The sequence below is a fragment of the Salinicola salarius genome (genome assembly GCF_002179555.1).
GTDB lineage: Bacteria > Pseudomonadota > Gammaproteobacteria > Pseudomonadales > Halomonadaceae > Salinicola > Salinicola salarius_A.
In genome coordinates this window covers 170,009-214,643 of the sequence record NZ_NHOU01000005.1, presented here as the reverse complement: position 1 = coordinate 214,643, position 44,635 = coordinate 170,009, and the positions used below count along the sequence as shown (strand labels likewise).

Genomic DNA, 44,635 nt, shown 5'->3' with positions numbered 1-44,635 from the left:
TACGGGTCTATTTTTCAGACAGAGCGTAGGGCGACGGCGAAGATGCCGAGTTCGAATCCCTTGAACTGCTCTACAGCCGCCTGATTGCGGATTTTTGGGAACTACAGGGCGGCGTGGGTTACCAGGGCGGCGTGTTTTCCGATGATCACGCCGAGCGCACCTACGGTGTGGTCGGCCTGCAGGGTGTGATGCCCTACGGTATCGAAACGGACGTCGCCCTACAGCTCAGCGAGGACGGCGATCTGGCCGCCAGTTTCGAGGGCGAATACGACCTGCGCCTGACCCAGCGGCTTTACCTGCAGCCACGCACGGAAATCGCCATGGCCGCCAATGGAGTCGAAGCATTTGGCGTGGGCGAAGGATTGAACTCCGTGCGTGTCGGCATGCGATTAGGCTACGAGGTAACGCGCCGTGTCGCGCCTTACATCGGCGCTTACTGGGAAAAGGAGTACGGTGAGACTGCGGATCTAACTCGTGCCAGCGGTGATAGAACGGAGGGCACGGGCGTTGTCGCGGGTATCAGACTAATCTTGTGAATCATCCGGTGGATTCAGGGCAACGTCGGGTAGTGTTTGCGGAATACATGGGTGGTGGCGCAAATGCGCAGTGGAGACGGTGAGTCGGTTCGAGGCGCACTGTAGTGTGTGTTCGAGTAGTGTTGCGCTATCTTGACCACTGCGCCGCCGTCTCGAGCACCGTTGCCAGGGGAGAACTTGCCATGACCGTAATGACCGCCGCCGAAATCGAGGACTTCCTCGATGACGTCTTTCCTCAGCGTCAGGGCACCATCGAGGCCGTGGATCACATGCGGGCGACCATGAGCCTGGCGATCGAGGACGAGCATCTGCGCCCCGGCGCCTGTGTTTCCGGTCCGTCGATGGTCAACTTGGCCGACGTCTGTCTCTATGTGGCGGTTCTGGCCCAGATCGGGCCGGAGGCGATGGCGGTGACCAGCAATCTCAATTGCCATTTTTTGCGGCGTGCGCGCAGCGACCGGGACCTGATCGCCAACGCACGCATTCTCAAGCTCGGCCAGCGTCTCGCGGTAGGCGAGGTCCAGCTCTTTTCCACCGGTGACGACGAGCCCGTCGCGCTGGTGACGGCGACCTACGTGTTGCCGGATCGGGATGACTGAAGCGCGGGCTCGATGCAGGACGCTTCGATCTACGCCGTAGCCGGCCGTTGACGCCAGGCACTCCACGCCAGCACCAGCCAGCCCGCCATCAACAGCAGACCGCCGAAGGGCGTGACTATCCCCAGCGGGCGTGCGCCAACCAGCACCAGGCAGTAGAGCGAGCCGCTGAACAGTACGATTCCCGCGAACCAGAGCTTGATGGCCAGCATCTGCCCCTGCAGGGCGCGTTGTCCATGCCAGGCGAGCACGGCCATGACCGCCAAGGTGTGCCAGGCCTGGTAGCGCACGGCGGTATGGAAAACTTCGAGATCGCGCGGGGAGAGCGTGCTGGTCAGCGCATGGGCGCCAAAGGCACCGGCCGCCACGAGAACGAATCCGCTCAGGGCAGCGAAACTCCAGGCCCACTTTTGGTGCATGTTGCGACTCCTTGATGGCGACTATGCTTTGGGGATGTTGACGTTCGGTGCGGCCTTGCGTGAAACGTCAGCCATCCCTAGGGGCGTCAGCCGCGGAATTGACGCCCGCTAGTCTAGCGCGTAAAAAACCGCCTCGGCAGCCGCCCTGCAGCGTTTGCGACGTCATCGTTATCCATAAGGATCTCCGAAATGGAATTCATCAACACGCTTCACGACGCGGTCTACGCGGTCATGACTCCGGTCAGCGAATTTGTCTGGACCTATATTCTGCTCTACCTGCTGCTGGGTGCTGGGCTTTTGTTCACCTTGCTCACGCGTTTCATGCAATTCCGGCTGTTCGGCCACATGGCTCGCGTCACCTTCAACAGCCGTGGTTCCGGCAGTGGCGTCAGCGGCTTCCAGGCCTTCGCGACCTCGCTGGCGGCGCGGGTCGGCACCGGCAACCTCGCTGGCGTGGCGATCGCGCTGTGGGTCGGCGGCCCCGGAGCGATCTTCTGGATGTGGATGACGGCGCTGGTCGGCTTCGCGACCTCGTTCATCGAGTCGACCCTGGCCCAGACCTACAAGAAGCGCAACGAGGACGGCGTCTTCCGCGGCGGCCCCGCTTACTACATCGAGCGGGCGCTGGGGCAGCGCTGGATGAGCGTGCTGTTCGCCATTTTCCTGCTCATCGCCTACGGCCTGGCCTTCAACGGCGCGCAGTCCAACACCATTGCGCAGGGGCTGTCCCAGGCGTTCTCGATCCCCAACTGGGTGACCGGCGTCGCGCTAGTGATCATCACCGCGCTGGTGATCTACGGCGGGCTCAAGTCCGTGGCGCGCACCGCCGAGAAGATCGTGCCGATCATGGCCATCGGATACTTCCTGGTGGCGCTGTACGTACTGGTGGTGAACATCGGCGAAGTGCCCGCCATGCTGGAGCTGATCGTCAAGAGCGCCTTCGGTTATGGCCCGGCGGTGGGCGGCGCCGTCGGCTACACTATCAAGATTGCGATGGAAAACGGCATCAAGCGTGGCCTGTTCTCCAACGAGGCGGGCATGGGCTCGGCGCCTAATGCCGCCGCCCAGGCCGACGTCAAGCATCCGGCGGCGCAGGGGCTGGTGCAGTCCTTCGGCGTATTCATCGATACCCTGGTGATCTGCAGCTGCACGGCGGTGGTGATTCTGCTTTCCGGTGTCTACGAGCGCCTGATGAGCACCTCGCCGGGTCAGGACATCGTCGGCATCCAGTTGACCCAGGACGCGATGGTCGATCACCTTGGCAGCTTCGGCGAGATCTTCATCGCGATCGCCATCTTCCTGTTCGCGTTTACCTCGATCATCGCCAACTTCTCCTACTCGCAGATCAACATCGAATATCTGTTCCGGGGCCGTGCCAAGGCCGCGGTTTCAGTACTGCGGGTGGCGGTGCTGGCGATGGTCATGATCGGTTCCGTGGCGCAGTTGCAGTTCGTGTGGGACTTTGCCGACCTCGCCATGGGGTTGATGGCCACGACCAACCTCATCGCGATTCTGCTGCTGTGTCCGATCGCGCTGCGCGTGCTCAAGGATTACGAGCGTCAGCGCAAGGCGGGCGTGCACGAGCCGACGTTCGATCCCAAGAAGGTGCTGAAGCGCCCCGAACAGGTCGACGCCGACGTCTGGCCCGCGCGCGAAAGCACCGACCAAGTCGCGCGCGACGCCTGACCGGGATGCCTGGTTCTCCTTGAGGCGCTACAATGCGCCTCCTCGAGATCTGCTTCAGGGAGGCCGCCATGCAGATTCAGCTCAACGGTGAACCCAGCCAGCTCGATGGCGAGCAGACACTGGCCCAACTGGTCGATTCGCTCGGCCTGACGGGGCGGCGTATCGCCATCGAAGTCAACGAAGAGATCGTGCCACGCAGCCTGCACGCGCAGACGCGCCTGAACGACGGCGACAGCGTGGAGATCGTGCATGCCATCGGCGGGGGTTGATCCCCCCCAGATCCATGACCAGGAGTCATTCATGTCTCAGTTGATCCAGGACACCCCGCTGATCGTGGCCGGACGCCGCTTTGCGTCTCGATTGCTGGTCGGCACCGGTAAATACCGCGACTTCGACGAAACCGCCGCAGCCATCGAGGCGAGCGCTGCCGACGTGGTGACGTTCGCGGTCCGTCGGACCAACCTGGGCCAGAACCCGGACGAGCCCAACCTGCTCGATGCGATATCGCCGTCGCGCTACACGCTGCTGCCCAATACCGCCGGCTGTTACACCGCCAAGGATGCCGTGCGGACCTGCAAGCTCGCGCGCGAACTGCTCGATGGCCACAACCTGGTCAAGCTCGAAGTGCTGGGCGACGAGAAGACGCTCTATCCCAATGTGGTCGAGACGCTGGCTGCCGCCGAGACCCTGGTCAACGACGGCTTCGACGTCATGGTCTACACCAGCGACGATCCGATCGTTGCCAAGGAACTCGAAAAGCGCGGCTGCTGCGCGGTGATGCCGCTGGGCTCGCTGATCGGCTCCGGCAATGGCCTGCTCAATCCGGCGACGCTGGCGCTCATCATCGAGCACGCCGAGGTGCCGGTGCTGGTCGATGCCGGGATCGGCACGGCTTCCGATGCGGCGTTGGCGATGGAGATGGGCTGCGATGGCGTGCTGATGAATTCCGCCATCGCCCACGCCAGGCATCCGGTGATGATGGCCCACGCCATGCGCAAGGCGATCGAAGCCGGGCGCGAAGCGTTTCTCGCCGAACGCATGCCGCGTCGCCAGAGCGCCAGCCCCTCTTCGCCGTTCGCCGGGCGGATCAACGCCTGAGCCTTCCGGTCGACTCCCGCAGGGCCGCTGCCAGCCAGCGGCCATTTCCTTTACTTGCCCTGTTGATTCCTCCGCATGACTGACAAGACGACGCCCGATACCCAATCTCCCGCCGAAGAGGCGCCCGTGCGCCGTGGCATCAAGAGTTACGTGCTGCGCGCCGGACGCATGACGGCAGCGCAGGAGCGTGGCCTGAAGGAGGTCTGGCCCAAGTGGGGGCTGACGCTGGCCGATGGCCGCCAGGATCTCGAGCAGCTGTTCGGCCGCAAGGCGCCCTGCGTGGTGGAAATCGGCTTCGGCATGGGCAAGTCGCTGGTCGAGCAGGCCGAGCGCCATCCCGAGACGGACTTCATCGGCATCGAGGTTCACGCACCCGGCGTGGGCAAGCTGCTCGACGAGGCCGACAAACGCGGGCTTACCAACCTGCGTGTCTATCGCGAGGATGCGCTCGCCGTGCTGGCGGACTGCCTGCCGGAAGCGAGCATCGACACGCTGCAGCTCTTCTTCCCCGACCCGTGGCCCAAGAAGAAACACCACAAGCGGCGTATCGTGCAGTTGCCGTTCGTCGAGCTGGTGCGTTCCCGCCTCGAGCCGGGCGGCAAGCTGCACATGGCGACCGACTGGCAGCCCTATGCCGAGTTCATGGCGGAGGTGATGGCCGAGGCGCCGGGGTTCGTCAACACCGCGCCGGCCGAGACGGCGCCCTACGTCGAGCGCCCCGATTTCCGCCCGCTGACCAAGTTCGAACAGCGTGGCGAGCGCCTGGGTCACGGCGTCTGGGATCTCATCTACCGGCGCGTCTGATCGCGCCGCTGCCCATCGCCGAACGCCGAGATCAGAAAGACGAGACCCGCCGCGCCAAGCTGTGCCGTCAAGGTCGCCGGCCTGCCGCGGCCCTGGGGCGCCGGCATACCTGGGTCACGGGCATAAAAAAGGCCGCCCTGGGCAGGGCGGCACTAAGGACCGTGACTAGCATGATGAGGAGATAACCATGGCAGGAACCTGACATTCGCTGCTGTGGTCAGTGGCGTTTGGCGACGCCACGATGGAAAGGTTAATCATTCTCATTCATCGTTGCAAGCGTAACGAGAATCTTTTTTATTTGGGGCGGTCAATTCCTCCCGACACCGTGTGCTCAGTTCACGCCAAAAGCGTTCAAGAGCAGCGGCAATGTCGCCATGGCCAGCAGCGTCTGGCCGGTGATCACGGCGGCCATCAGTTCCGCGTCACCGCCCAGTTGACGGGCCAGGATATACGCCGACGTGGCGGTCGGCAGCGCGGCGAACAGCAGCGCGACATCTCGGTCCGCGCCGTGAAGGCCGACCATCCAGGCCAGCGCCAGTACGATCAAAGGGGTGACGAGCAGCTTGAGTGCGCTCGACAGCCAGAATGCCTTGCCGCTGTGCCATAGTGCCTGGGGGCGCAGTGCCACGCCCACGGCGACCAGCCCCAGCGGCAGAGCGGCATTGCCGAGCAGTTCAATGGCCTCGAAGCTCCAGCCGGGCAGTCCGATACCGCTGAGATTCAGCGCGATACCCAGCAGACAGGCCAGAATCAGCGGGTTGCGCAGCAACGCCACGGCGCTGCGACGCAGGCTGGCGCTACCCAGCGTGCCGGACGCGATGAAGGCCAGCACACAGAGGATATTGGCGGTCGGCACCATTAGCGCGACTGCCACGGCCGCCACCGTGGTGCCGGCCGCGCCATGCAGCGCCGTGGCACCGGCGACGCCGACATAGGTGTTGAAGCGCACTACGCCCTGAAAGGTCGAGGTGAAGGCGGGTGGCGCCAGCGCCAGGCGATGTCGCGCCAGCCAGAGGCCCAGGCCCAGCAGTGTCATGGTGCCGAGCAGCGTCACGCCGAGGCGCAGTACCGGCACCTGTCTGACGTCCGCGGTTGCCAGCGTTGCCACCAGCATGGCCGGGAACAGCAGGTAGTAGATGAAGCGCTCGAGTCGGGGCCAGAAATCGCCACCCGGAAATCGTGCCCAACCCAGGGCGGCTCCGAGTAGAATCAGCAGAAAAAGCGGGCCCAGGGCGTTAGCGATATCGCTCATGTGTCATCCTTGTCGAGCGCTCCGATGAGGTTCGCGGCGCCGGTGCCGGCCAGTTTATCGACTAATACCCAACCCTTGGAGTCTTCGAAAGTCCATGGCTGCCTACGAAGAGGAAACTCCCAGACCGCGAATGCTCAACCTGCTGATCGGCGTCACTCTGATGACGATCGTCATCGCGCTCTGGTATTTGCTCGATTACTACTACCTGCGGGAGTCGACCCATGACGTGACCTGGTATCCGCCGGCACAAGGCTGCGTGCTGCTGGATGGTGGGTGCCACGCCAACCTTGGGATCGATTCGTCATTGGGGTTCGCGTTGCAGGAGGTGCACGACGGCGAAGGCATGTTGACGTTCGAGGTTCGCGTTCATGGCCGCGCGCCGCAATCGGTGACGGTCCAGTTCATCGGTCGCGACATGAACGTGCAGTCGCGGCGGCTTTCGCTACAGTCGAAAGGGGATGGCTTGTTCGTCGGGCAGGGAACGCTGGGGCTGTGCAGCGCTCACGTGGATGCCTGGCGCGCGCAGGTGGTGGTGCTGAGCGATCATGGCTTGAAAGGCAGCTGGTTCGACTTCGACAGCCAAGAGCTGGGCGGGCCGACGGGAAGAGACGACAGGCGCTGCCTGTAAACGCCGACGCCGGCCTCGATGGGCCGGCGTCGGGTGAAGCGGTGGGTGAACGTGGCGATCGAGACGAAAGCCACGCCGTCGGCGTTTAGCTGTCGCCGTTGTCACCCGCGGCGCTGCTGCTGTCGTCGGGGTTGATGGCAAGCAGCTCGACCTTGAACTTCAGCGCCTGGTTGGGGCCGATGGGGCCGCCGGTACCGGCCGGGCCGTAAGCGAGGTCGGAGGGAACGGCGATTTCCCAGGTATCGCCGACGTGCATCATCTTCAGCGCTTCCTGCCAGCCGGGGATGACCTGATCGACCTTGAACGAGATCGGTTCGCCACGCTTGTAGGAGCTGTCGAAGACGGTGCCGTCCGGCAGGGTGCCTTCGTAGTTGACGCGAACGGTATCGTCGGCGCTCGGGGATTCGCCGTCACCGGATTCCAGGACCTTGTACTGCAAGCCGGAATCGGTGGTCTCGACGCCCTCTTTCTTGGCGTTTTCGGCGAGGAAGGCTTCACTCTTCTTGCGATTCTCGTCCGCGACCTTCTTCTGCTCGGCCTTCTGCTCGGCGATCTTCTGCTGCTGATACTGGGTCAGCGTGCTGCTGATCTCGTCCTGGCTCATCTGCAGGTCGGCGTCGCCGTAGACGTCCTTGATGGCCGCCGCGAAGGCATCGACGTCGAGATCCTTGATGTCCTTGGAAAGACCCTGACCCAGCGTGGCGCCGATGCTGTAGCTGAGCTTCGCCTGGTCACTATCGAGGTCGATCTTGTCCTGGGCGAAAGCCGTTAGCGGCAGCGTCATGATGCTGCCGAGCGCGACGGCGGTTACCAAACGTTTCATGCAAACTCCTTGGGTCACGAATGAAACCGATGTTGGCCAGAGTGTAAAGAAGCCTCGAACACCGGCTGGATAGTCGTGTTGTGACTCTAACAGGTGGGTTTTGGTTCCGCATCCGGGGCATCGATTGTCCAGCGCGTCATCAATCGGCGTAACGGCAGGTAATCGTCGGCCGTCATGTCGCGCAGGGTTCGGCAGGAAGCCAGCGCCTGCTCGAGCGGGGAATTCCCCTCGGCGACGAGCGTGGGGAGCGCTTCCAGGCGCGCCAGCATCTCGCGTTCGGCCTGCAGCTCGGCCTGCTTGAGCGTCTGGCGTAACGGCTCCAGCTGCGGCCGCCGCTGCGCCTCGCTTTTCAATGCGCGTCGTCGCTCGCGCAGCGGTACGGTCATCTCGCGTTGCCAGCATCTCGCCTCGGCCAGGGCATTGGCTGCCGCCGGGTCAGGGCGTTGGCGGCGCTCGCTCAGCCAGGCGACCCACAGCAGTTCGCAGATGTCCCAGCCGTGTTCATCCTGCAGCGTCAGGCATTCGGCCTCGACGCCGGGGCGAGCGTAGCGGTCCAGGGCATAGGACCAGAGTGAATCGGACCAGAGCGAGTCGGATGCAGCGGTGACGGACATGACATTCCATACCGGTGGCGGATGGCTGATAGAATGAGCGCCCATTCGATGCGCCCTGGAGCCCGGCATGATCGCATTCCGCCAACTCGCCCTGCAACGCGGCACCCGACGACTGTTCGAGGGCGCCGACCTGATGCTGCACGAGGGGCAGAAGGTCGGCATCGTCGGTGCCAACGGTGCCGGCAAGTCGAGCCTGTTCGCGCTGATCCGGGGTGAGCTCGGCGCCGACGCCGGCAGCGTGGAGATCGCCGGTGGCAAGCGGATCGCCCACATGGCGCAGGAGGTTTCCGCCATCGAACGGCCGCTGGTGGAGTTCGTGCTCGATGGTGACGCCGCCTTGCGCGAGACGGAGACCGCGCTGGCCGAGGCGCAGGCCAACGGCGACATGCAGCGCGAAGCCGTTCTACACGGCCAGATCGAGGCGCTCGATGGCTATACCGCCCGGGCTCGCGCCGAACAGCTGCTCGCCGGGCTGGGATTCGCCCAGGACGATCTCTATCGCCCGCTGGCGGCCTTCTCTGGCGGCTGGCGGATGCGCGTGGGTCTGGCCCGGACGCTGTTCACGCCGTCGGAAATCCTGTTGCTCGACGAGCCGACCAACCACCTGGATCTGGATGCGCTGCTGTGGCTCGAGCAGTGGCTGACGCGCTATCCCGGCACGCTGATGCTGATCTCCCACGATCGCGATTTCCTCGACGCGGTCTGCGACCACATCCTGCATATCGATCAGGGCCAGTTGATGCTCTATCGCGGCCATTACAGCGCCTTCGAACGTGCCCGTGCCGAGCGCCAGATCCAGCAACAGGCGGCGTTCGAGAAGCAGCAAGCGCGGCGGGCGGAGATCGAAGGCTTCGTCGAGCGCTTCCGCGCCAAGGCGACCAAGGCACGTCAGGCCCAGAGCCGATTGAAGATGCTCGAGCGCATGGAGACCATCGCCGCGGCGCGGGTCGATTCGCCGTTCCGCTTTCAACTGCCGTGTGCCGACAAGACCTCGACGCCGCTCCTATCGCTGGATCAGGCCGCCCTGGGCTATCCCGAGCGCACGATACTCGAAGGCGTGAAAGCGTCGATCCTGCCCGGTGAGCGTATCGGCTTGCTGGGGCCCAACGGCGCGGGTAAATCGACGCTGATCAAGACCCTGATCGGCGATCTGCCGCCGCTCGCCGGCGCTCGCGTACCGGGTGAGAATCTGGTGGTCGGCTACTACGCCCAGCATCAGCTGGAGCATCTGGATCTCGGCGCGACGCCGTTCACCCACGTGCAGCGGCTCTCGCCCACGGCCAGCGATCTGTCGATTCGCAACTTCCTCGGGGGGTTCGGCTTCCGTGGCGACGACGTGTTCGGCGATGTGTCGCGGTTCTCCGGCGGCGAGAAGGCGCGTCTGGCGCTGTCGCTGGTGGCCTGGGAAAAGCCCAACCTGCTGCTGCTGGACGAGCCGACCAACCACCTCGATCTGGACATGCGCGAGGCGCTGGCCGAAGCGCTGGCGGAGTACGAAGGCGCCGTGATCATCGTGTCTCACGACCGTCACCTGCTGCGGGCCAGCGTCGATACGTTCTGGCGCGTTGCCGACGGGCGCGTCGAGCCTTTCGATGGCGATCTCGACGATTACCATCAATGGCTGAAGTCCCGGGAAGCGGAGCGGCGGCGCGATCTGAAGCAGGAAGCGCGCCAGGAGAAAGGGCCGGCGGATGGCGGCGATCGCAAGGCGGCGCGGCGGGCAGCCGCCGAACGCCGCGAGCAGATGAAGCCGCTGCGCAAGCAGCGCGACGCGGCGGAAAAGAAGCTCGACAAGGCGCAGGCAGCCCTTTCGGCCCTGGAGGCGCGGCTGGCGGACCCGGACATTTACGACGCCGCCCGCAAGGACGAGCTGGCGCGCCTGGTCCGCGAACAGGGCGAGCTTCAGGCCGAGGTGGAGCAGCTCGAGAGTGACTGGATGGCGGCGGAAGAGGCCTTGGAGGCGATGGAGGCGGAACTGCTGCAGGCGGAATCCTGACGCCATTGATGCTGGCCGCTGGCTTCGAGCTTCGAGCTTCGAGCTTCGAGCTTCGAGCTTCGAGCTTCGAGAAAGGGATTGCGAACTTTCAGCGGGATCGAATCCTGAATTCCGCGGCTCGCGGCTCGCGGCTCGCGGCTCGCGGCTCGCGGCTCGCGGCTCGCGGCTCGCGGCTCGCGGCTCGCGGCTAATCGGCGTAGATCATCTTTCTGGTCATCCCTCCATCCACGCTGATGTGCTGGCCGGTAATGAACCCCGCCTTGTCGCTGGCGAGAAAGGCTATCGTCGCGGCGACATCGGCGGGCTGGCCGACGCGTCCTGCCGGATGCTGGTTGCGATCGATATCGCGATGTTCAGGCTCGCTACGCTGGCTAGTCTTTTGCCACGGTCCGGTTTCGATCCAGCCCGGGCAGATGGCATTGACGCGAATCTCCGGCCCCAGGCTGACGGCGAGTGCATGGGTCATGGAGAGCAGCCCACCCTTGGCCGCCGCATAGGACTCGCAGTGGGGTTCCGATTGCAGGGCGCGCGTGGAGGCGATGTTGACGATGGCGCCGCCACGGTGGCGCAGGCCGGGCACGGCGGCGCGGGTGCACAGGAAGGCGCCGGTCAGGTGGCTCTCCTGCCATCGTCGCCAGTCCGCCAGCGCCAGGTCCTCGATCGGGCCACACACCGGGTCGGCGAGGCCGGCGTTGTTGACCAGCAGATCCACGCCCGTGGACTGATCGTTTTCCTGCTGCCAATCCGTCAGATGCTGGAAGGCTTCCTTGACCTGCAGTTCGTCGCTGACGTCGACCACCATGGCCAGCAGCGTTGCCTCGGGGTAGTCGGCATCGAGTTCGGCCACCGCTTCCGGATCGCGATCCAGCGCCGCGACACGCCAGCCTTCGTCCAGCAGGAGCTCCACCGTGGCGCGCCCGATGCCCTGGGCGCCGCCGGTAATGATGGCGAGGGGGTGAGTCATGATCGAGAATCCTTTCATCGCGGCTCGAATGGCCGCTGTTCCCTGTTTATGCACCGCCGAATCCGGCGGGCATCGTTATTACCCGAGCCGTCGGTCAGCTCAAGTTTCCAGCATGAAAGTCACCGGCCCGTCGTTGATCAGCTCGACCTGCATGTCCGCGCCGAACCGGCCGGTTGCCACTTTGGGCCACGCCGTTTGGGCCTGCTCAACCAGATAGTCGAACATGGCCTGGCCGTGGGCCGGCGGCGCGGCGCTGGAAAAACTCGGGCGCAGCCCCTTGTCGGTCGATGCCACCAGCGTGAACTGGGAGACCAGCAGCAACCCGCCCTCGATCTGTTGCAGGTTGCAATTCATGCGTCCCTCGCCATCCGCGAACACCCGGTAGTGCAGCAGCTTGTGCAGCAAGCGGTCGGCGTTGGTCCGGTCGTCTTCCGCGGCGACGCCGACGAGCGCCAGCAATCCTTGATCGATACGCCCGACGGTCTCGCCGTCGATGTCGACCGAGGCCCGGCTGACTCGCTGGATCAGAGCTCGCATGGCGGTTTGGCATCTCTCTCGATTGGGAATGGGGCGATGAGCGAAAGTTTAGCACGCTGAGCCCCCGATGAAATGATCGAGATTAGTAGCAAGCAAAGCGTTATTGAAAACAGGCGGTACTAGAACGTATGTTTATGTTACCCATGCCTCAAGGGTTGGGTGACTGCTGGAAACTGGCGCCACACGCTGCCTGCTAACGTCGCGATGGCCGAATCGCCTTTCGAATAGCGGGTTTTGACGGCGTCAGGGTGCAATTGTCATGGGTCAATAAAGGCTTTGACGCCCGCCGCTTGGGTGGTGCTACTATCCAGACGGATCGAGCTGCTGCGAATTGTCCTGGTTTGTCGAGGATGAGTCATGACAATTTGGCAAGGCCACGCCAAGCTGGGCGAGATGAAAATGATAAATGCGCCCGTCACCGAAAACTTGAGTTAATCGCGATCCGCCGCTGCGGATCCGAACCTTGCAGACGGAGATTTGAACGATGCGATACAACATCAATAAAGGCGTTATCAATAAAGGCGTTATCAATAAAGGCGTTATCAATAAAGGCGTCACGACACTGATTGCCGGTTCCGTACTTTCCTGCCTGGCCGTAGGCATCGCGCAGGCCGCGTCACTCCAGGAAATCAAGGATTCCGGTTCGATCAAGATCGCCGTCGCCAACGAAATTCCCTACGGCTACATGGACATGAGCGGTGAGGCCAAGGGCGCTGGGCCCGATGTCATCCGCCATATCATGAACGAGATGGGCGTCGACGACATCGAGTGGGTCACTACCAACTTCAGCTCGCTGATTCCGGGCTTGCAGGCGAACCGTTTCGATATCGCCGCGGCCGAGATGGCCGTGTTGCCGGATCGCTGCCAGCAGGTGATCTACTCCGAGCCCAACTCCTCCTACGGTGAAGGGCTGCTGGTCAAGGAAGGCAATCCCAAGGATCTGCATGCGTTCAGCGACTTCGTCGAGGGCGACGCCAAGATCGCCATCATGGCGGGCGCGGATCAGTTGGACATGCTGCAGGCGCTCGGCGTACCGCAGGAGAACATGGTCACCATCTCCAGCAATGCCGATGCGATCTCCACAGTTTCGACCGGCCGCGCCGATGCCTATGCCGCGACCAGCCTGACGGTCAGCGAGCTGGCGGGCAAGAGCGATGACGTCGAGTCGGCAGCGGAATTCGTGGACCCGGTCATCGATGGCGAAGAAGTGCGTAGCTGGGGCGCGTTCGCGTTCAACAGCGACAATACCGAACTGCGCGATGCGGTCAACGAAGCACTCGAAGAGTACAAGCAGACCGACGACTGGAGCGAGACGCTGATGGGTTACGGTTTCAGCCAGGCCGATGTCGACGGCTCCAGTCACCGTACCACGGAAGAGCTTTGCACCGCGGATTCCTGAGTTTTGCAATCGAACTTCTGAACCCGATGTGACGGTGAGCGCTCGCTCGAGACGACGGTTCTCGGGCGAGCGTTCGGTTCGTCCTTGAACGGTGCCGGTACTGCCGGGACCGTTCGTTAGCGAATGCGGAGTCTCCCCGATGGAATGGACGAGCTATCTCGCCCCCTTGTCCCAGGGTGCGTGGGTGACCGTGCAACTCACGGTCTACTCGACGATTCTGGGCGGCATCTTTGCCTTCCTCTTCGGTCTCGGCAAGCTGTCTCACAATCCCCTGCTCAAGGGAATCAGCGTTGCCTATATCGAAATCTTTCGCGGTACGTCGCTGCTGGTGCAGCTGTTCTGGATCTACTTCGCGCTGCCCATCATGGGACAGGCGATCGGTCTCGACCTGCGCTTTCCACCGGTGGTGGCAGGGGTAGTCGCGCTGGCGCTGAATATCGGTGCCTATGGGGCCGAGGTCGTGCGTGGCGCGGTGCAGGCCGTGCCCAAGGAGCAGTACGAGGCGGCGACGGCGCTCAATTTCACCTCGCGCAAGCGGCTTTGGCGAATCACGCTGCCCCAGGCGATCCCGGAGATGATGCCGACCTTCGGCAATCTCGCGGTTCAGAATCTCAAGGACACCGCGCTGGTATCGCTGATCTCGCTGGGCGACATGGCTTTCCGCGCCGAACAGATCCGCAACTTCACTCAGGACAGCGTGACCGTCTATACCCTGGTCCTGTTCATGTACTTCGGCATGGCGCTGGTATTGACCGCGTGCATGAAACTGCTGGAACGCTACGTTGGCCGCTGGCGCGCGGCGGGGAGATAACGCATGTTTTTCGGCATCGAATGGGATACCAGTAGCCAGTGGGCCTTTGCGGTCTCGATCTTTCCGATTCTGCTGCATGGTCTGGTGGTGACCCTGCAGGCCACCGTGGTCGGCTTCTTTATCGCCCTGATCCTGGGGCTGGTGCTGGCGGCGCTGAAGAGCGCGCCGACTCGCCTCATCCGCTGGCCGGCCAAGCTGGTGACGGAATTCATCCGCGATACGCCACTGCTGATCCAGCTGTTCTTCCTGTTCTACGTTCTGCCCGAGTTCGGACTGACGCTGCCGGCGTTCCTGACCGGTGCGCTGGCGCTGGGCGTGCAGTACAGCGCCTACACCTCGGAAGTCTATCGCGCGGGCCTGGAAGCCGTGGCCAAGGGGCAGCGCGAAGCGGCGCGGGCGCTCAATCTGGCGTCGTCGCGAACCTTTACCCATATCATTCTGCCGCAGGCGGTTCCACGCATCATTCCCGCGCTGGGTAACTACCTGGTCTCGATCATGAAAGACGTGCCCGTGCTGTCGGTCGTGACCGTGCTGGAAATGCTTGGCGTGGCCAAGATCATCGGCGACCGCACCGGCGGCTATCTGATTCCGCTTTCCATGGTGGGTGGCCTCTATCTGGTAATGACGATCATCGCGTCCTTCGGTGTGCGCTACCTGGATACCCATTTGCCCAAGCGAGGCCTTTCTCTCAAATGAACGACGCCACGAAAACTCGCGATCCCATCATCAAGTTCGACAAGGTCGTCAAACGCTTCGGTGATCACGTGGTACTCGACGAGCTCGACTTCGAAGTCCAGCGCGGCGAGAAGGTCACCATCATCGGCCCTTCCGGCTCCGGCAAGTCGACCGTGCTGCGCATCCTGATGACGCTGGAGGAGATCAACGACGGCGTCGTCTACGTCGGCGGCGAGCCTCTCTGGCACCAGCGCAAGGGCGACTCGCTCGCGCCGGCCAGCGAGCAACATTTGCGCCAGATGCGCAGTCAGTTGGGCATGGTCTTCCAGCAGTTCAATCTGTTTCCGCACATGACGGTACTGCGCAATCTGACCGAAGCGCCGGTGCAGGTGCTGGGCGTGAGCAAGGCCGAAGCGAGAAAGCGCGGCATGGAGCTGCTGGAGATGGTGGGCCTGACCGATCAGGCCGGCAAGTATCCCCACCAGCTCTCCGGCGGCCAGCAGCAGCGTGTGGGCATTGCCCGTGCGCTGGCGATGCGGCCCAAGGTCATGCTCTTCGACGAGCCGACCTCGGCGCTGGATCCCGAGCTGGTGGGGGAGGTGTTGAACGTCATTCGCACTCTGGCGGACGAGCACGACCTGACCATGCTGCTGGTGACCCACGAGATGCATTTTGCGCGCCAGGTTTCCGACCGTATCTGCTTCTTCGACCAGGGGCGGATCAAGGAGCAGGGCAAGCCGGAGGATATCTTCACCGCGCCGAAGGAAGAACGGACCAAGGCGTTCCTGAAGGCGGTTCTCGATCCGGATGATTGAACACGAGCCACGAGCCACGAGCCACGAGCCACGAGCCACGAGCCACGAGCCACGAGCCACGAGCCACGAGCCACGAGCCACGAGCCACGAGCCACGAGCCACGAGCCACGAGCCACGAGCCACGAGCCACGAGCCACGAGCCACGAGCCACGAGCCACGAGCCACGAGCCACGAGCCACGAGCCACGAGCCACGAGCCACGAGCCACGAGCCACGAGCCACGAGCCACGAGCCACGAGCCACGAGCCACGAGCCACGAGCCACGAGCCACGAGCCACGAGCCACGAGCCACGAGCCACGAGCCACGAGCCACGAGCCACGAGCCACGAGCCACGAGCCACGAGCCACGAGCCACGAGCCACGAGCCACGAGCCACGAGCCACGAGCCACGAGCCACGAGCCACGAGCCACGAGCCACGAGCCACGAGCCACGAGCCACGAGCCACGAGCCACGAGCCACGAGCTACGAGCTACGAGCTACGAGCGTTGCCGTGCTGCCTCGCGGCGCCGGTCCAGCCAGAGCATGATCGGCCCGGCGGTCATGCCGTGGAAGAGGATGGAGGCCAATACCAGGAAGCTGACCAGCGTCCAGGCGCTGTCGAGCTCGCCGAATTCCGCCTTGCTGCTGGCGTAGGCGAGGTAATAGAACGAGCCCACGCCACGGATCCCGAACAGGCTGACCACCGCCTTTTCCCTCGACTTCATCTTTGAGCCGATCAGCCCGATCATGCCGGCCAGTGGCCGGATCACGAACAGGATCACCAGCCCGGCCACCGCCATCGGCCAGGTCAGGCCATCGAGCAGCGGCCCGGCCAGGCTGCCGCCGAACAGCACCAGCAGGAACATCATCAGCAGCCGTTCGATCTCTTCGGTGAAATCGTGCAGGCGCACGTGATAGTCGTGGGCTTCTTCCTGGGTACTGCGCAGGGCCAGCGCGCCAACGAACACGGCGATGAAGCCGTAGCCGTGGATCGCTTCTGCGCCGGCATAGGTGACGAAAGTGCCACCCAGGGCGACGAAGCCTTGCCCGGTGCTGGCGAGAGACATACGCCCCGACCGGAACATCAGCAGCCCCAGCAGCCAGCCAAAGAACCAGCCCGCCGCGACGCCTGCGGTGATCCGCCACAACACGTCCATGGTGAACCAGTCCCATGTCCACGCGCCGGGCGAGGTGCCGTTGATGGCTACGGCGATCGCCAGATAGGTGAACGGAAATGCCAGGCCATCATTGAGGCCGGCTTCCGAGGTCAGGCTGGCGCGCACCTTGTCGCCGGGGCCGGAACTCGGCGGGCCGACCTGGACGTCGGCGGCCAGCACCGGGTCGGTCGGCGCGATCACGGCGCCGATCAGTAGCGCGGTTTCCCACGGCAGGCCCAGGTAGTAGGCGCCCAGCGCGGCAATGCCGCCGATGGTCAGCGGCATGGTGATACCCAGGAGACGCTGCGTGTCCGTCCAATGACGCCATTTCAGCGGGTCGTCGATCTTCAGCCCGGCGCCGGCCAGCGAAATGATCACCGTGAGTTCCGTGAGTATCTCGAGCGTCCTGACGTGTTCTCTGGGCTGCAATCCCTCCGCGCCGAGCTGAGAGAACAGGGCGAAACCGATACCGATGCAGATGATCGGCAATGACAGCGGCAGTTTCGGTGTTAACGTCGGCACCCAGGCGACCAGCAGTATCAGCACACCCAGGCCGCCCAGAACAATGATGTGGGGGTCCATCCAGACTCGATCTCCCTATCTCTCCATCTCACTATGTGGGAGCCGGGATCCTTCCCGGCAGATGGCGAAGCAGTCACATACTATGGACCACGAACGAGAAGTTCACGACTGTTAGGGGAGATGTCGAAAGCTCGCGTTTAATGCAGATCACCACCAGGCATGAAAATGATGCGGTGGCCCTTTGCCTTGCCCTACATCGAGGCGCTCGCTAGCCATCAAGGCCTGATGCAACCATTGCTTGGCCGCTTCGATGGCACCGTCGACATCGGCCTTCTCTGGCGGCAGGTGCGCAAGGCAGGCGGCAATCGCCGAGGAGAGGCCGCAGCCGGCACCGTGAAGGTTGCGCGTCGGCAGGCGCGGCGCATCCAGCCAGCGTCTGTCATTTGGCATCCACAGCAGATCCGGGCAGCGTTCCAGCGGTAGATGGCCGCCTTTCAGCAGGCCATAGGGTGCCCCCAGCGCCGCAAGATCACCGACCATCGCCTCCATGTCGGCGAGGGTGCGGGGCGTCTCGGTGCCAAGCAGCGCGGCGGCTTCCGGCAGGTTGGGGGTGATCACGTCGGCCAGGGGGACCAGAACATCCCGCACCGCGCGCAACCCTTCGTCGTCTACCAGTCGGTCGCCGCTCTTGGCGACCATCACCGGATCGAGCACGATCCAGCGCGGGCGGCGTCGTGTCAGCGCTTCGGCAATCGTCCCCGCCACCTCGCGGCTGGCGACCATGCCGATCTTGACCGCGTCGATCTCGACGTCGTCGAGCAGGTTGTCCAACTGGGTGCGAATCAGCGTCACCGATACTGGCTCGACGGCTGCCACCCCGCGCGTATTCTGTGCAATCACAGCCGTGATCACGTTGGTGGCGTACACGCCGAGGGCCGAGAACGTCTTGATATCAGCCTGTAGACCTGCACCACCGGAAGGGTCCGATCCGGCGATCGTCAAGGCGTTGGGAATCGAGTGAGAAACCATGTGAGGACATTGCAAGCGACGGGAAAGCGTCTAGCCTAAGACAAGATGCTGCCATTGCCCAATGGCAAAGGCGTTTCCGCATGATATAGGCTGGTGAGGTGAGGCTGTTACGGGGGCCGCCAGATTTTCTGACAGACTGCAATAGGACTAATTAGCAGGCTTGCTATCAACTATCAGTCGTGTAAACTCGTAAACTTACGAAACTGTCAGTTTGGTTGTTTTCACTGCATTCAGGTTCCATCACTTCTGCGAGGGATGCATGTCCGATCCGGTCACCGCATGGATTGCCAGTTATTGGGCTACCGGTTTGTTCGTGGTGGCCGTGGTTGCACTTTGCGGTTTGATGATCGGCGCTGCCAGCCTGCTCGGTGGGCGCAGTCAGGGTCGCAGCAAGTCCCTCCCTTTCGAATCCGGCATCGTTGGCGCCGGCTCAGCGCGTCAACGGTTCTCGGTCAAGTTCTATCTCGTTGCCATGCTGTTCGTCATTTTCGACATCGAAGCCGTTTACCTGTTCGGCTGGGCCGTTTCCGTGCGTGAAGTGGGCTGGACGGGATTCGTGGCAGCGGCGGTGTTCATTCTCATTCTGTTGGCCGGCTTGGTGTATGACGCCCGCGTCGGGGCGCTCGACTGGGCGCCGCGCAAGCGAGGGCGCGAAGAAGCGTCGAGAGCGCGTGAGCTGGCCGCCGTGCCGGGCGTCGACCGCCATGCACGCTGAAAGAAAAGGGCGCCTCGCCTCCGGCACGCTGGATCGCGATGGCGATCGCCAAAAAGATCATGATGGGAGTCTGGCCTTCGTGACAGACCAGCGCTTCCGCGACCGTTTTTCTATCTGGTTTGTTGAGGCTCACTATGCAGTACACCCTGACCCGTGCGGAGGGAGGCGATTCCGCGGCTGATCGTTACCCCCTCGGCGAACGCGAGCTCGTCGACGATCCGATGAAGCAGCAGGTGCATCGCAATGTCTTCATGGGCAAGCTCGAGGACGTGCTTCATTCGGCCGTGAACTGGGGGCGCAAGAACTCGTTGTGGCCCTACAACTTCGGCCTCTCCTGTTGCTACGTGGAAATGACCACGGCGTTTACCGCGCCCCATGACGTTGCTCGCTTCGGGGCGGAAGTGATTCGTGCCTCTCCGCGCCAGGCCGACTTCATGGTCATCGCCGGCACCTGCTTCATCAAGATGGCGCCCGTCATCCAGCAGTTGTACGACCAGATGCTCGAACCCAAGTGGGTGATCTCGATGGGATCGTGTGCCAATTCCGGTGGCATGTACGATATCTATTCAGTCGTCCAGGGCGTCGACAAGTTCCTGCCCGTGGACGTCTACGTACCCGGTTGCCCGCCGCGCCCGGAAGCATTCCTGCAGGGCCTCCAGCTGCTTCAGGACTCGATTCAGGAGGAGCGACGCCCGCTCTCCTGGGTGGTCGGAGATCAGGGCGTCTATCGCGCCGAGATGCCCTCGCAACGCGAAAAGCATCGCGACCGCCGTATCGCGGTCAAGGAGCTGCGAACCCCGGATGGCGTCTAGACGACCGACCGCATCGATCGTCCTTTGCCATTGATTCTTGTGGTCGTTCTCGACCATTGATTTTCGCACCGGGGGCCGCCAGCCATGACTGCAGCCGATGATTCTCAAAACGGCGCTTTTCAAAACGAGAGCACGATGACTTCCAGCGCTTCCCATGCCGCCGGCTCGGCCGACGTCGTGGCCGAACTGGCGCGCCATTTCGGGGAAGCCGCCTTTACCCCGCAGGATACCCTGACCGGCATGCCGGTGATCTGGGTGGCGCGAGAGCATCTACGCGATGTCCTCGCGTATCTGCGCCGCGTGACCGGGCCCTTCTCGATGCTGTTTGACCTGAGCGCGGTCGACGAACGCTTGCGGACCCATCGTCGTGGCCTGCCGCCCGCGGACTTCACCGTCTTCTACCAGTTGCTGTCGGTCGAACGGAACGCTGACCTGATGATCAAGGTCGCGCTGCACGAGCGGGATCTGACGCTGCCCTCGATCAGTGACATTTTCGTCAATGCCAACTGGTACGAGCGCGAGGTGTTCGACCTGTTCGGCATCGACTTTGCCGGCCACCCGCATCTGACCCGGATCATGATGCCGCCGACCTGGACCGGCCACCCGCTGCGCAAGGACTATTCCGCCCGTGCCACCGAATTCGATCCCTACACGCTGACGGTGAAAGGGCAGGAGGTCGAGCAGGAAGCGCTGCGTTTCGATCCCGAGGCCTGGGGCATGAAGCGCGAGGGTGAAGAGACCGAGTTCATGTTCCTCAACCTTGGTCCCAACCACCCCTCGGCGCATGGCGCCTTCCGCATCGTGCTCCAGCTCGACGGCGAAGAGGTCGTCGATTGCGTGCCGGACATCGGCTATCACCACCGTGGCGCCGAGAAGATGGCCGAGCGCCAGTCCTGGCACAGCTTCATTCCTTACACGGATCGCATCGACTACACCGGCGGGGTGATGAACAACCTGCCCTACGTGCTGGCGGTGGAGAAGCTGGCCGGCATCACCGTGACGGACCGGGCCAGGACGATCCGGGTCATGATGGCCGAGATGTTCCGTATCAACAGCCACCTGCTGTTCCTGGGTACCTACCTGCAGGATCTGGGGGCGATGACGCCGGTTTTCTTCACTTTCACCGACCGCCAGAAAGCCTACGAAGTGATCGAGGCGATCACCGGCTTCCGCATGCACCCGGCGTGGTATCGCATCGGCGGCACGGCCCATGACCTGCCCAATGGCTGGGACAAGCTGGTCCAGGGTTTCGTAAACTGGATGCCCAAGCGTCTGGCCGAATACGAGAAGGCGATGATGGAAAACGCCATCGTGCGGGACCGCACCAAGCACGTCGCCGCCTTCGATACCCAGCAGGCGCTCGACTGGGGGGTCACCGGCCCCAACCTGCGCGCCACCGGGCTGGACTTCGATCTGCGCAAAAAGCGCCCCTACTCCGGCTACGAGAACTTCGACTTCGAGGTGCCGACGGCCGCCAACGGCGATGCCTTCGATCGCGGCATGCTGCGCATCGAGGAGATGCGCCAGAGCGTGCGCATTCTTCAGCAGTGCATCGACCACATGCCGGCGGGCGACTACAAGGCCGATCATCCGCTGACCACGCCGCCGCCGCGGGAAAAGATGCTCCAGCACATCGAGACGCTGATCACGCACTTCCTGCAGGTCTCCTGGGGGCCGGTGCTGCCGGCGGCCGAGTCGATGCAGATGATCGAGGCGACCAAGGGCATCAACAGTTACTACCTGACCAGCGACGGCAGCACCATGAGCTATCGCACGCGTATTCGTACGCCCAGCTTCCCGCATCTGCAGCAGATTCCTGCCGTGATGCGCGGCGGCTTCGTGCCGGACTTGATCGCTCACCTGGGCAGTATCGATTTCGTCATGGCCGACGTGGATCGCTGAACGAGGCCGGTAAGGACGTTGGAGACGAACATGAACCAGACAACCGCGAACTCTACTACCGCGACCATCGCCAGCGATGCCTTCTCGCTCGACCCCGTCGATCGCGAGGCGATTCTCGAGGAGAGGGCACACTATCCCTATCCGCAGGCGGCGAGCATCGAAGCGCTCAAGATCGTGCAGAAGCGTCATGGCTACGTGCCGGACGGCGCGATTCCGGCAATTGCCGAGACGCTGGGAATCCGTATCGCCGACGTCGAGGGCGTGGCGACCTTCTACAGCCTGATCTTTCGCCAGCCGGTCGGCCGTCACGTCATCCTGATCTGCGACAGCAGCTCCTGCTTCCTGACGGATTACGAGGAGCTGCGCGACGCCTTCATCGCGCACCTGGGTATCCAGATGGGCCAGACCACGGCGGACGGACGCTTCACGCTGCTGCCGGTGTGCTGTCTCGGCGCCTGCGATCGGGGGCCCACGATTCTGATCGGCGAGGATCTGCATGGCCCGGTGACGCCGGACGAGATTCCCCGTCTGCTGGAGGCCTACTCATGACCTTGATGCGCATGACGCGGGGGAAAGAGACATGAGCCGTATTCTGCAATCCGCCAGCGAGCGTCGCGCCGAGACCCATCCGCTGACTTGGCGCCTGCACGACGACCAATCCCCGGTGCTGCTCGACGAGTACCGCGGCACGCAAGGCTATGATGCGGTCACCAAGGCGCTCGAGCAGCACACCTACGAGTCGCTGACCGAAGAAGTGAAGACCGCCAACCTGCGCGGTCGCGGCGGCGCCGGCTTCTCGGCGGGCTTCAAGTGGAGCCTGACGATGAAAGGCGAGGACGTCCCGCGCGGCTACATCGTCTGTAACGCCGACGAGATGGAGCCGGGCACGTTCAAGGATCGCCTGCTGATGGAGCAGCAGCCTCACCTGCTGATCGAGGGCATGATCCTGGCCGGCTTCGCCAACCGCTCGAAGCAGGGGTACATCTTCCTGCGCGGTGAATATCATCGCGCCGCCGCCTCGATACAGCGCGCCCTGGCCGATGCCCGCGCCGATGGCTGGCTGGGTTCGGACGTGCGCGGCAGCGGCTGGGATTTCGACATCGCCCTTCATACCGGGGCCGGCCGCTATATCTGCGGTGAAGAGACCGCCTTGATCAACTCGCTGGAAGGCAAGCGCGCCAATCCGCGGGCCAAGCCGCCGTTTCCCGGTCAGTCCGGCGCCTGGGGGCTGCCGACGGTAGTCAACAACGTCGAAACGCTGTGCAACGTGCCGGGCATCGTCAATCACGGCGCCGACTGGTTCCAGGCGCTCTCCGGCGATCTCAGCAGCGATGGCGGCACCAAGCTCTACGGGGTTTCCGGCAAGGTCAAGACTCCTGGCCTGTGGGAGTTGCCGATGGGCACCACTGGCAACCGGATCCTCGAGCTCGCCGGCGGCATGCGCGATGGGCTGACGCTCAAGAGCTGGCTGCCCGGCGGGGGCAGTACCGGTTTCCTGCTGCCGGAACACCTCGATCTGGCGCTCGATTTCGACACCATCGGCAAGACCGGCAGCCGCATGGGCACCGGGCTTCTGACCGTCGTCGCCGACAACCAGAGCATGGTGTCGTTGACCCGCAATCTCGAAGAGTTTTTCGCCCGCGAGTCCTGCGGCTGGTGTACGCCCTGCCGAGACGGCCTGCCGTGGAGCGTCAAGCTGCTGCGTGCGCTGGAGGCGGGCGAGGGCGAGCCCGGCGACATCGAGCTGCTCGAGCAGATGGCCCGCGACCTTGGGCCCGGCAAGACCTTCTGCGCCCACGCGCCGGGGGCGGCGATGCCGCTGGCATCCGCGATTCATTATTTCCGTGACGAGTTCGAGCGTGGCATCACCCGACCCAAGGGTGAAGCGCACGCGGACCCGATCCCGGTCGGCAGCGTGTAGGAGGAGTTCGACGCCATGGCCACCATTCACGTCGACGGCAACGACTACGAAGTCGAAGACAGCGACAACCTGCTCCACGCCTGCCTTTCGCTGGGGCTGGATATCCCCTATTTCTGCTGGCATCCGGCGATGGGCAGCGTCGGCGCCTGCCGTCAGTGCGCGGTGAAGCAGTACAAGGACGCCGATGACACCCGCGGCATGCTGGTCATGTCCTGCATGGCGCCGGTCAAGGACGATGCCTATATCTCCATCGCCGATGAAGAGGCCAAGGCCTTCCGCCAGACGGTGATCGAGTGGCTGATGGTCAATCATCCGCACGACTGCCCGGTATGCGAAGAGGGCGGCCACTGTCATCTGCAGGACATGACGGTGATGACGGGCCACGATCGCCGTCGTTATCGCTTCCGCAAGCGGACCCATCGCAATCAGGATCTCGGCCCGTTCATCGCTCACGAGATGAATCGCTGCATTACGTGCTATCGCTGCACCCGGTTCTATCAGGACTATGCCGGCGGCGAGGATCTGGGCGCCTTCGGCGCGCACGACAACGTCTACTTCGGCCGCGTCACCGACGGCACGCTGGAGAGCGAGTTCTCCGGCAACCTGACCGAAGTCTGCCCCACCGGCGTGTTCACCGACCAGACCCACTCCGATCACTACACCCGCAAATGGGACCTGCAGTTCGCGCCGAGCGTCTGCCACCAGTGCGCGTCGGGCTGCAACATCAGCCCCGGCGAGCGCTACGGCGATATCCGTCGGATCGAGAATCGCTACAACGGCGACGTCAACGGCTATTTCCTCTGCGACCGCGGCCGTTTCGGCTATGGCTACGTCAACCGCAAGGATCGACCGACACGCCCCGAATGCCGGGAGACCGGTGGTGAAGCGCGCACCATGGAAGTCGACGAGGCGCTGGACCGTGCCGCCGATGCGCTGCGCGGTGCCAGACGGATCGTCGGTATCGGTTCGCCCCGGGCCAGTCTCGAGAGCAACCATCGGCTGCGCCAGCTGGTCGGCGCGGACAACTTCTCCACCGGCATCGAAGCCGGCGAACTGGCGCGAATCCGCCGGATGGAAGCGCTCAACCGCGAGACGGGGCTGGCGACGCCGAGCCTGCGCGAGATCGAACAGTGCGACGCGATTCTGGTGCTCGGCGAGGATCTGATCCAGAGCGCCGCCCGCATCGCGCTCTCGGTGCGTCAGGCGGTCCGTGGCAAGGGCGCCGAGCTGGGCGCGGCCCGAGGCATTCCCGAGTGGAACGCCGAAGCGGTGAAGACCATCGCACAGGATGCCGGCCATCCGCTGTTCCTGGCTACGCCGGACGTGACCAAGCTCGACGGTATCGCGACTCATGCCGAGCGTGCTGCGCCCGACGATATCGCTCGTCTCGGGTTCGCCGTGGCGCACGCTCTGGATCCTACCGCGGCAGCTGTCGACGGGCTCGACGACGTCACATCGCAACTGGCCGAAGGTATCGCCGATGCGCTGATGGCGGCGAAGAAGCCGTTGGTCATCGCCGGCGAGTCGCTGGGCTCGATGGCGATTCTCGAAGCGGCCGGCAATGTCGCCCGCGCCCTGGCACGGCGCCAGAAGGCGGACGCCAGCCTGACCCTCGTTCGCCGCGAAGCCAATAGCGTCGGGCTCGGGCTGCTCGGCGGCGAGTCCCTCGACTGGGCGCTGGAGCAGCTCGATACAGGTAATGCCGACGGCGTGGTGATTCTCGAGAACGATCTCTATACCCGGCTGCCGGCGGCGCGCGTGGATAGCGCGCTCGCGAGAGCGACGGCGGTCGTTACGATCGATCATCAGCGTACGGCGACCTGGGAGCGCGCCGATATCGGCCTGCCGGCCGGCACCTTCGCCGAAAGCGACGGTACGCTGGTCAGTCTGGAAGGGCGAGCGCAGCGCTTCTATCAGGTCTTCGATCCCAGCTACATGCGCCCGGATACCCGTATCCGGGAAAGCTGGCGCTGGTTGCATGCCCTGCATGCGACACTGGATCGTCAGCCGGTGGAGACGATTCTGCTCGACGACCTGACCCAGGCGGTGGCCGAGGACGCGCCGGCATTGGCGCCGCTGCACCAGAATACGCCGGAAGCGATGTTCCGGATCCACGGCCTGAAGCTCGCCCGTGAGCCGCACCGCTACAGCGGCCGTACCGCGATGCGCGCCAACCTCAACGTCAACGAGCCGCGGGCGCCGGTGGATCTCGATACACCGTTCGCCTTCTCGATGGAGGGCTACGCGGGCTATCAGGAACCGCGCCGCGATGTCGCCTTTGCCTGGGCGCCGGGCTGGAACTCGCCTCAGGCCTGGAACAAGTTCCAGGACGAAGTCGGTGGGCACCTGCGCGCCGGCGATCCGGGCAAGCGGCTGTTCACGGCGCCGGTGGCCGGTGGCGACTACTGCACCGAGATCCCCGCCGCCTTCACGCCGCGCGCGGATGAATGGCAGATAATCGATCTGCCGCAGCTGTTCGGTGGCGACGAGATGTCGCGTCGTGCCGAACCGATCCGCGAGCGCATGGCGGTTCCGCAGGTGGCGTTGAGCGAAGCCGATGCGGCGCGACTCGGCGTTGCCGCGGGCGACGTGGTCTCGATTTCGCTGGACGGTGCTACCTTCGACCTGCCGGCGCGGCTCAGCGCGGGAATGCCGAAAGGCATGATCGGGTTGCCAGGCGGCACGATTCAGGAGGTCACCGGCGCGCTGACCCCGGGCGCCACGCGGTGGGGGCGTATCACCCGGGCCGGTGGGGAGCGTCAGGCTTCGGTTGAGGAGGTGCGCCCATGAGCTGGTGGACGCCTCAAGTCGAAGCGACATTGATCGCGATGCTCCAGGCCGTGGTGATTCTGCTGGTCGTGGTCGTTTCCGGTGCTTTGCTGAGCATGATCGAGCGGCGCCTGCTGGCCCTGTGGCAGGACCGCTACGGCCCCAACCGGGTAGGGCCGTTCGGGCTTTTGCAGATCGCGGCGGACATGCTCAAGATCTTCTTCAAGGAAGACTGGATCCCGCCGTTCGCCGACCGCACCTTCTTCGTGCTGGCGCCGGCGATCGCCATGGCCTCGCTGCTGCTCTCGTTCATGGTCATTCCGATCACCCCCGGCTGGGGCGTGGCGGATCTCAACATCGGTATTTTGTTCTTCTTCGCGATGGCTGGCATCAACGTCTACGCCGTGCTGTTCGCGGGCTGGGCCAGCGGCAACAAGTACGCACTGCTCGGTGCGCTGCGCGCCTCTGCCCAGACCCTTTCCTACGAAGTGTTCATGGGCCTGGCGGTGATGGGCATCGTCGCCATGACCGGCTCGTTCAACATGCGCGACATCGTCAACGCGCAGGAGAACGTCTGGTTCATCATTCCGCAGTTCTTCGGCTTCTGCACCTTCGTCATCGCCGGCATCGCGGTGACCCACCGCCATCCGTTCGATCAGCCCGAGGCCGAACAGGAGCTGGCCGACGGTTACCACATCGAATATTCCGGCATGAAGTGGGGCATGTTCTTCGTCGGCGAGTACATCGGCATCGTGCTGATCTCGGCGCTGCTGGTGACGCTGTTCTTCGGCGGCTGGCACGGGCCATTGCTGCCGCCGATCGTCTGGTTCCTGCTCAAGACGGTGTTCTTCGTCATCCTGTTCGTGCTGTTGCGGGCGGCATTGCCGAGACCGCGCTACGACAAGGTCATGAGCTTCGGCTGGAAGGTGTGTCTACCGCTGACACTCGTCAATCTATTGATCACCGGGGCGATGATTCTGCTCATCGATCCGGGCGTCTAAGGGGATCATCGATGCTTGATCAGATCCGCAAGATCATCAACGGCACCGGCACGCAGTTGCGCACGCTGTGGATGGTTTTCTCCCACAGCTGGCGCAAGCGCGAGACGCTGCAGTATCCGGAAGAGCAGGTCTATCTGCCGCCGCGCTATCGCGGGCGCATCGTGCTGACCCGCGACCCGGACGGCGAGGAGCGCTGTGTCGCCTGCAACCTGTGTGCGGTGGCGTGTCCGGTGGCCTGCATCTCGCTGCAGAAGGGCGAGAAAGAGGACGGGCGCTGGTATCCGGAGTTCTTTCGCATCAACTTCTCGCGCTGCATCTTCTGCGGCATGTGCGAGGAGGCCTGCCCGACCTCGGCGATTCAGTTGACCCCGGATTTCGAGATGAGCGAGTTTCGGCGTCAGGAGCTGGTCTACGAAAAGCAGGACCTGCTGATCGATGGCCCGGGCAAGGATCACAGCACCAATTTCTATCGTGTGGCGGGCCTGTCGATCGCGGGCAAGGACAAGGGCGAGGCGCAGAACGAGGCCGAGCCGATCGACGTCAAGTCGTTGATGCCATGAGTCACGGCATCGCTGCGCCGGAACTTCGGCGCCAACGTGCAGGTTGCGGTTCGAAGCCGTTTGCTGGGAGAGAAGCATGCAAATCGCGTTTTACTTGAGTGGGCTGGTCGCGATTCTCGCCACCCTTCGCGTGGTGACGGGTACGCACCCGGTTCACGCGCTGCTCTATTTGATCGTGTCGCTGATCGCGGTGGCGATGGTGTTCTTCGCCCTCGGTGCGCCGTTTGCTGGGGCGCTCGAGATCATCGTCTACGCCGGGGCGATCATGGTGCTGTTCGTGTTCGTGGTGATGATGCTCAATCTCGGCGAGTCGGCGGTGGAGCAGGAGCGTGCCTGGCTCCAGCCCAAGGCGTGGGTGGGGCCCGCGGTGCTGACAGCGGTGTTGCTGATCGTGATGATCGTCACGCTGGCCAGCGGCGACTACCAAGGCAGCATCAGCGGCGAGACGCTGACGGCCAAAATGGTGGGGATCTCGCTGTTCGGCCCCTATCTGGTCATCGTCGAGCTGGCCGCCATGCTGCTGCTGGCGGCGCTGGTGGCGGCGTCTCATCTGGGCCGCAGCGAAGCGCACGATGAAGCCGATCTGGCCCGCGAGCGCCAGCGCGAGCTCAACGAGCAGGCCCAGGCGGATGCCGCGCCGGTCCGTGAAACCCCGGTCAATACACGTGAACAGAACCGCACGCAGGAGGGCAAGGCATGACGGGCATTCCGGTAGAACACGGCCTGTGGCTGGCGGCGATCCTGTTCGTGCTGGGGCTGGCCGGGCTGATGACGCGGCGCAACATGCTGTTCGTGCTGATGAGCCTAGAGATCATGATGAACGCCGCCGGCCTGGCGTTCATCGTCGGCGGCACTCATTGGCACCAGGCCGACGGCCAGGTGATGTTTCTGATGATCATCACGCTGGCAGCGGCCGAGGCGAGCGTGGGGCTGGCGCTGTTGATGCAGCTCTATCGGCGCTTCAAGACTCTCGATATCGATGCGGCTGGCAGGTTGCGCGGATGAATCTACTTACCCTCACCTTCGTCTTCCCGCTGCTGGGATCGTTGATCCTGGCGCTCTCGTTCGGCCGGCTCTCCGAGCGGGCCAGCGCCACCATCGGTGTCGCTTCGATCGGCCTGGCGGCGCTATGCACGCTGTGGGTCGGGATCGATTTCTACGACCACGGCCAGTCGGCGCAGACGCTGACGCTCTGGCACTGGATCACGGTGGGGGATTTCCAGCCCACCATGGGGCTGATGCTCGATGGCCTGTCGCTGACGCTGCTCGGCGTCATCACCGGCGTCGGCTTCTTCATCCACCTGTTCGCGGCCTGGTACATGCGCGGCGAGGAGGGTGTGACCCGTTTCTTCTGTCACATGAACCTGTTCGTGTTCAGCATGATCCTGCTGGTGCTGGGCGATAACCTGCTGCTGCTCTACTTCGGCTGGGAAGGGGTGGGGCTCTGCAGCTATCTGCTGATCGGCTACTACTACCGTACGCCAGCCAACGGCTGGGCGGCCTTCAAGGCGTTCGTCATTACGCGTACCGGCGACGTGTTCCTGGCGATCGGTATGTTCCTGCTCTATGTCGAACTGGGTTCGCTCAATATCCAGACGCTGCTGGCGCGCGCGCCGGAGATCTGGAGCGAGGGCGGCCTGATGCCGCAGCTCGCGGCGCTGATGCTGCTCGGCGGGGCGATCGGCAAATCGGCACAGCTGCCGCTGCACACCTGGTTAGCGGACGCCATGGCCGGCCCCACGCCGGTGTCGGCGCTGATCCATGCGGCGACCATGGTCACCGCAGGCGTCTATCTGATCGCACGCATGAACGGAATCTTCCTGATGGCCCCGGACGTGCTGCTGCTGGTCGGCGTAATCGGCGCGCTGACGCTGCTGGTGGCGGGGTTCGCGGCACTGGCGCAGACCGACATCAAGCGGGTGCTGGCGTACTCGACCATGAGTCAGATCGGCTACATGTTCCTGGCGCTGGGTGTTGGCGCGTTCGATGCGGCGATCTTCCACCTGATGATCCATGCCTTCTTCAAGGCGCTGCTGTTCCTCTCCGCCGGTTCGGTAATCATCTGCACCCATCACGAGCAGGACATGCGCCGCCTCGGCGGGCTGTGGCGCAAGCTGCCGCTGACCTACGCCGGGTTCATCGTCGGGGGCGCGGCACTGGCGGCCCTGCCACTGGTCACGGCTGGCTTCTACAGCAAGGACGCGATCCTGGTGTCGGCGCTCGCTTCGGGCCACGGCATTCTGATGCTCGCCGGTCTGTTCGGCGCACTGCTGACCTCGATCTACACCGTGCGCCTGATTCTCGGCACCTTCCATGGCGCGCCGAAGAGCGATCACGCCCGCGACGCCCACGCTGGCAAGGGCTTGGTGCATGGCGTACCGCTGGTCGTGCTGATCGTGATGTCGACCGCGATCGGTGCGCAACTGACGCCTCCGCTGGACGAGGTGTTGCCTCCCGGACCGGCGGGAGAGGGGCTGGGAACTCACATTCTCGAAGTCGTCGCGATGATCGTGGCCGTCGGCGGCGTACTGTTCGCCGGCTGGCTGTTCAAGCGTCGGCGCGACCTGATTCGTCGCGGGATGGCGGATCCGCGCGGCGCCCGGCTGTGGACGTTCTGGCACAACGCCTGGGGTTTCGATGCGCTTTACGACTGGCTGTTCGTGCGCCCCTATCAAGGACTGGTCAGGGTCAATCGAGACGACTGGATCAACTCGCTGTGCAATATCCTGCCGTGGCTGGCGCGTGCCTCGCACCACGGGCTGCGCATGACCCAGACGGGTCTGATGCGCCATTACGCCGTGTCGATGGTGCTGGGGGCGACGCTGCTGCTTGCCTTCCTGCTGGTGGGCTGACAGATGGGCGCAGGAACGATGCACAGTGCTGACGGCTCGGCGACATCGTGTCGGGAGCACACGGAATTCACTCTATCGCGGATGGCTGATTCATGACTCTGGTCTGGCTGATACTGATCCCCTTCATTGGCGGCCTGCTGTGCTGGCAGGCCGAACGCTTCGGCGACCAGGCGCCACGCTGGATCGCGCTTGGCACCATGCTGCTCGAGCTGGCGATGGTGCTGGGGCTGTGGGTCGGCAGCGACTTCAGCCTGCCGGCGGAAGGGGCCGCCAGTGCCTGGACGCTGGAGTGGCAGGCCGACTGGATTCCGCGTTTCGGCATCCAGGTGCATCTGGCGATCGACGGATTGTCGCTGTTGATGATCGCGCTGACCGGGCTGCTCGGCGCCATGGCCGTGATCTGCTCGTGGAAGGAGATCGTGCAGCGGGTCGGATTCTTCCACCTCAACCTGCTGTGGATTCTCGGTGGCGTGGTCGGGGTCTTTCTCGCTATCGACCTGTTCCTGTTCTTCCTGTTCTGGGAAATGATGCTGGTGCCGATGTATTTCCTGATCGCGCTGTGGGGCCACAGCGGCTCCCGGGGCAGTTCGCGGATCGGCGCGGCCACCAAGTTCTTCATCTATACCCAGGCCAGCGGCCTGCTGATGCTGATTGCCATTCTTGGGCTGGTGTTCGCTCACCATGGCGCCACCGGTGAATACACCTTCGCCTATGCGGATCTGCTCGATACGCCGCTGTCCGAAACCACCGCCTGGTGGCTGATGCTCGGCTTCTTCGTCGCCTTCGCGGTCAAGCTGCCGGTGGTGCCGCTGCACGGCTGGCTACCGGATGCTCACGCCCAGGCACCGACGGCTGGTAGCGTGGATCTTGCCGGTATCCTGCTCAAGACGGCGGCCTACGGGATGCTGCGCTTTGCGCTGCCGCTGTTCCCGGAAGCGTCCCAGGCCTTCGCGCCGGTGGCGATGACGCTGGGCCTGATCGGCATCTTCTACGGCGCGATCCTCGCCTGCGGCCAGCAGGACCTGAAACGCCTGATCGCCTACACCAGTATTTCCCACATGGGCTTCGTGCTGATCGGTATCTATGCCGGTACCGAACTGGCACTGCAGGGCGTGGTGGCGTTGATGGTGGCGCATGCGTTTTCCGCCGCCGGACTGTTCATCCTGTCCGGCCAGCTCTACGAGCGTCTGCATACCCGCGACATGCGCGAGATGGGTGGCCTGTGGGGGCGTATCCGTGGTCTGCCGGGATTCGCGCTGGTGTTCGTGGCGGCGTCGCTGGGACTCCCCGGTACCGCCAATTTCGTCGGTGAGTTCATGGTGATGTTCGGCGCATTCGGCGTCGCACCCTGGATCGTGGTCATCTCCAGCGTTGGCCTGATCCTGGCTGCCGTCTACTCGCTGTTCATCATGCAGCGCGTCTACTACGGGCCGCCGAGAGAGGAGACGCCGCTGGCTGGGCTGGATCGACGCGAGACGGTACTGCTGTTCGGCATCGTCGCCCTGGTGGTGTTCTTCGGCATCTATCCCCAGCCGCTGCTGGATACCTCCGCCGGCGCCATGCAGGTCGTGCAACAGAGCGTTCAGCAAGCCGGGGCAATGACGGGAGGTGCCCAATGAGCCACGCTACCACGATGGCATTACTGGCCATTTCTCCGCTGATTCTGGTCTGCCTGACCGTGATCGTGGTGATGCTGTCGATCGCCTGGCAGCGCAACCACACGCTGAGCGCGATCCTGACCGCCGTCGGACTCAACGTGGCGCTGCTGGCGTTGCTGTTCGGCTGGACGCTGGGCACGGTCGATGTCACTTCGGTACTGGTGGTCGACGATCTGTCACGTTTCGGCGGCGTGCTGGTGCTGATGTCGACGCTGGCCTGCGTCACGCTGGCTCACCATTACCTCGAGGGCTACGAAGGTCCGCGGGACGAATTCTACCTGCTGCTGCTGAGTGCCGCGGCCGGCGGGCTGGTACTGGTTTCCGCACGTCACATGACGACGCTGTTTTTCGGCATCGAACTGCTGTCGATGCCGCTGTTCGGGATGCTTGCCTATACCTTCCGGGACCGTGGCGCGCTGGAAAGCGGTATCAAGTACATGGTGCTGTCGGCGGCTGCCACCGCCTTCCTGCTCTTCGGCATGGCGCTGCTCTATGCGATAACCGGCACATTGGATTTCGCCGAGCTGGGCGAAGCGTTGTCGACCTACGGCAGCGACCCCTGGCTGCTGGCGGGCGCCGGCATGCTCTTGGTAGGTCTGGCGTTCAAGCTCTCCATCGTGCCGTTTCATCTTTGGACGCCGGACGTCTATCAGGGCGGGCCCGGGCCGGCAACGACATTCCTGGCCACGGCCAGCAAGGTGGCGGTGTTTCTGGTGCTGGTGCGGCTCTTCCAGTCGACGCTGGCGTTTCACGAAAACTGGTGGCACGACCTGCTCGGCTTCATCGCCGTCGTCACCATGCTGGTAGGCAACCTGCTGGCGCTGACCCAGAACGATCTCAAACGCCTGCTGGGCTACTCTTCGATTGCCCATTTCGGCTATCTGCTGGTGGCGCTGGTGGTCAACGAGGGGCTGGCCGTGGAGACCGTGGGGATCTATCTGGTCACCTACGTGCTGACCACGCTCGGTGCCTTCGGCGTCGTCACGCTGGTATCGAGCCCCTACGTGGCCACCGGCGGTACGGCGGACGCGAGCCCGTTGCACCACTACCGCGGCCTGTTCTGGCGCCGCCCCTATCTTACTGCGGTAATGACGGTGTCGATGCTGTCGCTGGCGGGGATTCCGTTCACCGCAGGCTTCATCGGCAAGTTCTACATCATCGCGGTGGGTGTCGAAGCCCATCGCTGGTGGCTGGTCGGCGGCGTGGTGCTGGGAAGTGCCATCGGGCTTTATTACTACCTGCGCGTGATGGTCACGCTGTTCCTGCACGAACCCGGCATGCAGCGTCGCGACGCGACCCACGACTGGGCCGAACGGGCCGGCGGCATGGTGGTGTTGGGCGTGGCCACGCTGGTCATCCTGCTGGGGCTCTACCCGACGCCGATGATCAACTGGGTAAACTGGGTAGCGGGATGACGGTGGTCGGCGGATGACTGCCGGCCGTCTCGATCCGGTAGGGAAAAGCGCCTCCTCGGAGGCGCTTTTTCGTATCTCAGTCGTATCTCAAGTGTCCGTGCTGCGATCGGCGCCGAGGCCGATGCTTCGCCGGCAGGCAACCGGCAGATGGATGTCCATGGCAATGGGGAGATGGTCCGAGAACATCGCCTCCAGGACACGAGGCGGCTCGGCCTTCAGCGATGAAGACAGCAGAATATGGTCCAGCGCCCGGCGGGGCTGCCAGGCCGGATAGCTGAGCTGCGGTTTGAGCGGATTGAGGTCCAGCGCGCGGCAGAATCGCGGATGCGCCAACAGCTGCTCCGGCGTGCAGTTGAGATCGCCCATGACCACCACGTGATGCAGCGGCTCGATGATCTCGCCGAGGTAGTCGAGCTGACGCAGGCGACCGCGCTGGCTGAGCGCCAGGTGCGCGACGAAGACATGCAGGGCGTCCGGCCCTTCGCCGTAGCGGGCATGAATCGCTCCTCGCCCACGCATGCCGGGCAGACGGTGCTCGTCGACCCGGTTGGGCATCAGACGCGACAGCAGACCGTTGCTGTGCTGGGCGACATGCCCCAGGTTGCGGTTGAGCTGCTGGAAGTGGAAATCGAACGCCGAGCGCTTGGCGAGATATTCCACCTGATTGACGTGATTGGAGCGGAAGCTGCCGCCATCGACCTCCTGGAGCCCGACGATATCGTAGGCCGATAGCGTGCTGGCCACGACATCGAGGCGCGAACTGCGCTTGGGATGGGGCAGCAGATGTTGCCAGCTTCGCGTGAAATAGTGATGGTAGGCCGAAGTGTGAATGCCGACCTGCAGATTGCAGGTCAGCAGCTTCAGCGTCGGCGCGACCTCGCTGGCGGGTGTCGAGGCGGCTAGGGACATGGCGTCACTCGCTCTCGGTGCGTTCCTCGCGAACCTTCTCGATCAGCGCGCTGGCGATCTTGGGCATGTTTTCCAGCGAGCCGGCGGAATCGGGCGTGACGACATAACGGCCGTCGACGATCAGGTCGGGGACACCCATCAGCTTGTAGCCGCGCATCTTGGCGGAAGCCTGCTGGATCTCGCTTTTGACGCCGAAGGAGTCGAGCGCCTTGAGCGCTTCATCCTTGCTGACACCATAGTGGGTGAAGAACTCGGCGATGTCGTCCTTGTCGGTCAGGCGCTGGCCATTCTTGTGGATGGCGTCGAAAAAGTCCTGGCGCAGTTTCTCTTCGATGCCGAGCTGTTCGGCCGCGTAGAAGGCCGTGGCGTGCTGTTCCCACACCTTGCCCAGCGGCGCTGCCATGCGATCGAAAGCGACATCGTCGGGAAGCTGGGCGACCCACTCGTTGAGCGGTTCTTCCAGCGCGTAACAGTGGGGGCAGCCATACCAGAACACTTCGGTGACTTCGATCTGGTCCGCCGGCACGTCCGTTTTCATCGGCTCGTCGACGACCTGATAGTCCTGACCTTCGACGATATCCGCCGCCATCACTGCGCCCGAGAATGTCAGCCCGGCCAATAGCGCCATAAAAGACTTGATCATGCGTTACTGCTCCTGAATATCGAAAATCATTGTCGATGACATCGTGTTCCATGAAACCGCTGTCGGTGGTCGGCACGCCACGGGTATTGGAGCCCCGAAGGACTGCGAGGTTCCCTTGCTAGCCTGCTACCGACCGGTTTCTCTTAGCCTGACAGAAATGGACGCAAAAGCGTAGGCCGCCAAACGCTCGTCTGGGAGCGTCGCACAGAAGTCTCGTCTGCGGGAGCATCGAGCAGCAGCCCCGCCTTCGGGAGCGCCGAACGTCACGCCTCATCCTGGGTGGAATACGCGTGGTACACTGCGCGACGTTACCGTCTCAAGATAATCGAGCCTGCCATGACTGCCACTACCGAGCGCCGCAACTATCAGACGGCGACCTTTCTGATCAGTGCGCCGACGCTGGCCAAATGCCCGCCGGACCGAGGCGTCGAGGTCGCGTTCGCGGGGCGCTCCAACGCCGGCAAGTCCAGTGCCATCAATGCGTTGACCCAACAGCGGGCGCTGGCGCGCACCTCGAAGACGCCGGGGCGCACGCAGTTGATCAACTTCTTCACGCTGCAGAACGATGACCAGCTCAGGCTCGTCGACCTGCCGGGTTACGGCTACGCCAAGGTGCCGGAGGCGATGAAGAAGGAGTGGCAGGCACATCTCGCCGATTACCTGCACCGGCGTCGCTCGCTGGGCGGGTTGATCCTGTTGATGGACGTTCGTCATCCGCTCAGCGATTTCGATATCCAGTTGCTCGAGATGGCGGACGATCGCGAACTGCCGGTGCATATCCTGCTGACCAAGGCGGACAAGTTGAAGCAGGGACCGGCCAAGGCCTCGCTGCAGCAGGTCAGGAAACGGCTGGCCGAGTGGGAAGACCTGGTCAGCGTGCAGCTCTTCTCCTCGCTGAAGCGCCAGGGGCTGGATCAGGCGTATGGCGTGATGGATCGGTGGTTGGCCAGTTGAGTTCTCTTCGAAGGAGCGACTCATTCGAGCGTTCCTGGCTTACAACTGGCCGAGTACTAACCACCCTTTTGCTCGTTGATGCGAGGGGCAAGCCCCTCGCGCTCCCCTTTTTGACGCCCAGGGCGGCGAAACCCTTCGCGCGTCATCGCTGAGCTCGAGTCGGCGCGAACGGACATCCTGTCCTGCGCACCTCTTGCGACATCCATGTCGCAAGACCCGGCTCATCGATTCTGCGCGCAGCGCCACCCTGAACAGGCGTCGAATGGTGGCCGATTCAAGGTTCGCCGTGAGCTGGGAAGTGTCGAATCGGCCGCCAGTGCAGATGTGGTGAGTCGCTACTGGCGCGCTTCGTCGTCCAGCTGCGCCACGATACCCGGCAACTCCCTCACGTGCGTCACGCGATGCACCCGGGGCGGCAGCTCCCGCTCGCCTTCGTTCTTGGCGTCGATCCAGACGGCGTGCATGCCGAGGCGCTGCGCGGCGAGCACGTCCTCTTCCCAGTTGTCCCCCACGTGAAGCGTGCGATAGGGCTGCGTGCCGAGCCGGGCCACAGCCGACAGGAACGGGCGGGGGTCCGGCTTCGAGGCGTGCATTTCACCGGCGAGAATGATCACGTCGAAATGGTGATCCAGCGACAGCCGGCGCACGTCGACGTTGCCGTTGGTGATGATGCCGAGCCGGTAGCGCCGTGCCCAGGCGTCGAACATCGGTACGACCTCGGGATAGAGCGCGACCTCGTGGCGCAGCGTCATGAAGTGCTCGAAGCCGGCTGCCGCCCACTGTGCCGCCTCGTCGGGAGACAGGCCATGCTCGATCAGCAGTTCGCGCATGGCGCGCTCGCGAATCCAGCTGTGATCGCCTCGACTCAACGGGAAGCGCTGCATCAGCGCGGCGCGGATCGACTGATAGGCTTCCAGCGGAAAGGCTTCGGCCAGCGGTGTCGCCGCCGGCCCTCGGTGAGCGTCGACCCGTTCGGCGAGCCATTGATAGTGCGCCGGCTCGGCGTGGGCCATGACCGGGCCGTTGTGCCACAGCGTGTCGTCGAGATCGAAGGTGATGGCGTCCAGCGGCATATCGGGGAATTCCTAGGGTTTGTCTGAACTCTCGTCGTTGACTGAGGCCGACTTGCGCCGCGCCCGAGGATGGGCCTGGTCGTAGACTTCGGCGAGCTGCTGCCAGTCCAGGCGCGTGTAGATCTGCGTCGTCGAGAGATTGGCATGGCCCAGCAATTCCTGCACCGCGCGCAGATCCTGGCTGGACTCCAGCAGATGACTGGCGAAGGAGTGGCGCAGCCGGTGCGGATGCAAATGCTCCGACAGGCCACGCTTGCGGGCGGTATCGGCCAGCCTGCTCTGGATCGACCGATGACCGAGACGGCCGCCGTGCTGGGCGACGAACAGGGCGGTCTCGCCCTCTGCCGCCAGCGTGCTGCGAAACCCGAGCCAGGTCTGGATGGCCTGGCCGGCACGTTTGCCCAACGGTACCTGGCGTGGCTTGCCGCCCTTACCCACCACTCGCACGTGGCGGTCGGCAAGGCTGGCAAGGTCGAGCGCTGCCAGTTCGGCCAGACGCAGGCCGCAGGAGTAGAAAAGCTCCAGCATGGCCTGATCGCGGCAGTCCAGCGGCCCGCCATCGTGGGGGGTGTCTAGAAACTGGCCGAGCAGGTCGACATCCACCGGGCTGGGCAGGTGGCGCGGCTGCCGTGGCGCCTGCGTCAATTGCACCGGGTTATGATCCAGCTCGCCCCGATGGACCAGTTCATCGGCGAAGCGCGATAGCGCGGCGCGGCGTCTCGCCAGCGTTCTCGGCGCCATGCCGCGCGTTCGCTCATGAGCCAGATAGCGCCGCAGCAGCGTGACGTCGAGCTGGCGCCAGCTGTTCACGTCCTGCGACTCGAGATAGCCGATCAGGGCGGTGATATCGCGACGATAGGCATCCACCGTCGCCGGGCTGGCGCGCTGCGCCAGCCGCTTCAGGAAGGCATCAAGCGCGGCTTGCACTGGCGACCTCGGTACGCCGCAACAGCCGGCTGACTACCTCGCCCAGGTACTCGGTGAACAGCGTATCCAGGGTGGCCCGGAAGTGCTCGCTGTCGTGGCTGGCCAACAGCAGAAATCCCATGGGCTCGCCCTGGGTCAGTCGCGTGATGGCACAGGAGCCGGATCCCTGCGGCGCATTGCAGTGTGGCAGCAGGATTTCCCAGTCTTCCCGGTGCAGCGCGGTACAGCGGCTGGTTTGCTCGTTGAGCAGCAGTTCCAGGCGCTGGCGCGCTTCGTCGGTCAAGGCGAAGCGGGGCGGCTGCCAGGCGTTGGTGTCGCGGGGCGTGGCGTGGCAGGCCGGCGGGGCGTTCAGCCACAGGCCGATGCCGTGGGTACGGAAGCGCTCCGCCAGTTGCGTCGACAGCGCTTCGGCCAGCGCATCGGCGCTCTCGGCCTCGATCAGGTCGAGGATCAGCTCGCGGGTCCGACGATACTGGGCTTCGTTGTAGCGGGCCGACTCGAGCAGGTTCTCGAGTCGCCATTCCGCATCCTCCGCCCGGCGGCGAAGGTCGTGAACCAACCGCTCTAGCAGCGAGACAGCGCCGGGAATATGAGGATGCGGCACCTTGAGCTGTTGCAGCAGCCCCTCCCGGCCAACGAAGAAGTCGGTATGCTGCGCCAGCCACTCGGCGACCCGATCGGGGTCCAGGGTCTGGCGGGGCTCGGGGGCCTGAGCGCGTGACATGCGTTGGTTCTCCTGTGAATCCCTCACGACGTGGCGGAGTTTCGCCGCCGCGTCTTCTTTATTTATTGGTTCATGTTATTTGTTGGTTCAGGGCAACTTATCAGTTCAGGACAATGCGTCCCTCGAAGACGCGCTCGGCCGGGCCGGTCATGATGATCGGGGCCTCGCCGCCTTCCCATTCCAGGGTCAGCCTGCCGCCGCGCAGCTCGACGTCGACGGGGCTTTGCAGCAGGCCCCGGCGAATGCCGCAGGCCACCGCCGCGCAGGCGCCGGTGCCGCACGCCAGGGTTTCACCGACGCCGCGTTCGAAGACGCGCAGTCGCACGGCGTGCGGGGAGTCGACCTGCATGAAGCCGATGTTGGCCTGGCGCGGAAAGCTGGGGTGCTGCTGCAGCTTCGGCCCCAGCGCTTCGACCGGTGCGTCGTCGACATCGTCGACCTGCAGCACGGCGTGCGGGTTGCCCATCGAAGCGACGCTGAACGAGACGGAGCGGCCATCGATCTCGAGATGGTGCAGCGGCTCGTCGCTGTCCGCCACGAACGGCACGTCCGCCGGCGCGAAGCGTGGCGTGCCCATGTCGACCCGCACGCGGCCGTCGTCGTCCACCTTCAGCGTCAAGGGGCCGCCCAGAGTCTCGACCTTGAATTCACGCTTGTGGGTCAAACGCTGATCGATGACGAAGCGGGCAAAGCAGCGCGCGCCGTTGCCGCAGTTCTCTACCTCGCCGCCGTCGGCGTTGAAGATCCGGTAGCGAAAATCCATGTCCGGCTTGCGCGGCGGCTCTACCAGCAACAGTTGATCGAAGCCGACCCCGAAATGGCGGTCGGCCAGTTGGCGGATCTGCTCGTCCCGCAGGTAGGCGCGCTGGGTGATCAGATCGACCACCATGAAGTCGTTGCCCAGGCCGTGCATCTTGGTGAAGTTCAGCAGCATCAGCGCTCCTCCGGCAGCCGGGGCTTTTCTGGCAAGCACGACTCTAGCGCCCACAGGGAGTCGAGGCTTTCGCGACGGCGTACCAGATAGCTCTTGTCGCCGTCGACGAGGACTTCGGCGGGACGGCCGCGGCTGTTGTAGTTGGAGGCCATGGCGAAGCCGTAGGCGCCTGCCGAGCGCACCGCGAGCAGGTCGCCTTCGGCGACGGCCAGCTCGCGGGCCTGGCCGAGGAAGTCGCCGCTCTCGCAGATCGGGCCGACCACGTCATAGACGGCGCTGTTGCGGGGCTGGCGGGTGTCGACGCGCTCGATGCCCTGCCACGCCTGATACAGCGACGGGCGGATCAGATCGTTCATGCCGGCGTCGACGATGGCGAAGTTCTTGGTTTCGCCAGGCTTGAGGTATTCGATCCGGGTCAGCATGACCCCGGCGTTGGCCGCGATGGAGCGCCCGGGCTCGAGCAGCAGCGTCAGCTCCCGACCGCGCAGGCGCTCGCGCACGGCGGCGACGAAATCCTCGGCCGCCGGCGGGCGTTCGTCCTGATAGGTCACACCAAGGCCGCCGCCGATATCCAGGTGCTCGATGACGATACCATGATCGGCGAGACGGTCGACCAGGGCGAGCAGGCGATCCAGCGCATCGAGATAGGGCGAGAGCTCGGTGAGCTGAGAGCCGATATGGCAATCCAGTCCCACGACCTTGAGGTTGGGCCGTTCGGCCGCCCAGGTATAGAGATCGAACACCTCTTCCGCGGCTACGCCGAACTTGTTGGCCTTGAGCCCGGTGGAGATGTACGGGTGGGTCCTGGCGTCGACGTCCGGATTGACGCGAATCGAGATGTTCGCCACCTGGCCGCGCTCGGTGGCTACCCGATCGAGACGTTCGAGCTCCGGACGCGATTCGATGTTGAAACACTTGATGCCGACTTCCAGCGCGCGGGCCATCTCGTCGGCCTGCTTGCCGACGCCGGAGAACACGACCTTGGCCGGATCGCCTCCCGCGGCAATGACCCGCTCGAGTTCACCGACCGACACGATATCGAAACCGGCGCCGAGACGCGCCAGCACGTCGAGAACGGCGAGGTTGGAGTTGGCCTTGAGCGCGTAGCAGACGAGATGCGGCATGTCGCCGAGCGCCTCGCTGTAGGCCTTGAAGTGGCGGGTCAGCGCCGCACGCGAATAGACGTAGCAGGGCGTGCCGTACTGCTCGGCGAGTTGATCGAGAGCGATGTCTTCGGCGTGCAGCACGCCATCACGAATGGGGAAAGCCTCGAACGTCACGGTAACTCCTCGGCGTTCGGTTGCGTGGCGGCCGGCGCCGGGCTCGCCTGCGGCGCCTGGTCTGCGGTATCGGCGTCTTCCTCGCCGGGCGACTGGGCCGCCGAGCCTGACGGCCGAGTGTCCTCTTCGTAGACGCCTTGCGGGTCGTAGGTCTTCGCCGCTTCCTCGTCTCCGGGCATGTAGAGCGGCCCTTTCTGGCCGCAGCCGGACAGCGCCAGCAGCGACAGGGTCAGCAGCGCCAGCGGCTTCGATAGCTGCGGGAAGATGGCCGGAACGTTACGCGACATGATGGCTCTCCTGCAGCGTGCCGAGGGCATCGCGCGCGCGCTGGGCGGCGGCGCGAACCTGATCCGGCGCGGTGCCGCCGATGTGATTGCGCGCGGCGACCGACCCTTCCAGCGTCAGCACCTCGAACACGTCCTCGCCGATGACATCGGAGAAGCGCTTGAGCTCTGCGAGCGACATCTCGGAGAGATCCTTGCGCTGCTCGATGCCGTAGGCGACCGCCTTGCCGACGATCTCGTGGGCGTCACGGAAGGCGACACCGGCACGGACCAGGTAGTCGGCCAGATCGGTGGCGGTGGAGAAGCCGCGGCGTGCCGCTTCGAGCATGTTGTCCGGCTTGGCCACCAGCGCCGGCGCCATGTCGGCGAAGGCGCGCAGGCATCCCTTGACCGTGTCGAGGGTATCGAACAGCGGTTCCTTGTCTTCCTGGTTGTCCTTGTTGTAGGCCAGCGGCTGGGATTTCATCAGCGTCAGCAGGCTCATCAGATGGCCGTAGACACGCCCGGCCTTGCCGCGCACCAGCTCCGGTACGTCCGGATTCTTCTTCTGCGGCATGATCGAGGAGCCGGTGCAGAAGCGATCGGGCAGATCGACGAAGTCGAACTGGGCGCTGGCCCACAGCACCATTTCCTCGCTCATGCGGGAGAGGTGCATCAGCAGAATGCTGGCGAAGGCGGTGAATTCGATGGCGAAGTCGCGATCGCTGACCGCATCCAGCGAATTTTCCGCCGGGCGGTCGAAGCCCAGCAGCTTGGCAGTGACATGCCGATCAATGGGGTAGGTGGTGCCGGCCAGCGCCGCCGCGCCCAGCGGCAGCACGTTGACCCGCTTGCGACAGTCGAGCAGCCGCTCGTGATCCCGGGTCAGCATCTCCTGCCAGGCCAGCAGGTGGTGGCCGAAGGTCACCGGCTGCGCCGTCTGCAGGTGGGTGAAACCGGGCATGATGGTATCCGCTTCGCGGTCGGCCAGCTCGATCAGGCCGCTGCGCAGGCGCGAGAGCTCGGCGGCGACGGCATCGATCTCGTCGCGCAGATAGAGCCGGATATCGGTGGCGATCTGGTCGTTGCGCGAACGGCCGGTATGCAGTTTCTTGCCGGTAATGCCGATCTTGTCCGTCAGCCGCGCTTCGATGTTCATATGGATGTCTTCGAGCGCGATCGACCATTCGACCTCGCCGCGTTCGATCTCGGCCTCGATGGCTTTCAGGCCATCGATGATGCTATCCCGTTCGTCGTCGGTCAGTACGCCGACCCGAGCCAGCATGGTGGCATGGGCGATCGAGCCGCGGATGTCGTGGTGATAGAGACGCTTGTCGAACGGGATCGAAGCGGTGAAAGCGGCGACGAATGCGTCGGTAGGTTCGCTGAAACGTCCGCCCCAGGATTGGTTGGTTGCCTGCGTCATCGAAATCGAGCTCTGCGTGGTCTGCGAATAACGGGTTTATGAAGCGCTGATCGGAGTGTATCAGAGACGACGTCGGCATAGGACGGTGTAAGGCGGTGTGAAGCGTGCCGCCAAGGTACAAAGAAAGCCGTAAAAAGATGCAAGAAAAATCGCAAAGGGAGGTGCAGGGAAAGCGGTAAAAAAGCACTACCGAAACGGTGCCCCGGGAAACTGACGAATTTGGCCGGTCATTCGACGATGCGGTCGATTTTTCCTCATCCAGCGACTGCTCTATCATGTAAGACAAGGTTCGTGAACGCGAACGCCCACTTGGTGACGAACCGAATGCACCCATCAACGGTGCCGACGGTACTCTCCATCAGACTCGGAGAACGGCGTGCTCGACGCAAACAGATTGAGAATCGCAACCCGCAAGAGCGCGTTGGCGCTATGGCAGGCTGAACACGTCAAGGGGTTGCTGGAAAGGTTTCACCCGCACCTGAATGTCGAACTGGTGCCGCTGTCTACCCGCGGCGATCAGATCCTCGACACGCCGCTGGCGAAGATCGGCGGCAAGGCCCTGTTCGTCAAGGAACTCGAGGAGGCGATGCTCGACGGCCGCGCGGATCTGGCGGTGCATTCGATGAAGGATGTGCCGATGCAGTTCCCGGAAGGCTTGGGACTGTCGGTGATTCTGGAAAGCGGCGCGCCCACCGACGCGTTCGTCTCCAACCACTACTCCGGCGTCGACGGACTGCCCGAGGGCGCGCGGGTGGGCACTTCCAGCCTGCGCCGCGGCCTGCAGGTCAGCGCGCGGCGTCCGGATCTCGAAGTGCTGCCGCTGCGCGGTAACGTCCAGACCCGCCTGGGCAAACTCGATGCAGGCGACTTCGAGGCGATCATCCTGGCCACGGCGGGGCTGGAGCGGCTCCAGCTCGCCGATCGGATCACCGCGGAACTGACGCCGGAAGAGAGCCTGCCAGCCTGCGGCCAGGGGGCGCTGGGGATCGAATGTCGCTACGACGACGCTGAACTGATTTCGCTGTTGGCGCCGCTGGATCACGCCGCGACGGCGACGCGGGTGCGCGCCGAACGTGCCCTGAACACGCGCCTCGATGGCGGATGCCAGGTGCCGATCGGCGGCTACGCCGTGCTCGAGAACGGTGGCGATACGCTGTGGCTGCGCGGCCTCGTGGGGCATCCCGACGGTTCGGTCGTGCTGCGTGCCGAGAGCCGGGGATCGGCCATGGAGCCCGAATCGCTGGGGATTCGCGTGGCGGAAGACCTGCTGGATCAGGGAGCCGGCGAGATTCTTGCCGAGGTTTACGGAAGCGCCGGTAACGAGTGATGCCTGACCGCGTGCTGCTGACGCGCCCCGGGGCTCGCGGCGAGGTCCTGGCGCGGGCACTGGGCGAATCCGGCTACGCCACGGCCGCGCTCGACGTGCTGCGTTTCGAGCCTGTAGCGCTGTCGGACTCGGCTCGCACTGCGCTGCTGGATCTCGATCTGTTCCAAGGCATCATCGTGGTCAGCCCGCAGGCCGCGACGTGTCTTGCCGAGGCCATTGCGTCATACTGG

General features: G+C 64.1%; 44 protein-coding genes and 1 pseudogene (1 of these 45 only partly in view). 28 read left to right on the top strand and 17 right to left on the bottom strand.

Features of this window, described 5'->3' with window-relative positions; genetic code table 11:
- Positions 1–56: 56 nt before the first annotated feature.
- Positions 57–536: pseudogene (locus CCD76_RS06425) on the top strand (copper resistance protein B); the annotation flags it as partial.
- A gap of 182 nt (positions 537–718) precedes the next feature.
- Positions 719–1,135 carry a PaaI family thioesterase gene (locus CCD76_RS06420; protein WP_087718683.1) on the top strand — a complete coding sequence of 139 codons (417 nt, stop codon included), beginning with the start codon at positions 719–721 and terminating at the stop codon, positions 1,133–1,135.
- Positions 1,136–1,164: 29 nt separating this feature from the next.
- On the opposite strand, the gene CCD76_RS06415 is transcribed toward CCD76_RS06420, so the two are convergent.
- Entirely contained in the window at positions 1,165–1,551 is a 387-nt protein-coding gene (locus CCD76_RS06415) for a DUF423 domain-containing protein (RefSeq protein ID WP_087718682.1), read from the bottom strand.
- A 189-nt stretch (positions 1,552–1,740) separates the two neighbouring features.
- Here CCD76_RS06415 and CCD76_RS06410 point away from each other — a divergent pair, with 189 nt between their 5' ends.
- The 4 genes from CCD76_RS06410 to trmB all read left to right on the top strand — a co-directional run bounded on the left by CCD76_RS06410 (position 1,741) and on the right by trmB (position 5,139).
- On the top strand, positions 1,741–3,237 hold the full coding sequence (locus CCD76_RS06410; RefSeq protein ID WP_087718681.1) for an alanine/glycine:cation symporter family protein: 1,497 nt from the start codon (positions 1,741–1,743) through the stop codon (positions 3,235–3,237).
- 68 nt (positions 3,238–3,305) lie between these two features.
- The gene (gene thiS, locus CCD76_RS06405) at positions 3,306–3,506 is read left to right on the top strand and encodes a sulfur carrier protein ThiS (RefSeq protein ID WP_087718706.1); all 201 of its coding nucleotides are present in this window, start codon (positions 3,306–3,308) and stop codon (positions 3,504–3,506) included.
- Between the two features lie 31 nt (positions 3,507–3,537).
- A complete protein-coding gene (locus CCD76_RS06400) occupies positions 3,538–4,335 on the top strand; it encodes a thiazole synthase (RefSeq protein ID WP_087718680.1) in 798 nt (265 codons plus the stop codon).
- 75 nt (positions 4,336–4,410) lie between these two features.
- Positions 4,411–5,139, top strand: coding sequence for a tRNA (guanosine(46)-N7)-methyltransferase TrmB (gene trmB, locus CCD76_RS06395; RefSeq protein ID WP_087718679.1), 729 nt, complete (start codon positions 4,411–4,413; stop codon positions 5,137–5,139).
- Positions 5,140–5,470: 331 nt separating this feature from the next.
- On the opposite strand, the gene CCD76_RS06390 is transcribed toward trmB, so the two are convergent.
- Positions 5,471–6,391 (bottom strand): AEC family transporter, encoded by a 921-nt coding sequence (locus tag CCD76_RS06390; protein ID WP_087718678.1) that lies wholly within the window; start codon positions 6,389–6,391, stop codon positions 5,471–5,473.
- A 94-nt stretch (positions 6,392–6,485) separates the two neighbouring features.
- Between CCD76_RS06390 and CCD76_RS06385 the strand changes: the two genes are divergently transcribed.
- The gene (locus tag CCD76_RS06385; protein WP_143543257.1) at positions 6,486–7,019 is read left to right on the top strand and encodes a hypothetical protein; all 534 of its coding nucleotides are present in this window, start codon (positions 6,486–6,488) and stop codon (positions 7,017–7,019) included.
- Positions 7,020–7,104: 85 nt separating this feature from the next.
- Here the strand turns inward: CCD76_RS06385 and CCD76_RS06380 are convergent, their stop codons facing one another.
- Positions 7,105–7,842, bottom strand: coding sequence for an FKBP-type peptidyl-prolyl cis-trans isomerase (locus CCD76_RS06380; RefSeq protein ID WP_087718676.1), 738 nt, complete (start codon positions 7,840–7,842; stop codon positions 7,105–7,107).
- A gap of 86 nt (positions 7,843–7,928) precedes the next feature.
- Positions 7,929–8,456 (bottom strand): TIGR02444 family protein, encoded by a 528-nt coding sequence (locus CCD76_RS06375; protein ID WP_179208867.1) that lies wholly within the window; start codon positions 8,454–8,456, stop codon positions 7,929–7,931.
- A 67-nt stretch (positions 8,457–8,523) separates the two neighbouring features.
- Between CCD76_RS06375 and CCD76_RS06370 the strand changes: the two genes are divergently transcribed.
- Positions 8,524–10,452: an ABC-F family ATP-binding cassette domain-containing protein gene (locus CCD76_RS06370; protein WP_087718674.1), complete on the top strand. Its 1,929-nt coding sequence runs from the start codon at positions 8,524–8,526 to the stop codon at positions 10,450–10,452.
- Positions 10,453–10,639: 187 nt separating this feature from the next.
- Here CCD76_RS06370 and CCD76_RS06360 read toward each other — a convergent pair whose 3' ends face one another.
- Positions 10,640–11,416: an SDR family NAD(P)-dependent oxidoreductase gene (locus CCD76_RS06360; protein WP_087718672.1), complete on the bottom strand. Its 777-nt coding sequence runs from the start codon at positions 11,414–11,416 to the stop codon at positions 10,640–10,642.
- A gap of 99 nt (positions 11,417–11,515) precedes the next feature.
- Entirely contained in the window at positions 11,516–11,953 is a 438-nt protein-coding gene (dtd, locus tag CCD76_RS06355; protein ID WP_087718671.1) for a D-aminoacyl-tRNA deacylase, read from the bottom strand.
- Positions 11,954–12,437: 484 nt separating this feature from the next.
- Here dtd and ehuB point away from each other — a divergent pair, with 484 nt between their 5' ends.
- From ehuB to ehuA, 4 genes are all read left to right on the top strand, one after another.
- A complete protein-coding gene (gene ehuB, locus CCD76_RS06350) occupies positions 12,438–13,352 on the top strand; it encodes an ectoine/hydroxyectoine ABC transporter substrate-binding protein EhuB (protein WP_087718670.1) in 915 nt (304 codons plus the stop codon).
- Positions 13,353–13,491: 139 nt separating this feature from the next.
- Positions 13,492–14,163 carry an ectoine/hydroxyectoine ABC transporter permease subunit EhuC gene (gene ehuC / locus CCD76_RS06345; protein ID WP_087718669.1) on the top strand — a complete coding sequence of 224 codons (672 nt, stop codon included), beginning with the start codon at positions 13,492–13,494 and terminating at the stop codon, positions 14,161–14,163.
- A gap of 3 nt (positions 14,164–14,166) precedes the next feature.
- A complete protein-coding gene (gene ehuD, locus CCD76_RS06340) occupies positions 14,167–14,859 on the top strand; it encodes an ectoine/hydroxyectoine ABC transporter permease subunit EhuD (RefSeq protein ID WP_087718668.1) in 693 nt (230 codons plus the stop codon).
- Positions 14,856–15,653: an ectoine/hydroxyectoine ABC transporter ATP-binding protein EhuA gene (gene ehuA, locus CCD76_RS06335; RefSeq protein WP_087718667.1), complete on the top strand. Its 798-nt coding sequence runs from the start codon at positions 14,856–14,858 to the stop codon at positions 15,651–15,653. The genes ehuD and ehuA overlap by 4 nt, the downstream gene beginning before the upstream one ends.
- 476 nt (positions 15,654–16,129) lie before the next feature.
- On the opposite strand, the gene CCD76_RS06325 is transcribed toward ehuA, so the two are convergent.
- The gene (locus CCD76_RS06325) at positions 16,130–17,371 is read right to left on the bottom strand and encodes a cation:proton antiporter (RefSeq protein ID WP_087718666.1); all 1,242 of its coding nucleotides are present in this window, start codon (positions 17,369–17,371) and stop codon (positions 16,130–16,132) included.
- 147 nt (positions 17,372–17,518) lie between these two features.
- Entirely contained in the window at positions 17,519–18,340 is an 822-nt protein-coding gene (thiD, locus tag CCD76_RS06320; RefSeq protein ID WP_087718665.1) for a bifunctional hydroxymethylpyrimidine kinase/phosphomethylpyrimidine kinase, read from the bottom strand.
- Positions 18,341–18,599: 259 nt separating this feature from the next.
- Between thiD and ndhC the strand changes: the two genes are divergently transcribed.
- The 13 genes from ndhC (at position 18,600) to nuoN (ending at position 33,945) form a co-directional block, all read left to right on the top strand.
- A complete protein-coding gene (gene ndhC, locus CCD76_RS06315) occupies positions 18,600–19,055 on the top strand; it encodes an NADH-quinone oxidoreductase subunit A (protein ID WP_087718664.1) in 456 nt (151 codons plus the stop codon).
- Positions 19,056–19,189: 134 nt separating this feature from the next.
- Positions 19,190–19,867 (top strand): NuoB/complex I 20 kDa subunit family protein, encoded by a 678-nt coding sequence (locus CCD76_RS06310; protein WP_087718663.1) that lies wholly within the window; start codon positions 19,190–19,192, stop codon positions 19,865–19,867.
- Between the two features lie 135 nt (positions 19,868–20,002).
- Positions 20,003–21,769 carry an NADH-quinone oxidoreductase subunit C/D gene (nuoC, locus tag CCD76_RS06305; protein ID WP_087718662.1) on the top strand — a complete coding sequence of 589 codons (1,767 nt, stop codon included), beginning with the start codon at positions 20,003–20,005 and terminating at the stop codon, positions 21,767–21,769.
- Positions 21,770–21,799: 30 nt separating this feature from the next.
- Entirely contained in the window at positions 21,800–22,318 is a 519-nt protein-coding gene (gene nuoE / locus CCD76_RS06300; protein ID WP_087718661.1) for an NADH-quinone oxidoreductase subunit NuoE, read from the top strand.
- 31 nt (positions 22,319–22,349) lie between these two features.
- Positions 22,350–23,690, top strand: coding sequence for an NADH-quinone oxidoreductase subunit NuoF (gene nuoF, locus CCD76_RS06295; RefSeq protein WP_087718660.1), 1,341 nt, complete (start codon positions 22,350–22,352; stop codon positions 23,688–23,690).
- A 15-nt stretch (positions 23,691–23,705) separates the two neighbouring features.
- Complete coding sequence (nuoG, locus tag CCD76_RS06290; protein ID WP_087718659.1) at positions 23,706–26,480, top strand: NADH-quinone oxidoreductase subunit NuoG; 2,775 nt, start codon at positions 23,706–23,708, stop codon at positions 26,478–26,480.
- A complete protein-coding gene (nuoH, locus tag CCD76_RS06285) occupies positions 26,477–27,460 on the top strand; it encodes an NADH-quinone oxidoreductase subunit NuoH (RefSeq protein WP_071230997.1) in 984 nt (327 codons plus the stop codon). The genes nuoG and nuoH overlap by 4 nt, the downstream gene beginning before the upstream one ends.
- An 11-nt stretch (positions 27,461–27,471) precedes the next feature.
- Entirely contained in the window at positions 27,472–28,020 is a 549-nt protein-coding gene (gene nuoI / locus CCD76_RS06280) for an NADH-quinone oxidoreductase subunit NuoI (protein WP_087718658.1), read from the top strand.
- Positions 28,021–28,096: 76 nt separating this feature from the next.
- Complete coding sequence (gene nuoJ / locus CCD76_RS06275) at positions 28,097–28,720, top strand: NADH-quinone oxidoreductase subunit J (protein WP_087718657.1); 624 nt, start codon at positions 28,097–28,099, stop codon at positions 28,718–28,720.
- Entirely contained in the window at positions 28,717–29,025 is a 309-nt protein-coding gene (gene nuoK, locus CCD76_RS06270) for an NADH-quinone oxidoreductase subunit NuoK (protein ID WP_075568504.1), read from the top strand. Before nuoJ ends, nuoK begins: the two co-directional genes overlap by 4 nt.
- A complete protein-coding gene (gene nuoL, locus CCD76_RS06265; RefSeq protein ID WP_087718656.1) occupies positions 29,022–30,872 on the top strand; it encodes an NADH-quinone oxidoreductase subunit L in 1,851 nt (616 codons plus the stop codon). Before nuoK ends, nuoL begins: the two co-directional genes overlap by 4 nt.
- Positions 30,873–30,964: 92 nt before the next feature.
- The gene (nuoM, locus tag CCD76_RS06260; protein WP_087718655.1) at positions 30,965–32,491 is read left to right on the top strand and encodes an NADH-quinone oxidoreductase subunit M; all 1,527 of its coding nucleotides are present in this window, start codon (positions 30,965–30,967) and stop codon (positions 32,489–32,491) included.
- On the top strand, positions 32,488–33,945 hold the full coding sequence (gene nuoN, locus CCD76_RS06255; RefSeq protein ID WP_256961153.1) for an NADH-quinone oxidoreductase subunit NuoN: 1,458 nt from the start codon (positions 32,488–32,490) through the stop codon (positions 33,943–33,945). Before nuoM ends, nuoN begins: the two co-directional genes overlap by 4 nt.
- A gap of 87 nt (positions 33,946–34,032) precedes the next feature.
- On the opposite strand, the gene CCD76_RS06250 is transcribed toward nuoN, so the two are convergent.
- Positions 34,033–34,854: an endonuclease/exonuclease/phosphatase family protein gene (locus CCD76_RS06250; protein ID WP_087718654.1), complete on the bottom strand. Its 822-nt coding sequence runs from the start codon at positions 34,852–34,854 to the stop codon at positions 34,033–34,035.
- A 4-nt stretch (positions 34,855–34,858) separates the two neighbouring features.
- Entirely contained in the window at positions 34,859–35,497 is a 639-nt protein-coding gene (locus CCD76_RS06245) for a thiol:disulfide interchange protein DsbA/DsbL (RefSeq protein WP_087718653.1), read from the bottom strand.
- A 336-nt stretch (positions 35,498–35,833) separates the two neighbouring features.
- On the opposite strand from CCD76_RS06245, the gene yihA reads away from it, so the two are divergent.
- Positions 35,834–36,451 (top strand): ribosome biogenesis GTP-binding protein YihA/YsxC, encoded by a 618-nt coding sequence (yihA, locus tag CCD76_RS06240; RefSeq protein WP_087718652.1) that lies wholly within the window; start codon positions 35,834–35,836, stop codon positions 36,449–36,451.
- Between the two features lie 335 nt (positions 36,452–36,786).
- On the opposite strand, the gene CCD76_RS06235 is transcribed toward yihA, so the two are convergent.
- The 7 genes from CCD76_RS06235 to argH form a co-directional block, all read right to left on the bottom strand.
- The gene (locus CCD76_RS06235; protein ID WP_087718651.1) at positions 36,787–37,524 is read right to left on the bottom strand and encodes an HAD family hydrolase; all 738 of its coding nucleotides are present in this window, start codon (positions 37,522–37,524) and stop codon (positions 36,787–36,789) included.
- Positions 37,525–37,536: 12 nt separating this feature from the next.
- Complete coding sequence (locus tag CCD76_RS06230; RefSeq protein WP_087718650.1) at positions 37,537–38,451, bottom strand: tyrosine recombinase XerC; 915 nt, start codon at positions 38,449–38,451, stop codon at positions 37,537–37,539.
- Positions 38,435–39,175, bottom strand: coding sequence for a DUF484 family protein (locus CCD76_RS06225; protein WP_087718649.1), 741 nt, complete (start codon positions 39,173–39,175; stop codon positions 38,435–38,437). The genes CCD76_RS06230 and CCD76_RS06225 overlap by 17 nt, the downstream gene beginning before the upstream one ends.
- 100 nt (positions 39,176–39,275) lie before the next feature.
- The gene (gene dapF, locus CCD76_RS06220) at positions 39,276–40,109 is read right to left on the bottom strand and encodes a diaminopimelate epimerase (RefSeq protein ID WP_087718648.1); all 834 of its coding nucleotides are present in this window, start codon (positions 40,107–40,109) and stop codon (positions 39,276–39,278) included.
- The gene (lysA, locus tag CCD76_RS06215; RefSeq protein WP_256961150.1) at positions 40,109–41,389 is read right to left on the bottom strand and encodes a diaminopimelate decarboxylase; all 1,281 of its coding nucleotides are present in this window, start codon (positions 41,387–41,389) and stop codon (positions 40,109–40,111) included. The genes dapF and lysA overlap by 1 nt, the downstream gene beginning before the upstream one ends.
- The gene (gene lptM, locus CCD76_RS20625; RefSeq protein ID WP_087718647.1) at positions 41,386–41,676 is read right to left on the bottom strand and encodes an LPS translocon maturation chaperone LptM; all 291 of its coding nucleotides are present in this window, start codon (positions 41,674–41,676) and stop codon (positions 41,386–41,388) included. Before lptM ends, lysA begins: the two co-directional genes overlap by 4 nt.
- Positions 41,666–43,078 (bottom strand): argininosuccinate lyase, encoded by a 1,413-nt coding sequence (argH, locus tag CCD76_RS06205; RefSeq protein ID WP_087718646.1) that lies wholly within the window; start codon positions 43,076–43,078, stop codon positions 41,666–41,668. The genes lptM and argH overlap by 11 nt, the downstream gene beginning before the upstream one ends.
- Before the next feature lie 376 nt (positions 43,079–43,454).
- Here argH and hemC point away from each other — a divergent pair, with 376 nt between their 5' ends.
- Together hemC and CCD76_RS06195 are read left to right on the top strand one after the other, a co-directional pair.
- Positions 43,455–44,405: a hydroxymethylbilane synthase gene (gene hemC, locus CCD76_RS06200; RefSeq protein ID WP_087718645.1), complete on the top strand. Its 951-nt coding sequence runs from the start codon at positions 43,455–43,457 to the stop codon at positions 44,403–44,405.
- On the top strand, positions 44,405–44,635 hold the start of the coding sequence (locus tag CCD76_RS06195) for a uroporphyrinogen-III synthase (protein ID WP_087718644.1). It continues 567 nt past the right edge of the window; 231 of the gene's 798 nt are visible here — the first part of the coding sequence; the start codon lies at positions 44,405–44,407; its stop codon lies off the right edge, out of view. Before hemC ends, CCD76_RS06195 begins: the two co-directional genes overlap by 1 nt.

What these genes read in the sequence shown, in the direction of transcription:
- CCD76_RS06420 (WP_087718683.1), top strand. Translation starts at nt 719, where the DNA reads ATGACCGTAATGACCGCCGCCGAAATCGAGGACTTCCTCGATGACGTC.
- CCD76_RS06415 (WP_087718682.1), bottom strand. Translation starts at nt 1,551, where the DNA reads ATGCACCAAAAGTGGGCCTGGAGTTTCGCTGCCCTGAGCGGATTCGTT.
- CCD76_RS06410 (WP_087718681.1), top strand. Translation starts at nt 1,741, where the DNA reads ATGGAATTCATCAACACGCTTCACGACGCGGTCTACGCGGTCATGACT.
- thiS (WP_087718706.1), top strand. Translation starts at nt 3,306, where the DNA reads ATGCAGATTCAGCTCAACGGTGAACCCAGCCAGCTCGATGGCGAGCAG.
- CCD76_RS06400 (WP_087718680.1), top strand. Translation starts at nt 3,538, where the DNA reads ATGTCTCAGTTGATCCAGGACACCCCGCTGATCGTGGCCGGACGCCGC.
- trmB (WP_087718679.1), top strand. Translation starts at nt 4,411, where the DNA reads ATGACTGACAAGACGACGCCCGATACCCAATCTCCCGCCGAAGAGGCG.
- CCD76_RS06390 (WP_087718678.1), bottom strand. Translation starts at nt 6,391, where the DNA reads ATGAGCGATATCGCTAACGCCCTGGGCCCGCTTTTTCTGCTGATTCTA.
- CCD76_RS06385 (WP_143543257.1), top strand. Translation starts at nt 6,486, where the DNA reads ATGGCTGCCTACGAAGAGGAAACTCCCAGACCGCGAATGCTCAACCTG.
- CCD76_RS06380 (WP_087718676.1), bottom strand. Translation starts at nt 7,842, where the DNA reads ATGAAACGTTTGGTAACCGCCGTCGCGCTCGGCAGCATCATGACGCTG.
- CCD76_RS06375 (WP_179208867.1), bottom strand. Translation starts at nt 8,456, where the DNA reads ATGTCCGTCACCGCTGCATCCGACTCGCTCTGGTCCGATTCACTCTGG.
- CCD76_RS06370 (WP_087718674.1), top strand. Translation starts at nt 8,524, where the DNA reads ATGATCGCATTCCGCCAACTCGCCCTGCAACGCGGCACCCGACGACTG.
- CCD76_RS06360 (WP_087718672.1), bottom strand. Translation starts at nt 11,416, where the DNA reads ATGACTCACCCCCTCGCCATCATTACCGGCGGCGCCCAGGGCATCGGG.
- dtd (WP_087718671.1), bottom strand. Translation starts at nt 11,953, where the DNA reads ATGCGAGCTCTGATCCAGCGAGTCAGCCGGGCCTCGGTCGACATCGAC.
- ehuB (WP_087718670.1), top strand. Translation starts at nt 12,438, where the DNA reads ATGCGATACAACATCAATAAAGGCGTTATCAATAAAGGCGTTATCAAT.
- ehuC (WP_087718669.1), top strand. Translation starts at nt 13,492, where the DNA reads ATGGAATGGACGAGCTATCTCGCCCCCTTGTCCCAGGGTGCGTGGGTG.
- ehuD (WP_087718668.1), top strand. Translation starts at nt 14,167, where the DNA reads ATGTTTTTCGGCATCGAATGGGATACCAGTAGCCAGTGGGCCTTTGCG.
- ehuA (WP_087718667.1), top strand. Translation starts at nt 14,856, where the DNA reads ATGAACGACGCCACGAAAACTCGCGATCCCATCATCAAGTTCGACAAG.
- CCD76_RS06325 (WP_087718666.1), bottom strand. Translation starts at nt 17,371, where the DNA reads ATGGACCCCCACATCATTGTTCTGGGCGGCCTGGGTGTGCTGATACTG.
- thiD (WP_087718665.1), bottom strand. Translation starts at nt 18,340, where the DNA reads ATGGTTTCTCACTCGATTCCCAACGCCTTGACGATCGCCGGATCGGAC.
- ndhC (WP_087718664.1), top strand. Translation starts at nt 18,600, where the DNA reads ATGTCCGATCCGGTCACCGCATGGATTGCCAGTTATTGGGCTACCGGT.
- CCD76_RS06310 (WP_087718663.1), top strand. Translation starts at nt 19,190, where the DNA reads ATGCAGTACACCCTGACCCGTGCGGAGGGAGGCGATTCCGCGGCTGAT.
- nuoC (WP_087718662.1), top strand. Translation starts at nt 20,003, where the DNA reads ATGACTTCCAGCGCTTCCCATGCCGCCGGCTCGGCCGACGTCGTGGCC.
- nuoE (WP_087718661.1), top strand. Translation starts at nt 21,800, where the DNA reads ATGAACCAGACAACCGCGAACTCTACTACCGCGACCATCGCCAGCGAT.
- nuoF (WP_087718660.1), top strand. Translation starts at nt 22,350, where the DNA reads ATGAGCCGTATTCTGCAATCCGCCAGCGAGCGTCGCGCCGAGACCCAT.
- nuoG (WP_087718659.1), top strand. Translation starts at nt 23,706, where the DNA reads ATGGCCACCATTCACGTCGACGGCAACGACTACGAAGTCGAAGACAGC.
- nuoH (WP_071230997.1), top strand. Translation starts at nt 26,477, where the DNA reads ATGAGCTGGTGGACGCCTCAAGTCGAAGCGACATTGATCGCGATGCTC.
- nuoI (WP_087718658.1), top strand. Translation starts at nt 27,472, where the DNA reads ATGCTTGATCAGATCCGCAAGATCATCAACGGCACCGGCACGCAGTTG.
- nuoJ (WP_087718657.1), top strand. Translation starts at nt 28,097, where the DNA reads ATGCAAATCGCGTTTTACTTGAGTGGGCTGGTCGCGATTCTCGCCACC.
- nuoK (WP_075568504.1), top strand. Translation starts at nt 28,717, where the DNA reads ATGACGGGCATTCCGGTAGAACACGGCCTGTGGCTGGCGGCGATCCTG.
- nuoL (WP_087718656.1), top strand. Translation starts at nt 29,022, where the DNA reads ATGAATCTACTTACCCTCACCTTCGTCTTCCCGCTGCTGGGATCGTTG.
- nuoM (WP_087718655.1), top strand. Translation starts at nt 30,965, where the DNA reads ATGACTCTGGTCTGGCTGATACTGATCCCCTTCATTGGCGGCCTGCTG.
- nuoN (WP_256961153.1), top strand. Translation starts at nt 32,488, where the DNA reads ATGAGCCACGCTACCACGATGGCATTACTGGCCATTTCTCCGCTGATT.
- CCD76_RS06250 (WP_087718654.1), bottom strand. Translation starts at nt 34,854, where the DNA reads ATGTCCCTAGCCGCCTCGACACCCGCCAGCGAGGTCGCGCCGACGCTG.
- CCD76_RS06245 (WP_087718653.1), bottom strand. Translation starts at nt 35,497, where the DNA reads ATGATCAAGTCTTTTATGGCGCTATTGGCCGGGCTGACATTCTCGGGC.
- yihA (WP_087718652.1), top strand. Translation starts at nt 35,834, where the DNA reads ATGACTGCCACTACCGAGCGCCGCAACTATCAGACGGCGACCTTTCTG.
- CCD76_RS06235 (WP_087718651.1), bottom strand. Translation starts at nt 37,524, where the DNA reads ATGCCGCTGGACGCCATCACCTTCGATCTCGACGACACGCTGTGGCAC.
- CCD76_RS06225 (WP_087718649.1), bottom strand. Translation starts at nt 39,175, where the DNA reads ATGTCACGCGCTCAGGCCCCCGAGCCCCGCCAGACCCTGGACCCCGAT.
- dapF (WP_087718648.1), bottom strand. Translation starts at nt 40,109, where the DNA reads ATGCTGCTGAACTTCACCAAGATGCACGGCCTGGGCAACGACTTCATG.
- lptM (WP_087718647.1), bottom strand. Translation starts at nt 41,676, where the DNA reads ATGTCGCGTAACGTTCCGGCCATCTTCCCGCAGCTATCGAAGCCGCTG.
- argH (WP_087718646.1), bottom strand. Translation starts at nt 43,078, where the DNA reads ATGACGCAGGCAACCAACCAATCCTGGGGCGGACGTTTCAGCGAACCT.